Origin of the sequence: Paenibacillus sp. DCT19, from assembly GCF_003268635.1 — a bacterium.
Taxonomy (GTDB): Bacteria; Bacillota; Bacilli; order Paenibacillales; family Paenibacillaceae; genus Paenibacillus.
On record NZ_CP029639.1, the window covers coordinates 1,740,241 to 1,797,911 of the forward strand.

The 57,671-nt window shown below is 40.8% G+C and carries 60 protein-coding genes and 1 pseudogene (2 of these 61 only partly in view); 58 read left to right on the top strand and 3 right to left on the bottom strand.

All coding sequences use genetic code 11. From position 1 onward, the window contains the following. The 27 genes from DMB88_RS07705 to DMB88_RS07835 form a co-directional block, all read left to right on the top strand. Positions 1-573, top strand: the 3' portion of a protein-coding gene (locus tag DMB88_RS07705; RefSeq protein WP_128100874.1) for a phosphotransferase enzyme family protein. Its footprint begins 423 nt before the window's first position; only the last 573 of its 996 coding nucleotides appear in the window; the start codon falls outside the window, past its left edge; its stop codon occupies positions 571-573. A gap of 244 nt (positions 574-817) precedes the next feature. Then, positions 818-1,141, top strand: a complete 324-nt coding sequence (locus tag DMB88_RS07710) for a DUF2834 domain-containing protein (protein WP_128100875.1) — start codon at positions 818-820, stop codon at positions 1,139-1,141. 68 nt (positions 1,142-1,209) lie between these two features. Then, positions 1,210-1,698: an AAA family ATPase gene (locus tag DMB88_RS07715; protein ID WP_128100876.1), complete on the top strand. Its 489-nt coding sequence runs from the start codon at positions 1,210-1,212 to the stop codon at positions 1,696-1,698. Positions 1,699-1,779: 81 nt separating this feature from the next. Further along, positions 1,780-2,409 carry a DUF3885 domain-containing protein gene (locus DMB88_RS07720; RefSeq protein WP_128100877.1) on the top strand — a complete coding sequence of 210 codons (630 nt, stop codon included), beginning with the start codon at positions 1,780-1,782 and terminating at the stop codon, positions 2,407-2,409. Between the two features lie 60 nt (positions 2,410-2,469). Further along, positions 2,470-2,940: a hypothetical protein gene (locus DMB88_RS07725; RefSeq protein ID WP_128100878.1), complete on the top strand. Its 471-nt coding sequence runs from the start codon at positions 2,470-2,472 to the stop codon at positions 2,938-2,940. Positions 2,941-3,092: 152 nt separating this feature from the next. Then, on the top strand, positions 3,093-3,872 hold the full coding sequence (locus tag DMB88_RS07730; protein WP_164848642.1) for a Cof-type HAD-IIB family hydrolase: 780 nt from the start codon (positions 3,093-3,095) through the stop codon (positions 3,870-3,872). Between the two features lie 83 nt (positions 3,873-3,955). Further along, positions 3,956-4,480 (top strand): GrpB family protein, encoded by a 525-nt coding sequence (locus tag DMB88_RS07735; RefSeq protein WP_128100880.1) that lies wholly within the window; start codon positions 3,956-3,958, stop codon positions 4,478-4,480. Between the two features lie 44 nt (positions 4,481-4,524). After that, positions 4,525-5,085, top strand: coding sequence for a histidine phosphatase family protein (locus DMB88_RS07740; RefSeq protein WP_128100881.1), 561 nt, complete (start codon positions 4,525-4,527; stop codon positions 5,083-5,085). Positions 5,086-5,233: 148 nt separating this feature from the next. Further along, complete coding sequence (locus tag DMB88_RS07745) at positions 5,234-5,599, top strand: hypothetical protein (protein WP_128100882.1); 366 nt, start codon at positions 5,234-5,236, stop codon at positions 5,597-5,599. Between the two features lie 26 nt (positions 5,600-5,625). Continuing rightward, entirely contained in the window at positions 5,626-6,126 is a 501-nt protein-coding gene (locus tag DMB88_RS07750) for a DinB family protein (protein ID WP_128100883.1), read from the top strand. 828 nt (positions 6,127-6,954) lie between these two features. Further along, entirely contained in the window at positions 6,955-7,128 is a 174-nt protein-coding gene (locus DMB88_RS07755) for a gallidermin/nisin family lantibiotic (RefSeq protein ID WP_128100884.1), read from the top strand. 671 nt (positions 7,129-7,799) lie between these two features. After that, positions 7,800-10,880 (top strand): lantibiotic dehydratase, encoded by a 3,081-nt coding sequence (locus DMB88_RS07760; RefSeq protein WP_128100885.1) that lies wholly within the window; start codon positions 7,800-7,802, stop codon positions 10,878-10,880. Beyond that, positions 10,867-12,675: an ABC transporter ATP-binding protein gene (locus tag DMB88_RS07765; protein ID WP_128100886.1), complete on the top strand. Its 1,809-nt coding sequence runs from the start codon at positions 10,867-10,869 to the stop codon at positions 12,673-12,675. The genes DMB88_RS07760 and DMB88_RS07765 overlap by 14 nt, the downstream gene beginning before the upstream one ends. Then, on the top strand, positions 12,668-13,939 hold the full coding sequence (locus tag DMB88_RS07770) for a lanthionine synthetase C family protein (protein ID WP_128100887.1): 1,272 nt from the start codon (positions 12,668-12,670) through the stop codon (positions 13,937-13,939). The genes DMB88_RS07765 and DMB88_RS07770 overlap by 8 nt, the downstream gene beginning before the upstream one ends. A 289-nt stretch (positions 13,940-14,228) precedes the next feature. Next, positions 14,229-14,927, top strand: coding sequence for a response regulator transcription factor (locus tag DMB88_RS07775; protein ID WP_128100888.1), 699 nt, complete (start codon positions 14,229-14,231; stop codon positions 14,925-14,927). Positions 14,928-14,929: 2 nt separating this feature from the next. Beyond that, positions 14,930-15,853 carry a sensor histidine kinase gene (locus DMB88_RS07780; RefSeq protein WP_128100889.1) on the top strand — a complete coding sequence of 308 codons (924 nt, stop codon included), beginning with the start codon at positions 14,930-14,932 and terminating at the stop codon, positions 15,851-15,853. 97 nt (positions 15,854-15,950) lie between these two features. Continuing rightward, positions 15,951-16,874, top strand: coding sequence for an ABC transporter ATP-binding protein (locus tag DMB88_RS07785; protein WP_128100890.1), 924 nt, complete (start codon positions 15,951-15,953; stop codon positions 16,872-16,874). Beyond that, positions 16,861-17,604 carry an ABC transporter permease gene (locus DMB88_RS07790; protein ID WP_254438495.1) on the top strand — a complete coding sequence of 248 codons (744 nt, stop codon included), beginning with the start codon at positions 16,861-16,863 and terminating at the stop codon, positions 17,602-17,604. The genes DMB88_RS07785 and DMB88_RS07790 overlap by 14 nt, the downstream gene beginning before the upstream one ends. Positions 17,605-17,614: 10 nt before the next feature. Continuing rightward, on the top strand, positions 17,615-18,343 hold the full coding sequence (locus DMB88_RS07795; RefSeq protein WP_128100892.1) for an ABC transporter permease: 729 nt from the start codon (positions 17,615-17,617) through the stop codon (positions 18,341-18,343). A 294-nt stretch (positions 18,344-18,637) separates the two neighbouring features. Beyond that, positions 18,638-19,117 carry an NUDIX hydrolase gene (locus DMB88_RS07800; RefSeq protein ID WP_128100893.1) on the top strand — a complete coding sequence of 160 codons (480 nt, stop codon included), beginning with the start codon at positions 18,638-18,640 and terminating at the stop codon, positions 19,115-19,117. 21 nt (positions 19,118-19,138) lie between these two features. Beyond that, positions 19,139-19,867 carry a Type 1 glutamine amidotransferase-like domain-containing protein gene (locus DMB88_RS07805; protein ID WP_128100894.1) on the top strand — a complete coding sequence of 243 codons (729 nt, stop codon included), beginning with the start codon at positions 19,139-19,141 and terminating at the stop codon, positions 19,865-19,867. Between the two features lie 178 nt (positions 19,868-20,045). Further along, a complete protein-coding gene (locus DMB88_RS07810) occupies positions 20,046-20,471 on the top strand; it encodes a hypothetical protein (protein ID WP_128100895.1) in 426 nt (141 codons plus the stop codon). 27 nt (positions 20,472-20,498) lie between these two features. Beyond that, a complete protein-coding gene (locus DMB88_RS07815; RefSeq protein ID WP_128100896.1) occupies positions 20,499-21,032 on the top strand; it encodes a GNAT family N-acetyltransferase in 534 nt (177 codons plus the stop codon). Positions 21,033-21,042: 10 nt separating this feature from the next. Continuing rightward, entirely contained in the window at positions 21,043-21,498 is a 456-nt protein-coding gene (locus tag DMB88_RS07820; RefSeq protein ID WP_128100897.1) for a GNAT family N-acetyltransferase, read from the top strand. A gap of 8 nt (positions 21,499-21,506) precedes the next feature. Beyond that, entirely contained in the window at positions 21,507-21,956 is a 450-nt protein-coding gene (locus tag DMB88_RS07825) for an oxidoreductase (RefSeq protein ID WP_128100898.1), read from the top strand. Positions 21,957-22,004: 48 nt separating this feature from the next. Continuing rightward, the gene (locus tag DMB88_RS07830; protein WP_254438624.1) at positions 22,005-22,355 is read left to right on the top strand and encodes a hypothetical protein; all 351 of its coding nucleotides are present in this window, start codon (positions 22,005-22,007) and stop codon (positions 22,353-22,355) included. A 96-nt stretch (positions 22,356-22,451) separates the two neighbouring features. Continuing rightward, positions 22,452-22,682, top strand: a complete 231-nt coding sequence (locus DMB88_RS07835; RefSeq protein WP_128100900.1) for a hypothetical protein — start codon at positions 22,452-22,454, stop codon at positions 22,680-22,682. 129 nt (positions 22,683-22,811) lie between these two features. Here DMB88_RS07835 and DMB88_RS07840 read toward each other — a convergent pair whose 3' ends face one another. After that, positions 22,812-23,510: an NAD(P)-dependent oxidoreductase gene (locus DMB88_RS07840; protein WP_128100901.1), complete on the bottom strand. Its 699-nt coding sequence runs from the start codon at positions 23,508-23,510 to the stop codon at positions 22,812-22,814. Between the two features lie 178 nt (positions 23,511-23,688). Here DMB88_RS07840 and DMB88_RS07845 point away from each other — a divergent pair, with 178 nt between their 5' ends. The 30 genes and pseudogenes from DMB88_RS07845 to DMB88_RS07980 all read left to right on the top strand — a co-directional run bounded on the left by DMB88_RS07845 (position 23,689) and on the right by DMB88_RS07980 (position 55,322). After that, a complete protein-coding gene (locus DMB88_RS07845; protein ID WP_128100902.1) occupies positions 23,689-24,249 on the top strand; it encodes a TetR/AcrR family transcriptional regulator in 561 nt (186 codons plus the stop codon). A 115-nt stretch (positions 24,250-24,364) separates the two neighbouring features. Further along, on the top strand, positions 24,365-25,081 hold the full coding sequence (locus tag DMB88_RS07850) for a HEAT repeat domain-containing protein (RefSeq protein WP_128100903.1): 717 nt from the start codon (positions 24,365-24,367) through the stop codon (positions 25,079-25,081). Further along, complete coding sequence (locus DMB88_RS07855; protein WP_128100904.1) at positions 25,081-25,449, top strand: hypothetical protein; 369 nt, start codon at positions 25,081-25,083, stop codon at positions 25,447-25,449. Before DMB88_RS07850 ends, DMB88_RS07855 begins: the two co-directional genes overlap by 1 nt. A 49-nt stretch (positions 25,450-25,498) precedes the next feature. Next, positions 25,499-25,993 carry a DUF6756 family protein gene (locus tag DMB88_RS07860; RefSeq protein ID WP_128100905.1) on the top strand — a complete coding sequence of 165 codons (495 nt, stop codon included), beginning with the start codon at positions 25,499-25,501 and terminating at the stop codon, positions 25,991-25,993. Between the two features lie 87 nt (positions 25,994-26,080). Further along, positions 26,081-26,629: an SMI1/KNR4 family protein gene (locus DMB88_RS07865; protein ID WP_128100906.1), complete on the top strand. Its 549-nt coding sequence runs from the start codon at positions 26,081-26,083 to the stop codon at positions 26,627-26,629. Positions 26,630-26,670: 41 nt separating this feature from the next. Beyond that, positions 26,671-27,093, top strand: a complete 423-nt coding sequence (locus DMB88_RS07870) for a hypothetical protein (RefSeq protein WP_128100907.1) — start codon at positions 26,671-26,673, stop codon at positions 27,091-27,093. A 995-nt stretch (positions 27,094-28,088) separates the two neighbouring features. Next, a complete protein-coding gene (locus tag DMB88_RS07875; protein ID WP_128100908.1) occupies positions 28,089-29,495 on the top strand; it encodes an ABC transporter substrate-binding protein in 1,407 nt (468 codons plus the stop codon). 111 nt (positions 29,496-29,606) lie between these two features. Beyond that, on the top strand, positions 29,607-32,381 hold the full coding sequence (locus DMB88_RS07880) for an extracellular solute-binding protein (RefSeq protein WP_254438496.1): 2,775 nt from the start codon (positions 29,607-29,609) through the stop codon (positions 32,379-32,381). Continuing rightward, positions 32,335-32,517: a hypothetical protein gene (locus tag DMB88_RS30925; protein ID WP_254438497.1), complete on the top strand. Its 183-nt coding sequence runs from the start codon at positions 32,335-32,337 to the stop codon at positions 32,515-32,517. The genes DMB88_RS07880 and DMB88_RS30925 overlap by 47 nt, the downstream gene beginning before the upstream one ends. Before the next feature lie 12 nt (positions 32,518-32,529). Then, entirely contained in the window at positions 32,530-33,495 is a 966-nt protein-coding gene (locus DMB88_RS07885; RefSeq protein WP_251382684.1) for a carbohydrate ABC transporter permease, read from the top strand. 3 nt (positions 33,496-33,498) lie between these two features. Then, positions 33,499-34,362: a carbohydrate ABC transporter permease gene (locus DMB88_RS07890; RefSeq protein ID WP_056699127.1), complete on the top strand. Its 864-nt coding sequence runs from the start codon at positions 33,499-33,501 to the stop codon at positions 34,360-34,362. Positions 34,363-34,379: 17 nt separating this feature from the next. Next, positions 34,380-35,819: an SMP-30/gluconolactonase/LRE family protein gene (locus tag DMB88_RS07895; protein WP_128100909.1), complete on the top strand. Its 1,440-nt coding sequence runs from the start codon at positions 34,380-34,382 to the stop codon at positions 35,817-35,819. Beyond that, complete coding sequence (locus tag DMB88_RS07900; RefSeq protein ID WP_128100910.1) at positions 35,806-36,429, top strand: Yip1 family protein; 624 nt, start codon at positions 35,806-35,808, stop codon at positions 36,427-36,429. Before DMB88_RS07895 ends, DMB88_RS07900 begins: the two co-directional genes overlap by 14 nt. A gap of 22 nt (positions 36,430-36,451) precedes the next feature. Next, the gene (locus DMB88_RS07905) at positions 36,452-39,049 is read left to right on the top strand and encodes a DUF5696 domain-containing protein (protein WP_128100911.1); all 2,598 of its coding nucleotides are present in this window, start codon (positions 36,452-36,454) and stop codon (positions 39,047-39,049) included. A gap of 136 nt (positions 39,050-39,185) precedes the next feature. Beyond that, the gene (locus DMB88_RS07910; protein WP_254438498.1) at positions 39,186-39,944 is read left to right on the top strand and encodes a carbohydrate ABC transporter permease; all 759 of its coding nucleotides are present in this window, start codon (positions 39,186-39,188) and stop codon (positions 39,942-39,944) included. Between the two features lie 21 nt (positions 39,945-39,965). Next, entirely contained in the window at positions 39,966-40,979 is a 1,014-nt protein-coding gene (locus tag DMB88_RS07915; protein WP_128100912.1) for a carbohydrate ABC transporter permease, read from the top strand. Positions 40,980-41,203: 224 nt separating this feature from the next. Beyond that, a pseudogene (locus DMB88_RS30930) lies at positions 41,204-42,210 on the top strand (glycoside hydrolase); the annotation flags it as partial. 108 nt (positions 42,211-42,318) lie between these two features. Continuing rightward, positions 42,319-42,678 (top strand): glycoside hydrolase family 30 beta sandwich domain-containing protein, encoded by a 360-nt coding sequence (locus DMB88_RS30935; protein WP_254438625.1) that lies wholly within the window; start codon positions 42,319-42,321, stop codon positions 42,676-42,678. Positions 42,679-43,045: 367 nt separating this feature from the next. Beyond that, positions 43,046-43,873 (top strand): transporter substrate-binding domain-containing protein, encoded by an 828-nt coding sequence (locus DMB88_RS07925; RefSeq protein ID WP_128100913.1) that lies wholly within the window; start codon positions 43,046-43,048, stop codon positions 43,871-43,873. 82 nt (positions 43,874-43,955) lie between these two features. Continuing rightward, entirely contained in the window at positions 43,956-44,651 is a 696-nt protein-coding gene (locus tag DMB88_RS07930; RefSeq protein ID WP_056699109.1) for an amino acid ABC transporter permease, read from the top strand. Then, on the top strand, positions 44,648-45,358 hold the full coding sequence (locus DMB88_RS07935; protein ID WP_056699106.1) for an amino acid ABC transporter permease: 711 nt from the start codon (positions 44,648-44,650) through the stop codon (positions 45,356-45,358). The genes DMB88_RS07930 and DMB88_RS07935 overlap by 4 nt, the downstream gene beginning before the upstream one ends. Next, complete coding sequence (locus tag DMB88_RS07940) at positions 45,355-46,107, top strand: amino acid ABC transporter ATP-binding protein (RefSeq protein ID WP_128100914.1); 753 nt, start codon at positions 45,355-45,357, stop codon at positions 46,105-46,107. Before DMB88_RS07935 ends, DMB88_RS07940 begins: the two co-directional genes overlap by 4 nt. Positions 46,108-46,130: 23 nt before the next feature. Continuing rightward, positions 46,131-47,141: an LLM class flavin-dependent oxidoreductase gene (locus DMB88_RS07945; RefSeq protein ID WP_128100915.1), complete on the top strand. Its 1,011-nt coding sequence runs from the start codon at positions 46,131-46,133 to the stop codon at positions 47,139-47,141. 45 nt (positions 47,142-47,186) lie between these two features. After that, positions 47,187-47,681 carry a DinB family protein gene (locus DMB88_RS07950; RefSeq protein ID WP_128100916.1) on the top strand — a complete coding sequence of 165 codons (495 nt, stop codon included), beginning with the start codon at positions 47,187-47,189 and terminating at the stop codon, positions 47,679-47,681. Next, positions 47,681-48,262 carry a GNAT family N-acetyltransferase gene (locus tag DMB88_RS07955; RefSeq protein WP_128100917.1) on the top strand — a complete coding sequence of 194 codons (582 nt, stop codon included), beginning with the start codon at positions 47,681-47,683 and terminating at the stop codon, positions 48,260-48,262. Before DMB88_RS07950 ends, DMB88_RS07955 begins: the two co-directional genes overlap by 1 nt. A gap of 26 nt (positions 48,263-48,288) precedes the next feature. Continuing rightward, positions 48,289-49,626: an LLM class flavin-dependent oxidoreductase gene (locus DMB88_RS07960; protein ID WP_128100918.1), complete on the top strand. Its 1,338-nt coding sequence runs from the start codon at positions 48,289-48,291 to the stop codon at positions 49,624-49,626. 36 nt (positions 49,627-49,662) lie between these two features. Next, positions 49,663-50,985, top strand: coding sequence for an LLM class flavin-dependent oxidoreductase (locus tag DMB88_RS07965; protein ID WP_128100919.1), 1,323 nt, complete (start codon positions 49,663-49,665; stop codon positions 50,983-50,985). Positions 50,986-51,671: 686 nt separating this feature from the next. Next, a complete protein-coding gene (locus tag DMB88_RS07970; RefSeq protein WP_128100920.1) occupies positions 51,672-52,715 on the top strand; it encodes an ABC transporter substrate-binding protein in 1,044 nt (347 codons plus the stop codon). Between the two features lies 1 nt (position 52,716). After that, complete coding sequence (locus DMB88_RS07975) at positions 52,717-53,493, top strand: (2Fe-2S)-binding protein (protein WP_128100921.1); 777 nt, start codon at positions 52,717-52,719, stop codon at positions 53,491-53,493. Between the two features lie 110 nt (positions 53,494-53,603). Further along, positions 53,604-55,322: a helix-turn-helix domain-containing protein gene (locus DMB88_RS07980; protein WP_128100922.1), complete on the top strand. Its 1,719-nt coding sequence runs from the start codon at positions 53,604-53,606 to the stop codon at positions 55,320-55,322. A gap of 65 nt (positions 55,323-55,387) precedes the next feature. Here the strand turns inward: DMB88_RS07980 and DMB88_RS07985 are convergent, their stop codons facing one another. Both DMB88_RS07985 and DMB88_RS07990 read right to left on the bottom strand, forming a co-directional pair. Then, on the bottom strand, positions 55,388-56,251 hold the full coding sequence (locus tag DMB88_RS07985) for an IS3 family transposase (RefSeq protein WP_254438626.1): 864 nt from the start codon (positions 56,249-56,251) through the stop codon (positions 55,388-55,390). An 11-nt stretch (positions 56,252-56,262) separates the two neighbouring features. Continuing rightward, positions 56,263-56,580 (bottom strand): transposase, encoded by a 318-nt coding sequence (locus DMB88_RS07990; RefSeq protein WP_128100924.1) that lies wholly within the window; start codon positions 56,578-56,580, stop codon positions 56,263-56,265. A 420-nt stretch (positions 56,581-57,000) separates the two neighbouring features. On the opposite strand from DMB88_RS07990, the gene DMB88_RS07995 reads away from it, so the two are divergent. Then, on the top strand, positions 57,001-57,671 hold the 5' portion of the coding sequence (locus tag DMB88_RS07995) for a hypothetical protein (RefSeq protein ID WP_128100925.1). Its footprint extends 61 nt past the window's final position; the window shows 671 of its 732 coding nt (coding positions 1-671); its start codon is at positions 57,001-57,003; its stop codon lies off the right edge, out of view.

Sequence of the window (57,671 nt, forward strand, 5' to 3'; positions counted from 1 at the left end):
TTAACAAAGGAATTAAAAAGGAGACAATGGTATAACAAAGAGTTACTTATCAATATGAAAGAGCATTTACCTGCCGAACTATCTTATGTAATTGACAAATATGACATTCTAAAAAAAGAGCTCAGTAATCTGCCAAAGAATACGGATTCGTACGGTATTATCCATGAAGATTTAAATCATGGGAACTATCTGAACGTAGACGATGATGTAGTGCTGATTGATTTTGACGAAGCCGAATACAGTTGGTTTGTTAGTGATATTGCTATTCCGTTATTCTACGAGATTCCGATCCCTTGGGTCGTAGATGGACAACGAAGGATAGAGATAGCTAAGAGGTATTATTACAATTTCATGGATGGGTATGTAAAAGAAAATACAATGGATAATGCATGGTTAAAACGAATATCTGAGTTTATTAATCTTAGACAGTTTGGAGTAGTGTCAGCGATTTATAGGAGTTATAATTTCGATAATTATAACAACTGGAGTGATTGGGACAAAGAAGCATTGAAATTTTATTTGAATAATATCGAGCATGATATTCCTTATATTGATATGGATTTTTGTAGGTAGTGCAGCGCAATGCGGCATATCCTAACATTATATTCACGCTTTGGGCTTACTCCTATGGTCGTCCAGATGTATAATTATAGGAGATAACTCGGACGGTACGCGAGCCGACCTAAGATAAGAGCTATCTAAGGTCGGCTCGCGTCGTGAATACAGGAACGTTATGTAAAAATAACGAAAGTTCAACCTGAAAAGATTGTTGAAATTATTGTGATCTTTTTAAACTAATAATTTTGAGGTGAGAGACATGAAGTACTTTTATGGGGTGTTAACACTGTTAGGAATAACATTGCCCTACATGGAGTTTATTCCTTGGATTAGTGAGCACGGATTTAATATGACAATATTATTAAATGAAGCAACACAGAATCGAATTAGTGCATTTGCTTGGTTGGATGTAATAATTGCAGCAATTGTTTTGATTGGATTCATTTTATATGAAGGAAAGCGAATTGGCATAAAGCATAAGTGGATTCCGATCATTGGAACATTAACAGTTGGGGTTTCATTTGGATTGCCATTATTTTTATTATTGCGTGAAATTCGAATGGATAAACTGAAAGAAAAGTAAACTTAAATAGATATTCAGGTAACGAATTTAGTTGAAATCCCTCTAACAAAGTAATGGAGGTGTATAGAATGAAAAAACTAATTGTAGTAAACGGAAGTATGGGCATAGGCAAGACAAGTACTTGTAAATATCTTTACAAATCTTTAGATCGATCTGTATGGTTAGACGGAGATTGGTGTTGGATGATGAATCCCTGGACGGTAAACAAAGATACAATAGAAATGGTTGAGAACAATATTACCTATTTACTTAATAGTTATTTGGAAAATCCTTTATTTAATTATGTTATATTCAGTTGGGTTCTCCATAGGGAAGACATTTTAAATGATTTACTTGAAAGGTTACATACTTCGGAGTACAAGCTATACAAGATAACTTTAACCTGTTCTGAGGAATCATTGAGAGATCGAATGCATTCCGACATGAGAAGCTTAGAACAAATAAATAATAGTATTAATAGATTACAGTTATATCAAAGGATGCAGTCAAATAAGATTGATACAAGCGATCTTGGAATTGAAGAGACGGTTGAAAAGATTATAAGAATAATAAGTTAATTTTGAAATATAGCTGCCAAGAAAAAATGTGAAATATATCTAACATAATAATCAATCTACAAGAAGGTGGGGATTAACTAGATGTCTATTCAACAATTTATAAATGAACATCTCTCTAACATAATCTTTGAACCACCATTCTATTACAATAATGATTTTAGTATTCGGTTTGAACTGGGACCACCAAACAGCAATATTGATAATGACACATACTATAGTGTAGTTCAGGAGAGAATCCTGGCCTTATTTCTAGCAATATTTAAAGAGAAGCATCCGGTGTATATCGTCGGAATATCATATGAACCTATTGGAGATTTAGATGCTTATATTGAAGGGGAAATTGACCTTCTTCAATATTTTGCAGACCACACAATGAATAATTTTCTTAACAAAGAAGATTATGACGCTGAAACACTAGAGTTGACTGGACATTATAAATTTTACTCTCTTGAATGCAAACTGTCCGAGATAGACTATATTGATTTGTTAGGACTTATTGGAGGATTTACTCAGAAGAATAGTTACCTTAATTCAAGAATTTACTTCATAGATCCTCAATCCCAATTGGTTTTACACATTTATGATGATCGTGGTTTAGACATCGTCTCACCGACTAAGGAAGCCTTGCTTTACTTGTACAAGGAATTTAACGATTGGATTCTTGATTACGATCGAAAAGAGATAGATAAGATATTTAAGACTATTTCATAGAAATCAATTGTCCCGAACGTAGACAAAAGCACGGGGATTTTGAGGAGAGGAGGCGGAAATGTGATTGGTCCGATATTCTTAAGAGGTGAATTAATTCATCAGTTTAAAGAGCACCTCACCAACACTGAATACCATCGTGTAATACATAACGGTGTAGCCGATACAAATAGTACAACTGAAAGATTCGAATTGGAAAAACTAAATGATACATTCGATACATTTATTAACTCAGACTATCCTATTATTTGTAAGTCAGGCAGCAAGAGTACAATTCCATTCTGGGATTACCACTTTGCAATCAACCGTTCCAAATACGACAAAGAGGTTATTGTAACTGAACTTTTGGTTCGAGAACCTAATGATCAGAACGTAACAAATGCAGTTTTAATGGCTTTCTATATGTTAATTAATGAGAAGTACAAGTATGAAAGATTAGTAGTGCCAATAAGAATGAATGACATCGTTGGATATGAAGAAATAGGGATACAATCTCACAAAGATGGAAGCGTTCTATTTAGAAAATACGCGTGAGTCATTGCTATTCCGTTATTCTATAAAATTCCAAGTTATAATTTTAATAATTATAACAACTGGAGTGATTGGGACAAAGAAGCATTGAAATTTTATTTGAATAATATTGAGCATGATATTCCGAAGAAAAACGTTGTTGGGGGTTGAATCCATTGAAGTATTCAACTGTAGTTCTTGACTTGGACGGAACATTATTGAATTCAAATAAAGAAGTATCCAAGAGAAATTTAGATGCTGTCTTATCTTGTTATCTGAAAGGAATGAGAATAATATTCGCAACAGCTCGACCGCCCAGAGCTGTTAATTGGTTTCTTCCTCAAGAATTATTGGATATCGGGGCTTTTGTATATTACAACGGAGCTCAAGTGATTTGTAAAGAAACTAAGATAGAAATTAATGAATCAATCCCTGCTAATGTAACCACAGAAATTCTTGATTACTGTTTGAAGTGTAACCCCGAGATTGAGCTGACGATGGAAGTGAAAGATGAGTGGTTTAGTTTAAGAGAGCTTGATTATATTACCTCAATGAACACACGATCTAACCCTATAGTAAAACCCTTAAATGAATTAAAGCAATATGATGCTACGAAAATACTCCTTTCCGGCAATAATGACACTTCTGGATTATTAAAAAAATTCGAAGGTAAAGTGAATATACTAATTACGGATAATAATCAATTAATACAAATCATGCCTCTTCTGGCTTCTAAGGAGCTGGCGATTACTAAACTCTGTGAATTGTATCATGTAGAATTGGATTCCGTTATTGTATTTGGCGATGACCATAATGACGTAGGCCTCTTTAAAAAGGCTGGATACGCTATTGCTATGGGGAATGCAATAAGGGAATTGAAGGAAATTGCTGATGAAATAACCGCTGATAATGATGAGAACGGTGTAGCTATAGGTTTAGAAAGATTTTGTGGGTAACTTAGGCTGTTTGAACGTCAGGATGGCGCGAAGAGTTTTGGATAATCTTCATAAACACTTATTTTTTGGGGGGCATCTCAAGCATGAGTAAAAAAACAATAATTATTGAAGATTACAACAATGCATGGCCTGAGATGTTTTCTAATCTGAAATCCATTATAGAACATAGACTCGGGGATCTCCTACTTCAAATCGAGCACGTGGGTAGTACCGCAGTACCAGGATTAGCGGCAAAACCTATTATAGATATTGATGTAGTGATTGATTCAATGGACTTACTTCCAGACGTCATTCAGGGATTAGAAAGTTTAGGTTACCATCATGAAGGGAATCTGGGTGTTGAGAGCAGAGAAGCTTTTGCAAGAAAAGATGCAAGTGTTCCCTATAGTATATTGAAAGTACAGAAACCTGAACATCACTTATATGTTTGTAATAAAGAGAGCAAAGAGTTATTAAGACATATATCCTTCAGAGAAGCATTAATTAACAATCCTGAATTTGTAGTCGAATATGCCAATCTAAAGAAAGATCTAGCTAATAGTTATAGTGAAAATCGACAGGCTTACACGGACGGGAAGACCGAATTTGTAAATAAAGTACTGATGTGAAATCACAGTAAATCTATATATCAGAGCGTCTCAAGGAGGTCTATATGAAAACGACAGTTTACATGGTTAGGCATGCGGAATCACCATATGATGAAGGAAATGAAAGAACTAGAGGTCTTACTGCAAAGGGCAGAGCCGATGTTGAAAAAATAACGAAGTTACTTAGTGATGAAGGAATAGATATCATACTTTCAAGTCCATATCGCCGGGCGGTATTGAGTGTTGAAGGATTAGCGCAGCACTTAAACTTAGAGATAGAAACATTTGAAGATCTAAGGGAACGTCACTTTTCATCAGATGAAGTTATTGATTTAATGTCTAATATTAGAAACAACTTCTACAATGTTGAATATGCCTTACCAGGTGGCGAATCTAACGCGGATTGCCAGAATAGGTCAATCACAGTGCTCAAAACCATATTAACAGAACATAAGGGAAAGAAAATTGCGATTGGAACACATGGTCTTGTAATGACTTTGATGATGAATCATTTTGATTCAGATTATGGCTTAGCTTTCTTAGATCAATTAAAGAAACCGGATATCTATAAAATGCAATTTGAAGACCTGGAATTGAAAGAAGTAACGAGACTGTGGAATGAATAGATATATTTAAGCTTATTTTGTTTTTATCAGGTCGCATTTCCGATGGAGAACTGATCAGTAGTAATGAAGAAAGAGTTAGAGTATCTAGATAAACGCAAAGAGCTCAGGATGAAGGCAATTCAAATTAAAGCGAAGATAGGTGCATTACATGGCGGTGAGTAGAAAACTACGACGAAAAATAGTTCGTCTTGATAGAGTGTTTTATTGGTATGTGGCTCCAGACTACGATGATGCTGGGGTTTACAAGCTTCACATTTTATCTGAAGATAAAAAATTTATCGTTGCCTATGAACTAAAGCAAGCAGATAAACCGAATTGGAGACCTATGTTGGTCGTAATGAGTAAGGAATTTGAGGGGTTAAGTGGTGATTATACGGGATATAGAAGGGTTTTGACACCGATTTGGCAAGATAATTTGATAACCCCAAAACTAGTAGGCGAGATTATTGATTGGTGTTATTCAAAAGAGAAAGATCTAATCTTAGTAAATTGGATGGGAGAAATACTTACCTAAATTAATGAAGAGAAGAGGATTATTTGATGAGCTATAAATCCATTTTGATAGATCAATTAACGGCATGTTATAACGATAAGAGTTGGTTCATTCCTCTTGCGGAAATCCTGGATGATCTAGCAGCAGAAGAAGCAGTCATTAAGAATGACAATGAACAAAGCATATGGTCGATAGTGAATCATCTTATTTTTTGGAATGAAAAATGGCTTGAGCGATTTAAGGCTGGAGAATTTAGATTAGAGCATAATATTGATAATGATGAGACATTTGCTGTGGTACAAGATCAATTGAATGAGATTGGCTGGACAGAAACATTGAATAGACTTGAGAATGTGTTTGTTAGTTGGAGAGTTGTCTTAGAAGAAACAGAAGAATCAAAGCTCACCAAACAACTTCCAGAATATTTCGATGCTCCTTGGTGGGGTGTGGTGTCTAATTTGAGTATTCATAATGCATATCATGTCGGACAGATCATGTTGTTAAAGAAACAAATTCGAGTTGAGAGCATGCTAGGTTTAGATACTTAGCATTTCAGTGGGAAGAGAAGGATCGCTTAAACATGATTCATGTTTAGTTTGCTAAAGCATCGTATGAACTTACGGCATTTTCTTTGGCTACACGAAGTAATTCACGTTTAACTCTTAGAGGATAATCCCATAGATTTTAAAACGGAATTGTTTAGCACTCACTTAAAGAACCATTGTACCTCATAGTAGAATGGTTCTTATTTGCGTTTAAATTGTTTTAATACTCGCTAGTATTGTGGTTCTTTAGAGGGAACACCGGTGTTAATGATTTGTAAATAACATTGGGAGTTATATAGTTTCTTCTAGTAGTTAACAGATAAGAGCGGTTGCTAATAAGGTAAATTCTCTTCTGTGGGTAACATAAATGCAGCATAATTGCCATAATAAATATCCCATTCAAACATAGTTGTTGTAAAAATGTCACATTTTATTACAAATATTGTTTTAATACACTAAAAAATATTGCACAAATAAAATAATTGGTATATTATCGCATTAAGGAATTGAAATAAATGTCACAATTTGATTATTATTCAAAATTTAAGTGAATCAACACGAATGATTTTCATTTGGGTAAATAATAATTTATTTACTATTTCATCCTCAATCTACGCTTTTTATATTTGTATAACCGATAATTTGGTTTTGATTTTGTATATGTCGTATCAGATATGGTGATCAACTTTTAATTTGATGTTAATGATTTAATATTTTTAGTAAGTTTTGTTTTGGGTGATAGAGTGATTAATTTCACCATTACCATATATAGCAACAAAGAAGTTATTTTACTTAAGTTTAAAAATCTAAATAAGAAGGGAGGGTAAATCTATGAATAAAGATTTCGATTTGAATCTTAAGATTGCAAAGGGTAAAGACGATAGTGTCCAACCTCAAATTACAAGTGTTGCATACTGCACGCCAGGATGTAACACAGGTAGCACATGTGGATCCAGTGAATGTGGTTTGACAAGACAATGCACAAATACATGGTTATGCGCTTAAATAATGTAAACGTTCATGCATTTAAGCAAACGCTTAAATGCATGGCGTTTATGTTTTGAAGACAATCATTATTGTCATACGCTAACTTGTACCAGTTGTTTTGATAGTTTAATTAAAATAGCAGTATTGTTGATGGTAGATATTTTTTTTCTATATTTTTGCGAATGGACACAAAAAAATACCGGTCTTACATACGTGTTGACCAAGATGGAATCGTGACCCTAATGCATTACCAGTATTGAAGGTAATCCTGATTCAAATCTTATGGTTTGAACGTTCGTTTTTTTCGGTGGTCGGGCGTATCCCGGCTTTTTTTGTAGGAGAACATTACATTAAATTTACTTTTCGTCATCATATGTATGTGAATTTCGCAAAGCACGGGTGGCATGCACTAATCGAATCCAAGGCTGGAACAGATACTAAGCATCTATATCAATTTAGAGCAGTAATATTTGACTGAGATCTTTCGCGGTCTCGAAGGCTTTGTTCTATTATATGGGGGACGCTTCAGAGAAACTTTCTCATTTTGGTGATCTCTTGGAACCGTATATAAGAGCAAGTAGAATCACTCCGAGAACTACTAACGAGAATGTTTGAATAAGTTCATTTCACATTTTCAGGTGATAGATAATTCACATGCAAAAGTAAATTGAGGAAGGTGTATGTAAATTATGAAACATTTATTTGAAGATATAGGATCTTTTATGGTGAGGGTTCCAAGTCTACCGATTAATTTGTTGGTAGATAACATTAACAATTTAGACAATAAAAAAAATACTTTACCATTGTCTGATTATCCATATTACAAAAAACAATTTGATGAAGCTATATTAGTAGCAAGTCATGATTTATATGAGTTTATGCAACAATATGAAAAAGGGGGTGAAGTGCGAGATACAAATTATTTACTGAATTCTTTATATAAATATTTCAGTAGAAACTGTTCCAGGTGTACTCCGTTTGGTTTGTTTTCTACTGTTGCATTCGGAAATATTAATTCTGAGGAAACTCGATTCCAACTAAGTGGAACAGAAATACAACGAGAACCTTTAGTAGATTCGAATTGGTTATATGAAGTGGTTTTTATGTATGAATCTAGATATTTAAAAGAACTTAGATATACGCCGAATGAAAGTGTTGCTATTCACAGAAACAAAGCAATTCTATTTGGTTGTACAAAAAACAAAGATGAGGAAAAAATCAATAAAAAAACTGTAAATTATACCAAAGCACTTGATATTATTTTTAAAATATCAAATGACTACTTAAGTTATTTTGAAATTGTAGAAAAACTTGAAGAGGCATATCCTAGCATGGATAAGTCTATTTTACATGAATATGTTCAATCTTTAATAAACGAAGAATACTTAATTTCTGATCTTCGTCCACCGTTAACAGTAATAAACCAATTAGATTATTTTATTGCGAGGCTTAGGCAATATGACATAAACGTAGACACTTTAATTGCTATACAAGAGCAAATTGCAGATTATGCTGATGTAGAAAAAAGTGATAAGATAAGCTGCTTAACGAATATTTTTAATAGTATGAAAGAAGTGCACTATTCAAAAAACTATTTAACTGTTGATTCTTCTTTTGAATATAAAGAAAATAATTTAAGTAAAAATGATATCAAGAAAATAAATGAGATTATTAATATATTTATACAGTTTAATATCAATGAATCCTTTGATAAATTAGACGAGTATAAAAATAAGTTTATAGAAAAGTATGGTCTATCTATGTGCGTTCCGCTAACTGAACTGGTGGATCAGGATTTGGGATTAGGTTTTCCTTCTATTCACAATAAAAGTATGAATAACTTAGGAGAATACACTAATCCATGGGTTAGATTCTTCGAAAGGAAGTATGTAGAATCTATCAGATTCAACCAAGAAATTGAGATAAAAGACGTAGAAATAAAGAAACTTATGTCTGAAGATTTGGATGAAGAATTGTTGCCAAAATCTATGGAGATTTATTTTAATTATACTAAAGAAAATGGAAACGATGTATTTCATCTAAGTAATATCTTTGGTTCTACTTTTGCAGGGAAATCATTCGGGAGATTTTCCCATTTAATGAAAAAACCAAATGAGTTTTATGAAAAAATCAATGCAGTATATGATTCCAATGAAAAATATCAATCTTGTGAATTTACTTTTCTACCAGACAGCTTGTTTTCCGCGAATGTTATTAGAAACATGCATGGTTCTATGTATGAAACTAGTTTTGGAACAACGAATTCTAAAGATAGTACGTGTAAGTTAAATATAAATGAGATTTTAGTGGGAATTAAAAAAAATAAATTTTATTTAAAATCCTCTACTAATAACAAAATTATTATTCCGACCTCGATGAATATGTTTAATCCTCAATTAAAGCCTGAAATATTAAGGTTTATTGATGATATTTCTTCTGATGGGATAAAATTTTATAATAAACCATGGCAGTATTTGCTTGAGAAGTTTGCTTATCTTCCAACAATACGATATAAGAATTTCATACTTGAGCAGGAGAAATGGATCTTAAGAATAGATGATTTAGATTTACCTACCCATTTCAGTTTTGATGAGTTTAAAAGTAAATTGAGAGAACACATAAAAAGCAGAAATATTACTCGTTGGATAAATGTTGTAGAAGCTGATCAAAAATTATTGTTAAATCTCGGAGAGGACAGATGTTTGTCAATACTACAAAAAATGCTTTTGAAATCAGAAATTGTTGTAGAAAAATATAATGTAGAAGTAGAACATCCAGTTAAGCATAATGATAATTCTTATTGTTGTGAACTTGTTATACCCTTAATTTCAGCTTCAGAAGTTGATTCAAATAGTGAAGATTTTGAGATTAATGAGAATCATGGTATTAATCGAATTAAAGAACCGTTAGATGAATGGCTTTACTTTAAAATTTATGGAGTTGGAGAAAATATAGATTATTTATTAGGTGAAGCTTTGTTCGATCCCTTGCAACAATTACTTGAAAATAAAGAAATAGACAGCTATTTCTTTATTCAATATAAAGATCCAAATTTACATTTACGACTGAGAATAAAAGCTGATTATAATAGGCTGTTGCTAGTTCAACCCAAGCTTTTAAACATTTTTAGCCAACTGATTAAAGATTCTATTATATCTAAATATAGTATCGACTGTTACGAGTTGGAATTAGAAAGATATGGTGGACATGATTTGATGAATTATGCACACGAGGTATTTTATAAAGATAGCTTAGCAATTCAATCAATTATTTTCGAAAAAAACAACAATAATATAAAAGTATCGGATGAACTCTTAGCTGTAATAAGCATATTCTTTCATGTGAAGAAATTTGGATTGAATTTAGAGGAGATATTTATTTTTCTTAATTGTCAAAAACATATCAAGCTCGATCAACAAGAGCAAGATGAATTCAAAAAAAATAAGAATACTTATCTTGATTTTGTAATAAAATTTTTATCCGAAGAGAAGTTAACTCCAGAAATTGAATTAATTTTTAGAAAACTATTTATAAAAAATACATCGATGGAAACATATTTAACAAGAATAAACGAATTTTATCCGGAAAGTAAAAATGTTAAATTTAGTATTCTTGATAGTTTATTGCACATGCATATGAATAGATTGTTTGGGCCGAATGTTGATTTTGAGAGAAGAATGAGAACTTTATCAAGACATATATTTTATAGCGTCTATCATAGAAACAAAAAAACAGGAATATTGGAAGGTAAAATGAATGCAGAAATTTAAATTATTAACTATTTCAGAGATGAGGGAATTATTTTCTTCTCTTAAAGTGATACCAGAAGCTATTAGAATCTTTTTTCAAGCTAATAAAACGGTATTTATAGTTAGTATAATATTAAATATTATTGCGGGTATTGTTCCTGTAGTTTCTGTAAACGTTTTCGGTATTTTGATTAATACAGTTTCCAGTATGGATTTTAATAATTCATTGAAAATTCTGGCAGTATATATTGGAATTAGTTTCTTATTAGATGCAATTCTAAGTTTGAAAAATTACCTATTTGCAAAGTATCAATATTTGTTGGATTTTGAATTGCTTAACCGGTTGATGGATAAGTGTTCGAGTATGTCTTTAGAGGAATTTGAAAATTCTAAAGTACAGGATCAATTACAACATATTCAACAACAAATCGGCTTTAGACCCTATAGTATCTTCACTTCAATATTGGCAATGATAACTGCAATTACGACCATACTTTCATCTATTTTTATGGTAATAATATGGCAACCTTTATCGGTATTACTTATTGTTACACCCGTATTGTTTTTTTCAATATTTAATTTATCAATAAATAAAAGAGAGTTTCAAACTGAAGAAAGGAACGCAAAAAAAGCTAGAAGTATATGGTATTATGAATTTTTGCTTACTAAGGATCAGTCATTCAAGGAAGTTAAGACTTTTAATTTAGCCAAGCATATTATAAATAGGCACAATGATTTAAAGAAAAGTGTAATTAATGAAAACTTGTATAATTCCAAAATTCGTTTAATCATTTCAACTGTATTTGATTTTGTTAATCAAATATGTATGGCAGCACTTATGGTATTAATAATAATAACAGTTGTTAGTGGGAAGCTCTTAATAGGTAGTGCAGTTGCGCTTCTTAGGGTTATAGGTATGGTATTTGATAACTTTAACAATATAATGAATATTATTTACAGCATAAATCAAAATAGCTTGTACATGTCTAAATTGATAGATTTTTTAAGCGAAAATAAAATAAAATCAAAGAATGTAGAAAATCATAAACTTACTCATATAACTGAGATACAATTAAATAATCTTAATTTCAGCTACCCTAATGCTAATAAAGAAGCTCTGGAAAACATAAATTTGAAAATTAAGAAAGGCGAGAGGATTGCTTTTTTTGGAAGAAATGGGTCTGGTAAAAGCACATTAGTAAAATTATTAATGGGATATTATTTAGTTGATGATGACATGATTAAGATTAATGGAGTGTCACTAAACAATATTGACATTGAAAGTTTGCATAAGTCAACAGGTATATTATTTCAGGATTATTGTAAGTTTGAACTTCCTGTTAGAGATAATGTTGGGTTCGGAAATATTGAAAAAATTGAAAATGATTCTCAAATAATGAAATCTCTTAAAAAGGCTGATATTGATTTTCTTTCCTCCGACTTAGATCAGCAATTAGGAAAATGGTTCTCAGATGGAATTCAACTTTCTGGAGGACAGTGGCAAAGAGTTGCACTAGCGCGATGTTTTTTAAGAGAAGCTCAATTGTATATTTTGGATGAGCCTGACGCAGCGCTTGACAAAATAGGCGAGAAAAAGATTATGAACACATTTTTTGAATTAACAAAGAATAATATAGGTATATTTATTTCACACAAAATTGCACATGTCATGTTAGCCGATAAAATAGTTTATTTGGATGAAGGGAGAATAGTGGCAGAAGGCACACACGAAGAATTATTGGAACTTTGTCCTTCTTATAAAGAAATATATAATTTAGAGTTTAATATCATGCCAAGTGGAGGGGAATATGCATAAATTGGATCAGAAAAAGGATGTAATAGACAATTTAATAACGAATTTAGCGAAAAAAATGTCAAATGTAGAGTATGTTCAAAGCATATTAGACTCTAAGACAATAGAATACAAAAGTACCTCAGTTGCAGTTTCATATCCAGCTTTATGTATTTTGTTCTCAGAGCTCGAATTAAATTTTCCAAACTGTGACTTTGATACAGTTGCCCATAAATATTTAGAGATAGTGAATTATTACCTTGAGAAAAACAATACATCGGATATTTCTCTATTCGATGGGTTATGTGGAGTGGGTTTTGCAGCACATTGTATGTCTAATAATGGTGAGCGCTATCAATCGTTTATTGAAAATCTGAACAAATATATTGTCAGTATAGCCGACAGAAATATTTCGGAGTATAAAAGGATACCTTTTAACGAATTTTCATATGATATTATGTATGGATTGGCTGGTACAGCTAATTATTTGATGAATTTCAAATCTGAAACTCAAGTGAAAGATACATTGATGTCTATTTTGCAGTATTTAACAAATATTTGTAAAATAGATGAAAGTGGAATTCCAAAATTTGCGATAAGGTCTGATCACAGTCAACTGTTTCATTTAGCAAATGATCCTAAGGTTATGTATGTAAATTTGGGAGTATCACATGGGATACCTGGAGTGCTTTTGGTGCTATCAAAGTCATATGAATCAGGAGTATATTTTGAGGAACAGCTTGAGGCAATAAAGTGTTTATCTAATTATATTTCTAAAAGTTTTGTTAATAAGGGTGATGATTTTTTTTGGGAAACTCAAAGATTAATAGGCACAGATGGTGTTAAAGCGTTACAGTCTAGAGATGCCTGGTGCTATGGAACTCCAGGAGTTGCATATTCGTTGTTGATTGCTTCAAGGATATTAAATGACAATAAAATGCGTAATTTGGCAATACACAGTATGAAATTGTCTCTAAAGAGATTGCGTGAAGTGGTATCTCCTACATTTTGTCATGGTATTTCAGGAATATGTTCTTTAACCAGGAAATTTTATGAATATACTGGTGATATATATTTTCAAGAATTGTACATGGAAATGTTCGAGAATATACTAAATGTATACAGTGATAAAAACCCACTCGGTTTTAAAGATACGGAATTTGAGAAAGGCAAATTAGTCGATAAAGATGAAATAGGACTCTTAAATGGGACTAGTGGGGTAATTTTAACTCTCTTATCATGTTATAGACCCGTTAAAACTCAATGGGATTCTATTTTTTTGCTATAATAGTATTTTTGGTATAATTAAATTTACAACTTATGCTGCCTCTCCTCATCAAAATATTAAAATAATGGAATAAGATCATGCAACAAACAACCCACCCTAAGATGAAAGCTATCTAAGGCTGGGTTGTTTCGTAAATACAAGAACGGTTTGTAATTCTTCGTATTGAATAGTAGTGGTACATTCGTATACATATTAACATTAAGGAAAGTTGTTAGTTACTCTAACATCTGAAAACTAGTAAGTTAGCTAGCTATGCTTAGTTTGACAGAAAGAAGGGGGAAGAATCCTCATGACCAATAGAATTCTCATCATAGATGATGATATTGAATTGTGCTCATTAGTAAAAAAATGCGTATCGCAAGTAAACCTGGAAACCGATGTGGCATATAACGGACAATCAGGAATGCTACAAGTGATCAATGAAAAAGATACTTATTCGCTAATTATTTTAGATGTGATGTTACCGAAAATGGACGGTTTTCAAGTATTATCTGAAATAAGAAAGTACAGTAATGTACCCGTACTTATGCTGACGGCTAAAGGAAGTGAGCCAGATAAGGTAACAGGTCTTAGCCTTGGAGCAGATGACTATTTAACAAAACCGTTCAGTATTAATGAACTTATCGCTAGAATACAATCTTTGATTAGAAGATATACCACGTTTAATCCTGGAGATTCCGTAAGCATTCTTACCTTTAAAAGGATGGTTATTGATAAAGAAATAAGAACTGTTCAAGTTGAGGGCAAGCTAATAGATCTAACAGGCAAAGAGTTTGATTTATTAGTATTATTAGCTTCTAATAAGGGGCGTGTGTTTACGAAGAAACAAATCTATACACAAGTTTGGAAAGATGATTATGCTTATGATGACAATAATATTATGTCTTTTATAAGCAAGTTGAGGAAGAAAGTAGAGCCTAATTCAGAACAGCCATTTTATATTTTAACGGTACACGGAGTAGGTTATCGTTTTAATAAGGAGGCTTAATTATGGATTGGATTTATATTCTACTTTTGGTTCTAGTTTTTTGTCTTGTTGTTATCATTTATTTGGGAACGAAACTATTAACAATTTCTGAACAACTCATAATTATTGAAGATTCTTTACTGGATATTAAAAAAGGAAATTGGAATCGTCGTATTTTGGTAAATGAAAATGATATGACTAAAAGAATTTGTTACTCCATAAATGATATGGCAATGAATAGTCAGGCTCAACTCATACAGTTAAAGCAATCTGAACAGGTTTATAAGCGACTTATGACGAGCTTATCTCATGATGTAAGAACACCTTTGACTTCTTTAGTTGGCTATTTAGAAGCAATTCAACAAAAGTTTGTTACAGGCAAAGAAAAAGAAGAATATCTTGAAATCGCTTTAAACAAAGCACATCATTTGAAGGGTTTTGTTGAAGCTTTATTTGATTGGGTCAAACTTGACGCAAAAGAGCAAGTTTTTAAACTTGAACAACAGGATATAAACGAATTTACTCGTGATATATTAGTGAATTGGATATCAACTTTTGAGGAAGAAAATTTAAAATATAGTATTGATATTTCTGAAGAAGAATGTTTTATCCAATTAGATCCAAATGCTTATACAAGAATTATAAATAATTTAATTCAGAATGTTATTGAACATAGTGGGGGAACCAGTATTGATCTACAAATAAGTGAAAATGAACAAAGCGTTATGATCCAGATTAGTGATAATGGGAAAGGGATCTCTCCTCATGACCTGCCACACATATTTGACAGACTGTATCAAAGTGACGAATCTCGTTCGACTAACGGAAATGGTTTAGGGCTTGCTATTGCGCGAGAACTTGTTCTTTTGCATAAAGGAACAATCCATACTCAAAATCAATTGTCTGGTGGTACAACATTTATAGTAAATCTTCCGAAAGCTCTTTAATTATTGAGGGCTTTTTTATTATCAAGAAACAAACAAGATTTCAGCAAGGTTTTGGCAAGTTTTGTTTGATAAACTTTAATTAAAAGGAGGGATCCGTATGACAGAATATATCATAGAAACTAAACGACTTACTAAAAACTATAGGGATCAGAAAGCTGTAAATAATGTGAATATGCATGTGAAAAAAGGACGTATTTACGGTTTACTCGGTCGTAATGGTGCTGGTAAAACGACAATTATGAAAATGATTTTAGGGTTAACGTCTACCTCTTCTGGTGAGGTAGATGTATTTGGTAAGAATATTAAAGGTAGAGAAAAGCAGGTATATCCCAGAATTGGAGCGATTATTGAAACCCCTGGATTTTATCCAAACTTAACTGGAACAGAAAATTTGAATATTTTTGCAAAATTACGTGGTACAGCTGCTCCTAATGCTGTGAAGAACGCATTGGAAGTCGTAGGATTACCATATAAAGATAAGAAGCTGTTCGCTGAGTATTCCCTCGGCATGAAGCAGCGTCTGGGTATTGCTAACGCTATTTTGCATGACCCAGAACTATTGATTTTGGATGAACCCACAAACGGTCTTGATCCTATCGGTATTGCAGAAGTTAGAGATTTTATTAAGAAGTTGAGCGTTGAACGTGGAAAAACGATTCTTATTTCTAGCCATATTCTTTCAGAAATTTCATTACTTGTGGATGATATTGGAATTATCGACAATGGTATTCTGTTGGAAGAAACCAGTATGGATGAACTTAAACGAAAAAATGGCAAGTACATTCTGCTTCAAGTTTCTGATGCTGCTAAAGCTAGCTTGATTTTGGAGCGTCAATTCGATTTGAAAAATTATTCTGTGCAAGACGATCATACGTTGCAAATCTACGATAATTCTCTGGATATGGCTTCTGTTAATAAGGCTCTTATAATGGGAGATGTGTCGGTTATTAGTTCCCAGCTCTGTAATGATACTTTAGAGGACTACTTTAAGAAAATTACGGGAGGAGATGGCATTGCTTAAACTTATTCAAATCGAATTTTTTAAGTTGCGACGCAGAAAATTTGTTTGGATGATGCTGTTTTCAGCTCTTATCATGCCATTTTTATCATACTTACTATTTAAATATGCGTGGAGTACAGGCGGTGACCCTGTACAGTTTTATAAATGGTCGGCGTTCGGACTTACACTTTTTATTGTCTTGCCTGTTGTTTTAGGAATACTAAGCACAATGCTAATGTACAATGAAAATCAATACGATATGCTTAAACAAATTTGGATTGTGCCTGTCAGCAAAATGAGGTATTTCTTTAGTAAATTTTTTGTGGTTCTAATTTATTCTATTTGCTTCATGATTGTTACAGCTTTAGGTTCCGTTATATTTAGTATACTTCTTGGCGGCCTTGCATTGGATTGGCAAAATACTTTGTTTTTGATAAGAAAGTGTTTGGAGATTGGTGTTATAACAGCTTTTGCTATGTTGCCGATCCTGGCAATTTCTACCACGCAAAAAGGATATATTCTTCCCGTTGCTATAACCCTAATTTATGCTTTTCTTGGTTCGATTATAGTGTCGATAAATATGTATATACATCCTTTATCTAGTATGGCATTGATCGTTGCTCGAAACGGAGATATTCCAGGTCTGAATGATACACAGGTAATTAGCATTCCTTTGGCGTTTTTTAGCATTTTTGTCTGGGGGATTGGTTCCGTTCTCCTTGCAAACGTTGCGTTAGCAAGAAGAAAGTGAGGTGTTCATCATGCGAACATTACTTTGGGCGGAACATCAGAAGATTCGGCGTTTAAGTTTTGTTTGGATTGCAATTTTCGCAACAGTTATGGTGGCAGTTATTGTGTTTTTATCCGGATTAACAGACAATGACGGCATCAGAGATATAGATACTGCTGGTTGGTATATGGCTGTGGCTCAGCCACTGGGAACATTTTTCGTTCTTCCAGCGGTTATTGCTCTCTTAGGTAGTTACATGATATGTCGCGAAGAACAGGAGCATACAATTGAATCTCTTCGACTTATCCCTGTGAATGAGGCGAAGTTGACCCTTGCAAAAATGATTATAACCCTCATATATAGTATTCTTTTTTACTTATTACTCTTTGCTATAACATTGTTAACTGAAGCGGGTTTACATTTTTCTGATTTATCCATAGGGATGGTCATGAATTTTTTGAAAGCTTATATTTTGGATGGTCTATGCATATTCCTTGCGATCTCACCTATTATTGCTTTGGTATCGTACATGAAAAAGGGATATTGGATTGCGTTAGTGATCACGGAATTTTATTCTTTTATTGGATTATTTGCGAGTACATCAAATACCCTAAAAGCTTTATATCCTATCACAGCTGTATTTACCATCTCTGGCTACTATGAAGCATCGGCCAGTCAGGTTATTCTTAGTTGCATTAGCTTACTGTTTTGCGTAGGGTTTTCTGCTGTAATACTTGCTAGCATGAAAAAATACAAATGAAATAAATCATCTATCTATCAAATCTAAAAACCATGCTCCAAAAGAGCATGGTTTTTAGGTATCTCATTTACGGAGAAGAAATATTTCGACCCTCTCAAGTAGATCAATATACTTAAAACAAAGTACCCAGATATCTGAAAAGCAACATTAGAATATGTTAACAGATTAGAGGAAATCATGTGACTTTGAAAGAAGAAAGATAAGGATATATAATCCAAAAAACAGCAAGTGTGATGATAGTTAGGTGATTTTAATTGAAGTAACGATAACCTTTGACAGGAAAGGTGGATTACATTGTTTTATGTTAATACAAGAGCAATCATTGAAAGACAAATTGATGATCATATCGAAATTGTGATTCAGAATAGAGTAAAACCGAATGAGCCATTAACAATTGAACTTCCTGGAGGGCGCATCGAACCCTTTGAATCATTAACAGAAGCATTGAGGAGAGAAGTTAAAGAAGAAACGGGTCTAGATATATCTGAAATTGAAGGAGAGGAATTAAGAATAGTTACTGAGGGAAATCACTTTGAAGTAGAATGTGTTAAACCATTTGTAGCGTACCAAACTATAAAAGGGCCAGTGGATTCTCTAGGTTATTATTTTAGATGTAAAGCAAACGGAAAGTTGCTTGAAACGGGAGATGAAACATCAGGGATTAGATGGATCAAGATAAGAGATCTAAAAGAACTATTGGAAGAAAATCCTCTTCAATTTTCAGAAATAGATCGAGCTGGAATACAATATTATATAAACGAAACACTCGTATAGAATTTGGGGAGGCGTGTATCTATGGGGAAAATAGTTGCAATCGGTGGTGGCGAAATGCGGTTTCATGAAACTCTGCCTATAGACAGGTATATCGTTGAATTTTCAAATATTGAAAATCCAAAGCTACTATTTATTCCAACAGCAAGTAATGATGCTCAAGGCTACATTGATACTGTTACGGCTATATATGGTGAGCAATTGGGTTGTACAGTTGATACGCTATGTCTTGTCGATCAAGACATCTCGGATGAAACCATTAAGAACAAGATCCTATCCTCAAATATCATTTATGTAGGTGGCGGAGACACTGTTAGAATGATGGAAATATGGAGAACTAAAAAAGTAGATCAATATCTTAAAGAAGCATTTGCACATAATATAGTATTATCGGGTTTGAGTGCTGGTTCAATTTGTTGGTTTTTGGAAGGCCATAGCAACAGTAGTATAGAAACCAATCGTGATGGATGGTGGGATAGAGAGCAAGTCATAGGACTTGGGCTCATTCCCGCTAATCACTGTCCACATTACAATGAAGTTGGACATGAAACATTTGATGACAATATGTTAGATAAAGAGGTTCCAGGCATTGCTCTTCAGAACAATGTTGCAATTGTAATTGATGGAGATATGTACAAGATAGTAAAGAGCGATATAGAAAGCAAGGCATATGTATTAAAAAAATGTAACGGTACAATGAATAAGACTGAATTGAATAATTGTGATTTCCAACCATTATCAGATATTTTATAACTTCTCATTGAGGAAACTGTCGAGAGCCGAAGAATCTCATTTTGTATATAATAAGTGGCTGACATTTGATAATAACATCGCATTGGACGCTGCGGATCGGCAAGCCAATTTTTGATCCGGAAGGGGCATCTCATAGCAGCGGATTTACAGGACAGATTCTTAAAGGAGTTTCATAATAATGAAGAGAGTCTTATTCGTAATTTTATTGATATGCATTACTTTTTCTATAATTGGTTGTTTAAATAGCAATAAATCTGAAATCATTGATGAAGGTATAGTGATTGGGCAAACTCTCCTCTCATTAGGCGGTGAAGATTCAGATATAACTGAAGTAACCTATAGTATCAATTTACAGAACAAGTTAGGAAAACCAATCTCGATAATAGGGATTGAGCCAGTAATTTCTAAAGATTTATCTGATCGACTAATTGACAATTCTTTGAGAATTGAAGTGAATAAAGTAATCGAAAGTAATGAATCAAAGGATATATCCGGGTACTTCAAGATAGACACAAAAGGTCTTAGTAAACAAGAAATAATGAACTTTGATTTAGCCATCAGGAAATATAAAATACAAACTGAACAATTAGTTAGAGCTAATTAATGAATAAAAAAATAGGAGATGATTACATTGCAGATCAGAGAAGCTACGATTCATGACGCTGAAGGAATTGCAAAAGTTCATGTGGATAGTTGGAGAACGACATACAAGGGGATTATTCCAGAAGAGTTTTTAAACAATCTATCGTATACACAAAGGACTGAATTATGGATTAATAATATCAAGAGAACAGACAGTTTTGTGGTAATAGCAGAGAACACTGAAGGAGAAATCATTGGATTTGCAGATTGTTGGAAGAGAGAGACCAATACGATCCCTGACTCAGGAGATCTAACTTCAATTTATATACTTGATGAATACCAAGGGCAAGGAGTAGGAAAGGAACTACTTAAACATTTATTTTTTCGATTCAATTCATTGGGTTACCAGAAAATATTCGTTGATGTTCTAGAGGATAACAAGACACGCTTTTTTTATGAGTATTATGGAGCTCACTTATCTACATCAGTTCAAATAAAAATTGGAGGGAAAATTCTTAACGAATTAATCTATGAATGGGATAACGTTAATGAAGTATTAGCAAGATTAACTAAAACGGATTAGGGGGGGATTTATGAATTATCAAATCATTGACTTGAGAGATTATCCCGACCTTTTAAAGGAATCTATTGAGTATGTTGCCGAACGATGGGGATTAAATAGAAGAATATTTGAGGATTGTATAACTTCCAGCATGACAACGAAAAGTCCATTACCCCGATGGTATTTTATGATGAATCAAGATGAGATCATTGGTAGTTACTCATTAATGAATAATGATTTTGTAAGTCGACAAGATCTGTGGCCATACTTATCCAATTTATATATTGAGGAAACGGAACGAGGAAAGTGTCTTGGGTCAGTCTTGATGACGCACGCGAGACAAGAAGCTTACAAACTCGGTTTCAGTAAATTGTATTTATGTACAGATCATATTGATTATTATGAGAAGTACGGCTGGGCACATTTATGCAATGGGTATCATACGTGGAACAGGGAGTCCCAAATTTATGTGATTGATACAGAATAGGAGGAGAAATGAACAAGATAAATCATTTAGAAACGAAGCTTGCGCCTCGTTATGATGACAGTGACCCTGATCAAGAAGGAAATAAAAATGTGGTTTTTGCTGATTGGATCATTGATGGGAAATCCCTCTATCAGATGCTTAAAAAGTACGAATTTGTTCCAAGCTTAGGCTGGGGGACAGAAGAGGAACAGCAAGAGTCTATTGATTATTTTCTGCTGAAGCAACTACACCCAGACTTATATTATAGGTACCCCATATTAGTGTGTCCTTGGTGTAAGGATGAAGAGTGCGGTTATGTATCAGTATTGATTGAAAGGGAAGGGGATTTTGTAAGTTGGAGCGATTTTAGATTAGAACCACATAATAGAAAAATTGATCTAGAATCGTTCACTTTCAAGTGGAAAGATTATAAGAGAGAGATTATTCGTACATATAGAATGGCAGCGATGCATAACTAGAGATGAAGTTAAAAAAAAGAAGACAGGAAGGCGAGAAAATTGAATTTAATGCAACTTAAGATTCCAGCAGGATATGCAGTAACGTATAACAAATTCTACGATGTAGACCCTATTCTTAGTGCAGATCGTGACTACTTTATTGAGAATTGGGGATTCTTCACAGAAGATTTATTACAGATCGTTAAAATGAAAATCAGCAAGGGGAAGTGGGTTATTCCTGAAAGAGAAGACACGCAACTTTTTGATCTAGGATGGTATCCAGATTCAGATATTAACGGTTATTACCGTCTGGAACTAGTTGATGGGGATTGGAATGAAATTAAAAGTATTTCTTCTAAAGATCGATTTGTAATTAAAGAGCAACTTGAAGAATGGTTGGAAGAACAACTAAAAGTATAAACAGAAACAATCGAGATCTGAAGATTATTTGAATAAATACGCTCAGAAGGCATACAGGGAGGTTACTTCAATAATAACTCCAGGAGGATTCTACTAATGAGGAAGAGATATTCTATTGAAAAGGCAGAGTGGTCAGAAACAAGAGAAAAGGAGTATGAGCAAGACTGTAGAGATATTGTGTTTAAGTTCAACGATGAGCTTGTTCAGCGGGAAGGCGTCATTTATTTAAATAGAAAAGATGGTCAAACTGTAGTAATAGAGTCTTTGAATCAAAAAACATTATGGTATGAAACATTGTTAACGATCAAAGACATCTACAATACATAGTGATATGAAGATTTAATATACGCTCAAAAGCAGGATAAATTTGTTGAAGACCCTAAGATCCTATGAGAGTAACATCAGGTAGTTGATAACTACGTATTATTGAAAGGTTAGAGAGCCAGATGGCCGATGTCACCGTCCAACATTAACAACTTGCCTGATCCACTCAGGCTCACTAGTTGCTGCCCGCACTAAACAGTCGGCGCAGTCTGCAAAGGGAAGTGCTCCGAGAGGATTTATGCGAGCTAATGGGCCTGCTGTATATTTTAAAGTACCTTCGGCGTATTGAAGCACGGATGCCCGTACAATGACCCATTCTAGCTCACTTTGTATTAATGCATGCTCAGCAATTGATTTATCCTCAATGGCTTTCCAGAATATACGGCGCATCATACGAACTGCCAATCGATGGACGGGAGACAGCTCTCTGCCGTTGCTCAAATTAATGCCGCTCTGCATGATTAGGCGCTTCACACCCGCACGTTGAGAGGCTGCTATCATATTGGGCATACCTTCGGACATGACAGTACCGGGTGAGAAGTTAGCCGCCATAACATTCATGCCAGCTCTTAGATTCAGAAATTTCTTGGCAGCATCCGGCGAAACGTTACTGGGCGGGCCGATGCAACTGATGACTACTTCTGCACCAGCAATGGCTCTGACCAAACTGGACTCGTCAAATACATCTCCCTGTCTGATGGTGAGTCCCTCCAAGGGAGGTATCATCTCTGGCCGACGAGCTATGGCTACAACTTCATGGCCAAGTTCCAGTGCACGTTCCATCACTTTCCTTCCCGTTCCTCCTGTTGCTCCAATAACTGCAATTTTCATAATAAAGAACTCCATTCCCATCCATGCATAAATGCACAATAGTGTATTAATTAACTATTACGTATAATGATAGACAGAAATGAAAACGCTACAAGTCTTAAAATGAGTGATTTTGTGCATTAGTTCACAGTTCCTCTAGAAGTGTGTAGTATTTATTTAGGAAGCTGGTGGTTGTGAAGTGATAAAGGTAGATCGCAGAATACGCAAATCCCAAGAAGCCATAAAAATGGCTGTCATCCATTTGATGATGGAAAAAGAATTTGATCAAATTACGATTCAAGATATTTCGGACAGAGCAGATGTTAGTCGAAGGACCATCTATCTTCACTACATGGACAAATTCGATCTCCTGGATCAGCTCATCAAAGAACATACTGATGACTTAAGAAGAATCTGCAATTCTACAGACGATGACGCGGATTATAAGGATATGGGGTTGGTGTGGTTCCAGTACTTCGAGAAGCATTCGATGTTCTTTTCTGCATTACTAGCGAGTAAAGGTAGCCCTTTTTTCCGCGAGCAGTTCCTTACGTTTTTCATCGAAGAACTAGAGAAAGGAAACGGCATGTCCGAAGGGTGTAACTCTGGATTAACGGAGGGAATGAATGTGGATATTCAGTTCCTGGGGTCAGCGATCGTTGGCGTAGTGGAGTGGTGGTTTAAACAAGGAGAGCCACTTGCTCCTTCCTTTATGGCGCAGCGAGTGGGCGTTTTGCTTGAAAGAAATCTTGAGGTTTGAATGTTAAATCAAAGAAGAATGTTAGATGGAATTCGAGTAGAATAATTCTAAGAGGGAGGATATACATGGAAACAAGTGAAATACAGAAAAATCAATCTTACAAAGGAGAGGTAACATGTTTATAGACCTTTTTAATAGACTTAGTATCACATTACCTATTGTATTCATTGAGGAGTTAGAAACTCACTATAAGAAACAGAAGGATCAAGATTACTTGTTAAGATTAATGGAATTTGACGAAGTCATTGAAATGGCAGAATTATTGTCTGAAATGAAGGTGTATCAAGACATTATTCCTTTATGGACAGATGATCATTCGAACTACATAGGTTTACAGGTTCAAGGTGCTTGCAAATACAGAATTAATTATATCGATCATGAGGAAACAGATGTATCGCCAGGTTTTAGAAGTGTAGGTTCATTTATAGCTGAACTCGAACAACATCCTAGTTTTTATTGGGATGAATTGAAGAAGGATTATCCGTCAGATATAGAAATTAGTCATGCTGAGATGGAGGAAGACTTACGTTGTATTGATGAGTTAAACAAGCGGATAAGTTCTAACCCGCTAATAGATGACGATATCCGTTGTCAGTATATTTTTTCAATTATGGCATTAACACCGAAAAGGAATCTTGATTCATTAATACCATATCTAGATGATGAAGATATGTTTGTTCAAGAGAGGGCGTGTGAGATTCTTGGTTTTCATAGATACATTCCAGCGAGAGATAAGTTAATAGAGGTTTCGACAAACGGAATGCATAATGGGAAACTCGCAGCGAAAAGAGCGTTAGCAAGAATAAGAGAAGAGATCCAGGGAGCATTTTAATGGAGCCAAAATATAAAGAAATAAGAGAGTATAACGACGGAGAAATCCAAGATATATTGGAGCGGGAATCAATAGAAGAGCTGATTATATTATCGCTATCCGTGGGACTATATCACCCCAATTGGAAGTATGCTCAAAACCTATGTCTGGAACTATCTCAACATACTAATGCTCATGTTAGGGCTAATGCAATATTAGGATTAGCTCATGTTGCAAGAACGAAGAGAGAGCTTGATAAAAGGATAGTAAAACCAGTCGTACTCAAAGAATTAAGGGATAACGAAAAACATAGAGGGACGATTATAGATGCAATAAGTGACATAAACCATTTTTTAGATTGGAATTTAGCCAAGAAGTATGATCTGTAAAAATTCTTAGAGGTTGCGAAGAAGAGTTCGAATCAAGGAGGTGCGAGAGATGGAGTCTTTATCCGTTCGATTGGAGATTGAAGAACTCATTAAAGAGTTTTCAATCAACAGGAAAGCGCTGTTCGAAGTTCGAAAAGATCAATGGAAGACAATTCTAGATCATATCGAAAAGAATTTTCTACATAAGACTCATTACACTCAAGACTTGCATTGGGGATGGAATAGACTTCAAGAACCGTATTACGCATTGAGGTTTATCGAGCAACCATATAAATCTGTTAAAGAGATTATTGAAGATGAATCTATTTGGTTTATTGCTGAAGACCACAACGATAAAATGTGGGTTTATGAAGGGGAAAAGAATATTATTTTCGATAAAATAATCCCTGAACTTTACCATTTGGACGAATACTTTCTTGTATCGAAGAAATATGAATGGCTCGTATGTGAAGATCATCATGAGATTGTACATTTCTCAGGAGAAGGCATCATTAATCAAGCGAAGAAGTTTGAATTAGAGAACGAGAGCAAGATATTTAAGTAAATACACAGTCACCACGCTTCGTACTTCATATTACATATTTTTCACGCTGTGACTCCTCACGGGTCTTATTGAAAGGGTGGATGGAAGTTGATTCAAGGAGAATTAATTTATAAAACAATCGACTCGCTTAAGAAAAGATTGGAAAATAACAACCTGCTAGAATTACAGCTTCAGGAGGGTTATTTAACTCAAGCTACCTGTACGTTTAATGATCCGGCAGATGAAAGTGATTTAATCGAATTCCAAAGAACATTAGGGTATGAACTTCCGAATGATTATATTAACTTTTTGAAGATAAGTAATGGTTGCTCGTTATTTGACCATCCGCAATACGGAGGAGAGGCGTATTTATATAAGTGGCAGGACATCCAAGAAGCAACGTATGAGAGTTCAAACGAGGGGTATCTGAAGATCGCCTATATCTACCAAGATAATATCGTAATTGATCTGAAAAAATACAGCGAAGGCTCAAATAATTACTTAATGGTTAAGGGGCACATAGACAACTTTGATGAGTCGAGACCCTTCAATATGAACTTTGAGTTGTGGTTTGATCGATTTATTATCAGTCAAGGAGATAAATTTTGGGACTGGTCTGTGTATACGGCAGAAAATTACTATAAATTAAAAGGATAAAGTACGTCTAGGCGATGTACTTTGTATGAGAGGAATTCAGAATGAATTATAAATTTATGTTGAAGGGTTACCCATTATATTATCTATTTATATTTTTACCAATTGGCTTTCTCTCTGTAATTACTTTATTAAGTAATTATATTGGTGATGGCTTTCGAGTAATACTACTGATAACAACTGGGCTAGTTGTGATCGCTCTAGTTGTTAAAAATTGGATAGATTCACAAAAGGATTATGAAGTCGTTCTATTGCCCGAGGGAATAACAGTAAATAAGACGAACTATTCGATTAAACAAATTAGTGAAATGCGAATAGGTACTAATCTTCTTCAAATTCAACTTTCCGATAAAAATAAAAAGCTATCTTTCTCGTTAAAAAGTCAGGATAAAGATAGCGTAATCAAGGCATTCAAAGAATACTGTGAAAACGCCGGGATAAAATTAAAGGATTATCGAAGGGGTTAGAAGTTGCTTAGAAAAGCATAAGTAACCTGTAACATGAATACTATCGGTGACAATGGTGTCCCAGTTCCAATAATATATACTGCCTCTAAAAATAAAAAGATGCTGCCATTTAATTATAACTGCAGCTTATGATCGTGCTGCATGACCAATTGGCATCATACAGCAGGAAGAAGCGCCACGACGATACACGCGTGGCGCTTTTTGCCATGCATCACGATGAAGCTCTCGTGATGCTACTCCAATGACGAGCACCGTGGTATTTCATACATGACCCAATACGTTAAGGTGCTACCTCTTTGACACAGCACCTTAACCATATGTGGCTTGCCAAAGTACAGGCTGCAAATGCAAGGAAATGCTGTGAAATGAAACAAACGAGACTAGGGCGTGTCTCAAAACTCGCTGAAGTGCATCTTTCACCGCCTTTTCGCCCCCTGCTGCGTCACTTTCCCTTGACGTGCCCCGGCACGCCTGCGGAAAACTTCCTGACTTGGAACGAAAATTCGGCAAAATCTGCGGTCTTCGGAGTTTTCAGACACGCCCTAAAATATTCTAAAAAATATCAGAATGTGTACTGACTTAAGGATTGTAATAATACTATAAATGAAATGGGTTTCATGAAATCCTTTTCAAGTATACTCTACAACTTGGCTAATGCTCTTCAAAGCGAAGTGTGAATCTAGGTTTTCAAATCCCATTAAGGCGGCCTTGTAAGGAGTCAGATTGTTCAGGGCAGTCATCAAAAAGCCTTTTGTAAGCTTGATTCAATGTTACCAACTTTGAGGGGAGCGTGTGTAGGATGAAGTTTGAGCCAGAAGAAAAGATCACTTTACGAGGAATCGATATGGATGGCTGGGGTGGTGGAGGTACATAATCCAACACCGGGAAGTGTACTTTGTTCAATGTTTGTAAGCGCTTAACAATCCCTGAACAGGCTATGGCGCTCACGTTTCAATTGGAACAGATTAAGATCATTTACTTGAGGGAGGCCGCCCATGTTGAAAAAAATGATGTCTAACCCAATGATGATGCTCGTTTTATTTGCCATGTTAATCATGCTTTTGTCTGCATGCAGTGGTACAAATAACAAACCAGCCGATCCAGTTGCTCAACCAGCTGAAGTAGAGACGAACACAACGCCAGTGCAGGAAGAGGACAAGGAAGAAGCTGTGCCGGTGCCAGATTTAGACGGTCGTGTTATTCGAATTTCTCACTGGTGGGATGCTACACCAAAAGGGGATTCAGAATCGGATGAACTTGCCCGCGAGCGTATTCAAATGGTGGAAGAAAAATATAACGTAAAGATCAAATATTTGAATACGGAATATTGGTCTACCTCTGAAAAGCTGTCTTCCTCTGTGCTCGCGAACGAGCCATTTGCTGAAATAGTCCGGGTTCCTGATGGATTTATCTGGGGACTTATGCATGGTGGTTTTCTGACACCACTGGATGATTACCTTCAAGATACTCGTGTGGAGCAGGATGTTGTTAATGCTATGCGCTTTGGAGGCGACAAGGTGTACGGACTCGAAAGCTGGTATACACCTAATGATAGTGGCATGTTCTACAACAAGCGTATATTCAAGGAGGCTGGTCTGAAAGACCCGCAGCAATTGATGGACGAAGATAACTGGAGCTGGGATACGATGCTGGATGCGGCGAAAAAGCTAACGGTTGATCGTAACGGTGACGGCAAAATGGATCAGTACGGACTGGCTGGAGCGCATTACGTACTTTCTGAGATGCTGGTCGCAAGCAACGGAGGCAAATTATATGATGAGCAAACAGGTACAGTGACGTTTAATTCACCCGAATCTATGGAAGCGCTTAATTTTCTACATGGTTTGTACAATGAGCATAAAGTGGTGAAGGCCAACGGAGGTAACGACTGGGAAGATCCAGCCAAGTTCTTCGGAGAAGGCACCATTGCCATGTATCCGGGTGGACTCTGGGAGATCGAAGGCCGGATTCTAGATAAGATGAAGGATGAGTGGGGTTATGTATACATGCCGAAGGGACCTCAAGCGGAGTCGTACTACGAACCATTCGGTCAGGCTACAGCTTACGTTGTTCCAAAGGGAGTGAAGGACGCAGATGTGATCGTGAAGATTTGGGAAGATCTACAAGACTTCGATAACTGGCAAGATAACCGTAGGCTCTCGCTCGAAAATATTTTGCCGGATGAAGAATCCATTGCCAATGCGATGAATGATAATGGCCAGGTGCAGCGCCTGTTTGGTGGTCGCTTTGGTGGTCTGGGCATTAAGGATCAACTGGACAAAGTAACTGAGAAATTCATCAAAGGCGAGATTACACCTTCAACAGGTGTTGCCCAGGTTATCGGACCTGCACAGGCTGCGGTGAAAAAAGTGTTAAGCGGGGAACCATCCGAGAAAAAATAGTTCGAGTAATCAGCGTTAACCAACAGGACGGCCTCATTTCTGATTTCATCCCAAAATCGCTATGCGGGCCGTCTATCTAATTCACTACAGTCTGCTAAAGGGGGGCATCGGGTGAAGTTTACATTATCCCGAGTGACGCTTATCGTCGTTATGCTAATCCTCGTCATGGTGTACACGATATCCAGTTCCGGTGCAAGCGGCAATGCAAAGTCCGGGAATCGAACATCAGATCCGAGCCGTGTGATGCCGATCTCTGAATCTGCTTCTGAGGGTAGCTACGATTATTATTTGCAGCAATTCCAGAACGAGAAGCGACCTTCCAGGGAAATTGTCATTCGTGGAGCTGACTATACAGCTGCGGAAGGAATGGAACCGAAGATGGTCGCGGAGCTAGGTGGTGAGACGGGCAAGTTCATAAGAACAGAGGAGAGCGGTTCCGTGCAATGGGAAGTGGAAGTTCCTGAATCGGGCATGTATCACATGACATTGCGTTATTACCCGATCCAGGGTAAAAGTTCCGCTATAGAACGTGAACTATGGATCGATGGGAAATTGCCTTTCAATAGCGCACGTAATCTGAGTTTTCATCGTGTATGGGTCAACGAGAAATCGGAGATCGAACAAGATAACAGAGGTAACGACCTGCGCCCACGTCAGACGGAGGCACCGATGTGGCAAGAATCGCTTCTGAGAGACAAGGAGGGCTATTATGAGGAGCCGTACCAGTTTTATTTTTCTGCAGGCAAACACTCATTGACGCTTGTGTCCACCCGGGAGCCTATGGTTATTGATTCGATCAGGCTACACCAGTATGAACAACCGATATCCTATGCAGAAGTGAAGCAGGAGTATGAGAGACAGGGATATACGGAAACCAGTGGACACGTGATCAAAGTTCAAGGTGAACACGCCAAGTACAAGTCATCACCAACGTTGTATCCAATCACTGATCGATCAAGCACATCCACGGAACCGTACGATGTATCCAAAATCAGAATGAACACCATCGGCGGAAACAACTGGCGTGTGCCAGGACAATGGATTGCATGGGAAATGGATGTGCCGGAGGATGGACTATACAAGATTGCGATCAAAGGTAGACAGGAATTGCTGAGGGGGATTTATTCCACCCGTTCGCTGCAGATCGACAATAAGGTTCCCTTCCGTGAAATGATGCAAATTCCGTTCTTCTATGACTCGAATTGGCAGATGAATGTGCTTGGCAGTGAGGACGAACCCTACTTATTTTATCTGACTCAAGGCAAACATGAATTGCAGCTTGAGGTCAGTCTGGGAGCGATTGCGCCTCTGATCCGTCAGGTGGAAGCCAGTGTGCTCGATATCAATGCGATGTATCGCAAAATTCTGATGATCACAGGTAACGTTCCTGACCCCTATCGGGATTATCAATTAGAGAAACAGATTCCGGATATGGTGAAGGTGTTTCGCGAACAAAGTGACATCCTAAATGCTGTATCTGAAGAGTTAATTCGTTTAACCGGGGAAAAAAGTGATAAGACCGCGATATTGACTAAAACAGCCTATCAACTGTCCGATCTGGCCGCCAAGCCAGAAACCGTGCAGAAGCGGCTGGGTCAATTCAAAATCAATGTAGGTAGCGTCGGCTCTTGGCTTCTGGAGGTACGCGAACAGCCGCTGGAAATTGACTATCTGTTGCTTGCTTCACCTGATGAGAAACTGCCCAAAGCGAATGATTCGTCCTTCCGAAAAGTTGGACACGAAATTTCGTCTTTTTTCCATTCATTTTTCGAGGATTATGACACCATTGGCAGCACATCTGATGAAGACAAGTCTGTTACGGTATGGATTGGTACAGGCCGGGATCAGGCACAGGTGTTGAAGGCCATGATTGACGATACCTTTACCCCGCTTACAGGCATTGGCGTGAACCTCAAGCTGGTAAATGCGGATGTTTTGCTGCGTGCTTCCCTGGCAGGAGAGGGACCGGATGTGGCTATGCAGGTCGGAAATGATGTGCCTGTCAACTTCGGAATGCGTAACGCGGCAGAAGATCTGTCCAACTATCCCGGCTATGACGAATTAATTAGGCAGTTCAGGGATAGTGCAATGGTTCCGTATCACTATGAGGATCAAGTATTTGCACTGCCGGAGCAACAAATATTCAATATGTTATTTTACCGGAAGGATATTTTGGAACAGCTTGATCTGGAGCCGCCGCAGACATGGGAGGACGTCTACGCCATGATCCCGGTGCTGCAGAAGCATAATATGGAAATGGCTTTGCCGCTTGCTCAAACGACAGGTGTACCCGTATTGGAAGTGAATCGGGCGTATGCCATGCTGCTGTACCAGATGGGCGGTTCGTTTTATTTGGACAATGGCTCCAGAAGCGGTATGGATACGGAAACGGGGCTGGAGGCGTTCAAGGAGTGGACGAATTTCTATACAAGCTACAAACTACCCCTCACCTTCGATTTTCCAATGCGCTTTAGAACCGGAGAAATGCCTATAGGCATTATGGATTACACCTTTTATAACTATCTGTCCGTATCTGCGCCTGAAATCAAGGGGTTATGGGAGTTCATTCCGGTTCCCGGCCTCAAGCAGCAAGACGGAAGTATCAAACGAGATGTGGCGAGTGGAGGCACGGCGACCGTTATGCTCAAGCAATCGAAGCATAAGGATGCGGCCTGGGAATTTATGAAATGGTGGGTCAGCAAGGATGCCCAAGTTCGCTTCGGACGTGAAATGGAAGGTCTGATGGGGCGGCGGCGCGGTATCCAACGGCGAATATTGAAGCGTTGCAGGAGTTACCTTGGCCTGTCCGCGATTATCGAAGTCTGGAAGAACAATGGGAATGGGTTCAGGGGTTCCAGAAGTTCCCGGAGGTTACTTTACGGGTAGGCATCTGGACAATGCTCTGCGTGAGGTCGTCAATAACGGGACGAATTCCACGGATGCCTTATACGATTATGTGCAGGAAATTAACTACGAAATTCAGGAGAAACGAAAAGAGTTTAAATTGGACGGAATGCACTAGGGAGGGACTCTTTTGCAGAAGGCTAATATGGTGACCAAAACTGGTTCTCAGCCCAAGCGTACGCCTGCCGGCTTACCCGGGAAGTGGGAACTTTTTAGGAGAGATATCAAGCGGGATAAGCATCTCTATATCCTTCTTTCGCCCTACATGTTGTTATTCTTCTTGTTTACCGTGTTTCCAGTCATGATCTCCATCTTCTTCAGCTTCACCAATTTCAACATGCTGGAGTTTCCAGAGTGGGTTGGTTGGGAGAACTACTCCAAGCTGCTCTGGAATGATGATGTGTTTCTAATAGGTCTTAAAAATACAATTATTTTCTCGGTGATCACCGGTCCAATCAGCTACATTGCCTGCTTTGTATTTGCCTGGCTTATTAATGAGCTGAATCCAAAGGTGAGAGCCTTCATGACACTGATCTTTTTTGCACCGTCTATTTCAGGCAATGTGTTTTTTATTTGGCAAATTATTTTCTCAGGAGATTCGTACGGCATTATGAACGGTTTCCTTATGAAAATAGGCATCATTTATGAGCCAATCCTGTGGCTACAGAATCCCAAATACATGCTTGCGATCATTATGCTTGTACAGCTATGGCTCAGCCTTGGAACCAGTTTTCTTGCGTTCATTGCCGGTTTGCAGACCGTGGATCGCACCTTGTATGAAGCAGGAAGTATCGACGGGGTTCAAAATCGCTGGCAGGAGCTGTGGTATATTACCTTGCCTTCGATGCGTCCGCAGCTCATGTTCGGAGCTGTTATCCAGATTACCTCGTCCCTTGCCGTTGCCGAAGTGGCTACTGCGCTGGCAGGTTTCCCGAGCGTACAGTACGGAGCACATACGATTGTTACTCACTTGATGGATTACGGCACGATCCGCTTCGAGATGGGCTACGCTTCTGCTATTGCAACGGTGCTGTTCAGTCTGATGCTAGGTTCCAACCTGCTTGTTCAAAAGCTGTTAAAGAGAGTGGGGGAATAGCAGATGAAGATGGCCTTGCGTATGAAAAGGAAAATCAACAGATCCTGGCAGGTCGATATCTTGCTTTTCCTTTTGCTCGGCGGATTTGGCGCTTTTATGGTCATTCCGCTTATCTATGTGATCAATAATGCGTTTAAGCCGCTGGATGAACTTTTTATTTTCCCACCAACGCTGTTTGTCCGGAATCCAACGTTTGAAAATTTTTCAGATCTATTTCAAGTGATGAAAAATTCATGGGTTCCATTCTCAAGATATATTTTCAACACGGTGTTTATTACTGCGGCAGGCACGTTCGGACATATTATGCTAGCCTCTGCGGCGGCTTATCCACTGGCTAAATACAAGTTCCGTGGGCACAAAATCCTGTTCACCATCATCGTGTTGTCTCTGATGTTCTCCCCGCATGTAACGGCTATTCCCAATTACATGATCATGTCCACGCTAGGCTGGCTCGATTCCTATCAGGCCATGATTATTCCCGCCTTTGCTTATCCGCTGGGTCTGTACTTGATGAAGCAGTTTATGGAGCAAATACCGGATGCGCTTCTGGAGGCGGCAAAAATGGATGGAGCCAGCGAATATCGGATTTTCTTTCAGGTGGTCATGCCACTTGTCAAACCTGCGTGGTTAACGCTGCTCATTTTAATGATGCAGATGTTGTGGGGAACGGATGGCGGCAGCTTTATCTATAGTGAGCAACTCAAAACGATGCATTACGCCATGGGACAGATTGTCCAGGGTGGAATAGCTCGTGCGGGTGTGGGCGCTGCCGTCGCTGTCATCATGATGACGGTGCCGATCGTGACGTTTGTATTGTCTCAGAGCCAAGTCATCCAAACGATGGCATCATCCGGCATGAAGGACTAAGTGAGGGGGTGTTAGAGATGAAAGTAAGATCATGGCTAATCGTTCTGGCAGCTTCCCTGCTGATCTCCGGATTCGGACATAACGTGGCTCATGGGGCACCGTATGAGGGATATACCTACAATTACTGGGGTAATTCGGTCAAGTCTCCGATTGCTTTTCTCCCCTCCAGAGTGATCACGGGTAACGACGCCGGAACGGGAGCATGGCAGTCTCCACTGGATTTGTATGCTGCACATAATGGCTTGCTCTATGTCCTGGATTCAGGCAATGGACGCATTGTCGTATTGAACGATAAATGGGAAACGATGCGAGTCATCCAACATTTTGAGCACGAAGGCAAAGAGGATAGCTTTCTGAATCCTGAAGGGCTGTTCGTTACGGAGTCAGGTCAGATTTACGTTGCCGACACCGAGAACAGACGAGTCGTGGAGCTGAATCCGGACGGGACGTTCGTTCGTGCCATTGGTGCGCCAGAGTCGGATGTCATCAGTGATACATTTGAATATTTTCCTAGGAAAGTGATCGTCGATAAGGCTGGACGCATCTATGTTGTCGGTCGGGGTGTCTATGAAGGGCTGATCGAATTTGATAGTGATGGGCGCTTTACGGGGTTTATGGGCACGAATCGTGTGCAGTTTGATCCGGTTGATCTATTCTGGAAAAGCGTGTCCACCAAGGAACAGCGGGAAAAGATGATTCGATTTATTCCACTGGAGTTCAATAACGCAGATATTGATGAAGGCGGTTTCATCTATACAACGACGGCAGATAAAAACACAGCTTCGGCGGTGAAAAAACTTAATCCGTCCGGCATTGATGTACTTCGGGTCAACGGGGAATTTGCCCCAGTGGGGGACTTGAGTATCAATCGCTCCTCCTTCATTGATATTCAGGTGTCCGACAATGGGGTCTACCGTGCTCTCGATTCGACGAGAGGGCGCGTGTTCACGTACAACGAGGATGGCAACTTGCTGTATGTGATTGGTCAGCTCGGCAATCAGAAAGGTACATTCAAAAATCCGGTTGCCGTTGAAAGTTATGGGGACGCCATCTATGTGCTGGACCGTGATCTCGGCCAGATCACCGAATTCAAGCCGACAACATTTGGAAGCCTGGTGAACGAGGCCAATCGTTTGTACAGCTCAGGCAAACATTCGGAAGCTGCAACGTTGTGGCAAGAGGTGCTGCGACTTGACGCCAACTATGAAATGGCCTATGTAGGCATCGGCAAATCAATGCTGAGAGAAGGGAAGTACAAGGAAGCGATGACCCACCTGAAGCTTGGCAATGATCGGGAATATTACTCCAGAGCTCTGGCGAAATATCGGAGAGAATACATGCGGGAATATTTCGGAATCTACATGACGGTGGCGATCGGAGTGCTTGTCAGCCTAATCATCTGGCGCCGAATCGCTAGATCGAGGAATGAGAGGGGAGCCCGAGATGTCGCTAATTAAGGAAATCAAATACTCTCTACATGTCGCTGTACGTCCATTCGACGGATACTGGGATCTGAAGTATGAAAATAAAGGCAGGCTGCGTGTGGCGTTACTGGTGCTGCTCGGTGTTACCATAACGATGATTCTGAAACGTCAGTACGCCGGATATGTCGTCAATGACAATTACCCCCTCTCTTTGAACAGTATCAATGAGTTGAAATACATCATTCTCCCCTTCCTGCTCTGGTGTATCTCCAATTGGTCACTGACCACGCTGATGGACGGAGAAGGCAAGTTCAGGGATATTCTGATTGCAACGGGATATGCCATGCTTCCCCTTATTCTGATCAACATTCCGAATATATTACTGAGTAATGTGATTACACTACGTGAATCTTCTTTCTATTATTTATTTGACTCAATAGGGGTCATTTGGTTTGTCTGGCTGCTTTTTATAGGAACCAAAACGGTGCATCAGTATTCAGTGATCAAAACGATTAGCACGATGCTGCTCACCCTGGTTGTTATGGGGATCGTTATCTTTCTGGGCCTGCTTTTCTTTAGCTTGATTCAACAGATTATCAGTTTTGTGTACACCCTCTATCAAGAGATCACGCTGCGCAAATAGGAGAAGGAAGGAGGTGTCAGAGGTGAACAAAACTCGTACGATGTTTGCCATAACCATCATGATCGGCAGCTTGTTGATGACTCAAAATATCAACTATGCAGAGTCGGTCTATGAACGAGCGGTGACCACAACAGTTGAGTCTGAACAAAAGACGACAGAGTCTATTCAGGCTGACGCAGATCCATCCATAACCAAAGAGCTGGCAAATAAAGCTGCAAGCCACAACGTAATAACTGTTCCTGACGGTATGGAAGCCGTAGCTGAGAATGAGGAGCTGATTCTGTATCTCCAGCCGGAAACAACAGAGATCGCGACGCTCGATAAGCAGCATGGTGAGATGTGGTTTTCCAATCCGCAGGATCGGGAACTGGATGCCGTCGCAACCGGATACAACAAGTCCCAGCTGAATGTACAGCTCGAATTGACGTATTACGATAACGCCGGAAATGCACTCAAATACGACAATTATACACATAGTGTTCAGAGTGGTCAGTTTGAGATCGAAAAAGTCGAAGACGGCGTTAATATCGTGTATACGCTGGGTGAAGTCAAGAGCGATATTGAAGCCATTCCCAAATATATTAGCGAGGATCGCTTCAGGACTTTAATCCTCGATAAACTGGAGGAAAAGGATCAGAAAGAGTTAGAGAAGCGTTTTCGTTATGATGAGCAGAACAAGCGTTACGAAAGACGGGATTCATCGCTGAAAGGTGTTGGTTTGTCCAAAGTAACCCGAATTCTGGAATCCATTGACTATGATGATGTGCAGATCGCGATTGACAAGGAAGCCTACGGGGAGGAAGGAAGCGGGCTTGAGAATGTCATCGTACCAGTGCACTATCGACTCGAAGATGGACGTCTGAGGGTATCGATCCCTGAGAACGGTATCCAGTATCCGGATTCCATGAAGATTCAATCCTTGTCACTGCTACCTTTTTTCGGAGCAAGCGGGCCTTCTGATGAAGGATACAGTCTGGTGCCGGACGGATCAGGATCACTGATTTACTTTAATAACCAAAAGACGTATGCATCACCGTATAGCACTACCTTGTATGGTGATGATCATGCTGTTAATCAACTTACCCAGATTCAGAAGGAACAGAAGGCTAGAATTCCTGTGTATGGCATGAGTTACGGAGACAAAGGGTATTTGGCTATCATTGATAAAGGCGATACAGTCGCATCCGTCGAGGCGGATATCAGTGGCAGATTGAATGAATACAATACCGTGCATTCAAGCTTTTCGCTGAGCAGTATGGAGGAAGTTACACTCACCAATGGATGGCGTTCCAGCACGGTCAAACGGTTTCAGGCACAGCCTTTCCATAACGAGATGGCAGTCATCTTTGAGTTTCTGGGTGCGGATAATGCGAGCTATTCAGGTATGGCTTCGGCGTATCGGGATTATCTGGTTGAGCACAAGCAGCTGATGCGTTTGGCTGATGATACAGCACTGCCATTTTACTTAGAACTCATTGGCGGCATTCCGAAGAAAAAGTTCTTTCTGGGCATACCCTACAATGCTTATGAGCCGTTGACAACCTTTGAGGAAGCACAGGAAATCTTGAAGGAGATGCAGAGCTACGGTGTGAGCGACATTCAGCTTCGTTACTCGGGGTGGTTTAACGGAGGAATCCATCACGACATGCCTCAGTCGATTGATGTTGATAAGAAGCTTGGGAGGGCTCAGGGTTTGCAAAGCCTGCAGGCATACACGGAGCAGAATGGCTTCGGATTTTACCCGGATGTGTCTTTTCTGGAGGTGTTTCCGGAAGCTAAGGCGTTCAAGAAATCATATGCTTCACGTCAAGTTACAGGCAAGCTTGCTCAGTTGTTCCCATACCGGATATCTACATTTACGCGGGATGAAGAGGCTTCACCAGGATATGTCGTCAGCCCACAAGCCGTACCTGGCATTGTGGATGGATTTTTGCAAGACTATACCCGGCTGGGACTTTCGGGCGTGTCACTTCGAGATTTAGGGGATCAGTTGAACTCCGATTTCAATCGTACAAGTGTGGTGAATCGGGAGCAGGCGAAGAAGGTTGTAGTCGAGCAGCTTGAGAAGCTTCATCGTTCCGATGCGTCACTTCTTGTGGAAGGTGGCAATGTGTATGCAAGTGCCTACACCCGGCATATTGTGGATGCACCTATGAGTAACAGCGGCTTTAACATAACCGACGAAGCAGTTCCTTTTTTCCAACTGGTATATCACGGCTACATCCAATATGCGGGAAAAGCATGGAATATGGCTGACGATCAGGATTCCCTTGTACAGATGCTGCGAGCGATTGAAACCGGATCAGCACCTTACTACACATGGTTCTATGCGGATCCATCTGCAATTAAGATGACTGGATTTGACGAGTTGTATTCAGCAGATTATCGGCGCTGGATTCAGGAATCAGCCGAGCGGTACCAGCAGATTAGCGATGTCCTGAACGACGTGCAGAATCAAACGATTGTGAAACATGAGAAGCTGAGCGATGGTGTCTATCAGACGACTTTTGAAAAAGGAAAAACGATCATTGTCAATTACAACGATGTTACTGCGAACATTAACGGCGTAAGTGTGGCAGCGAAGAGCTACCATGTAGGAGGAGGTGACATGCCGGAATGAAAATCAAAAAGTTATCTCTTGAACAAAAAACAGATATTACGGTTTGTATTTCATTCTGCCCTGGTTCATCGGGTTCCTAATTCTGTTCATGGTGCCGTTAATCTCGTCGTTTCGATACAGTATGAGTAATCTTCAGGTGTCTAATGAAGGGTTCACCCTAGAGTTTATCGGTTTGGGCAATTTCCGCGAGGCTCTGTTATCCCATGAATCCTATGTACGAATGTTGACGGAATCGGTTCTGAATATTGTGGTAAATACACCACTGATTATTATTTTCAGCCTGTTTTTTGCCGTCATTCTGAATCAGAAGTTTCGCGGACGGGTTTTGGCAAGAGCAATCTTTTTCCTGCCGGTTATTCTGGCTTCGGGCATCATTGCTAGTATTGAAAACGGGGATTTGATGCAATCCGTTGTACGCAATGCCAATGATATGACCGGTGGGGGACTGTCCGTCTTAAAAAATCTGGATCTGACCATTATGCTGCTTGAATCCGGTATGAGTCCGATTCTGGTTGAATATTTAACTGGTGCGGTAAGTCGAATTTATGAGATTGTCAGTCAGTCCGGAGTACAAATTCTGATTTTCCTTGCAGGCTTGCAGTCGATCTCACCATCACTGTATGAAGCGGCCAAGATTGAGGGGTCGACGGGATATGAAGCCTTTTGGAAGATAACATTCCCCATGCTGAGTCCATTAATTCTGACCAATCTGGTCTATACGATTGTGGACAGCTTCATCAGTGACCAGACCAGTCGGCTTGTGGTGGATACCGCCTTCAAGAGCTTTAATTTTGGGCTCAGTGCGGCGATGTCCTGGATATATTTTGCCGTTATTGCACTGATCTTGTGGGTGACGACTGCCCTTGTGTCTCGCAAGGTCTTTTATCAGAATTAGCAATCTCGAAGGAGGCATGACATGAAGACAGGAACCGCATCAGGGCAGCGAACTGCAAAAAAAGAAGGGCTAGAGCGCCTAACCTCTACAGCCTACTGGTTTGAATCCATTAAAAAGTGGCTGTGGATTTTGGTACGATTCGTCCTGATATTTGGCATTTCATTCGTTATTCTGTATCCCATTTTATTGAAGATATCGATTTCCTTTAAAAGTATGTCCGATCTGTATGACCCGACAGTAATCTGGATACCCCGCGAATTCACGCTGGATAACTTTAAACTGGTATTCACAGCAATGAACTACCCCAGTGTGCTGATGAATACCCTATGGTTGTCGTCTGCTGTTATGCTGCTTCAGACGATAACATGTGTACTCGCAGGCTATGGGTTCGCAAGGATCAGGTTCAGAGGAAGTGGTTTGTTGTTTGCCGCGGTGATCTTTACCATTTTGGTTCCTTCACAGACGATCATGATTCCACTTTATCTGAATTTTAAAAATTTTGATGTGCTTGGCTTGATTGAACTGTTTCGAGGCAGTCCTGCAAATCTGATTAATACGTATTGGCCGTTCCTGATATCTGCATTATTGGGCATGGGTGTGAAAACAGGTCTGTACGTATACATTTTCCGCCAATTTTTCAGGGGCATACCGCGTGAGATTGAAGAAGCAGCATACGTTGATGGTGCAGGCTATTTCAAGACGTTTGGACGTATTATTTTACCAAATGCAATACCCTCCATGGTCACTGTAATGCTGTTTTCGTTTGTATGGCAATGGAATGACTCGTTCTTCACCAATATGTACCTGAACGAGCCCAAGGTTATGTCGTCGATGATGTCTTCCTCCGGATATACGATCGCAACGTACCTGACTGGCGGAGGTCAAGCCGCTGAATCGTACACGCAGGATCCATTTTTCATGTCTATGATGATGAATACAAGTGTGCTGCTGGCTATTCTGCCACTTCTTATCATCTATCTGTTCGTTCAGCGACATTTCGTAGAAAGTGTGGAACGTTCCGGACTTGTGGGCTAGACATGATTATAGAGAATGGCTGAAAGAGAAAAGGCTGGAAGGTTAGGACAGTAAGCTTGCAATCGCATGGGTGCCACTGTACCGAGTGGTGCCTGTATTGCAAGTAAATGTAGATGCTTTGGCTGGCAAAGAGGAGGAGATCATAGATGGGGAAAACGCTATCGAAGTCAGAAGGGTCACCGGATGCGGTGGTAACGGTTAGTGGGGAGCTTCGCTACCAGATGATGGATAACTTTGGCGCATCGGATGCATGGTCCATGGAACCGTTAGGCAAGCATTGGACTGAGGAGAACAAAAACCGGTTGGTGGATCTGTTATTTTCGAGAGAGAAGGGCATCGGATTATCTGCATGGCGTTTCAATATTGGTGCAGGTTCCGCAGTAACAGATCAAGACCGAATTCCCGACCCTTGGAGACGCACAGAAGCTTTCAAAATTTCGGAGGATGGAGAATACGACTGGAGCAAACAGTCCGGACAACAATGGTTCCTGCAGGCTGCACGTGATCGGGGGTGGAGACGCTCATTGCATTTGTGAATAGTCCGCCGGTATGGATGACCAAAAACGGTCATGCCCAGCCAGATTCCGAAGTGGGCTCGACCAATCTGAAACAGGGGTACGAGGGGACATTTGCAACTTTTCTTCTACATATATTGAACCATTTCAAGGAGATTGGACTGTCCTTTGATTATATCAGCCCGATTAATGAGCCTACCTGGGACTGGAACCAGGCTTGGCAGGAGGGCAATCGCTATAACAACGAGGATATGAGACGTGTTATTCTGGAGCTGCATCGACAATTGCGGTTAACCCATCTGGGAACACGGATCAGTGCGCCCGACGGGGTGGAAATTACTTCACTGCTGGACGACGCGTATTATCGCCAGTTTGCAGGCAGTGGTACGTATTCGAGTGGTGCCAACAAGCTGGGTACAGGCCAATACCGGGAATACATTAAGGCACTGATTGGTGATCCTGAGATGAAGGAAGCGGTGGGCAACAAAATAGCTTCACACTCCTACTGGTCGGATTACAGCCATCCAGGCGACGATCGGCTAGTTCGACTCAGACGGTTATTGAGTGACAATATGAAACATTATGATGCAAGTTCCAAATATTGGGTGACGGAATATTGCATTTTGGGTGATTACGGTCCTGGTCGGGACCTGGGCATGGAGCCTGCACTGCATGTTGCACGAACCATTCATTTCGACCTGGTGGAAGCAAACGCAGCTGCGTGGCAGTGGTGGACAGCGGTATCCAAAGTGGACTATAAGGACGGACTGATCTACACCGATTTTCAGGAGGAGGGCGATGAACAGAGCATTGTAACCTCCAAAATGTTGTGGGTGCTGGGCAACTACAGCAAGTTCATTCGCCCCGGCGCACAGCGAATCGGCCTGACGGGTCTTGGTGAAGAAGCAGACAGCGGATTGCTGGGCTCTGCCTATGTGCATGATGAAGAGCAGACGGTGACCGTGGTCTTGGTGAACCATGGAGAACGTGACAAATGTATTCAGCTTAACCTGCATAATCTCGGCGTGAACGGAGTCGTTAACACACTTGAATGTTACGTGACGAATGCCGGGCTGGATTTGGTTGATATGGGGCGTGTTAAGGCAGGCGATGAACAATCCTTTCTCGTAACGATTCCAGAGCAATCGGTAGTGACTTTGACTGGTGTAGTGGAGCTAGGCTAGGTGTGATGTCGTGCAGCATATTCAGTAAATTCAGTAGTTTTACACGCTGCTGCTAGATTAATAAACTGCTGCCATGTCGGTACAGTAGCTTTAGATTTGTGCTTCAATTCGCATCATGCATCAGCACAAAAGAAGCGCCACGACGATACAAACGTGGCGCTTTTTGGCATCCCATCATAACGATGTACTCGTGGTGTTGCTGCAATGTATTCGCACACATTTAATAATTGAATCGTCATATAGAACTTATCTATAAGCAATCCGTTGACGATGAATCGGCTGAAATGATATTTTTAGATCAATTCCTACTTAACAAGTAAGAATTGGTGGTATAAAAATAATAACCAACATGACGGGGGAAATATTCATGAAAAAATGGTCACTTTTAACGGTTACTACTGCACTGCTTGTGGCATTGACAGGATGCAGCACTGGAGAGGAAACTTCAACAGCAACGGGAGCAGATGGAGCACAGGCGCCGACCAAAATTATTGTAGGGACAGGCACACAGTTTCCGAATGTAGCCTTTATTGACGATAATAACAAGCTGACAGGTTATGATGTAGAGCTGGTCAGAGAGATTGATAAACGTCTGGATGATTACGAGTTCGAGTTTCAGACCTTGGAGTTCACCAACTTACTGTTGAGCCTAGAAACGAACAAGATTGATATGGTTGCACATCAAATGGAGAAAAATCCGGAGCGTGAGGAGAAGTATCTGTTTAACAAAGAAGCATATTCACATTGGAAAAACAAAATTGCTGTTCTCAAAGACGACAACTCCATTCAATCGATTGACGATTTGAAGGGCAAAAAAGTATTTACGACAGCAACCAGTGCACAAGCGATCCTGCTGGAAAATTACAATAAAGAGCATGACAATGCACTTGAGATTGTTTATTCAAGCGGTGTAGCCAACGATTTCATCTCACAACTCAAGTCGAAACGGGTTGCAGCTTCGATTGCTGCGGACTTCACGCTTCCACTGATTGATCCTAACAACGATTTGAAGCTAGTCGGTGCGCCGCTTAGTGAATCCGACACGCTGTTTATGTTCCGCAAAAATGACCCTGAAGAGCAGAAGCTTGCTGACCGTGTTGACGAGGTGCTGAAGGAAATCAAGGCGGACGGTACATTGAAGCAACTGAGTGAGCAATGGCTTGGGTTTGACGCTACGGAATCGGAGATCAAATAACACTTAGAGTACGTGTTCAAAAAGGCCGATTTTCAGTAAGCGTACTTTGAACAACCTCTTAGAGGAAAGGCAGGCCGCAACGATGGGCGCAACATTTGAGTTCAGCTATATCATTGACTATTTTATTAAGCTTCTACCGACCATCAGCACTACGCTTCTGATTGTAGTTAGTGCGATGGTGCTGGGACTTGTTATTAGTTCTATCGCAGCACTGCCTCAAATGTATAATATCCCAGTGCTGAATCGGTTATCGAAACTGTATGTATCCTTTTTTCGTGGTACGCCGATCTTGATTCAGTTGTTTTTATTCTATTATGGATTTCCAGAAATATTGAAGTTGTTTGGTGTAAATACGGATCGTGTACCAGCCCTGTATTTTGTTATTTTGACCTACGCGCTGAACAGCGGAGCATTTATGGTGGAGATGATTCGTGCCTCCGTCGCTTCTGTGGATCGTGGTCAGGTTGAGGCTGCTTATGCAATTGGCATGTCGGGGCCACAAGCGTTTTTCCGCATTGTATTGCCACAGGCGATTGTCACGGCGTTGCCGATCTTCTCGAATATGGTCATTGGCAGCTTGAAGGATACTTCGCTTGCTTTTAGCGTGGGTGTTATGGAGATGACAGGCAAATCTTCTACGCTGGCAACGATGTCCCGGCATTTTATAGAAGCGTACATTTCACTGGCTCTCATTTATTTCGTCCTAAGCTTTGTGCTAGAGCGACTGTTCCGTGTACTTGAGCGGAGAGTGCAGAAAAGGGGGTTTGCTCCAATATGAGCTTTGATCTCTCTTTTGTGTGGACCGCCTTTGTGGAACTTCTCGGTGTAATCCCGATTACGCTGGCAATTACGGTTGTATCAGTTGTTTTCGGTTTCCTCATCGGTACGGCCGTTGCACTTGTTCGTCAATTTCGAATTCCTGTGCTGAGTCAACTGGCGGCTGCCTACGTTACATTTGTTCGCGGCACACCGATGATTACCCACCTCTTACTGATTTATTTTGGGGTGCCCATGTTGCTGGATAGTGTGTCGGAATCGCTCGGGCTTGGATTTAATTCGGCATCTATTCCGTTGATCGGCTTTGCTTATCTGGCATTTTCAATTACGGCTGGAGCTTATGCGTCCGAGATTGTCAGATCTGGTTTGCTTTCGGTGGATCGCGGGCAGATTGAGGCCGCTTATTCTCTTGGTATGACTGCGACGAAGGCCTTGCGCAGAATTGTGTTGCCGCAGGCTTTTGCAGCGAGTCTACCCAACATTTCGAACATGCTGATTGGTATGTTGCATGGTTCAACGTTGGCATTTGCCGTATCGGTGGTCGAGATTAATGCCAAGGCACAGATTGTTGCATCAACGAATTGGAAGTTTTTTGAGGCATATGTGGCAGCTGCTCTTATTTTCTGGGGTCTGACCATTGGTATTGAAAGACTGAGCGCGCTGGCAGAGAAGCGGTTCAGAGCGTACAGTCGGGGAGGCGTGTCATGATTGAACTTAAGCAAATACACAAAAGCTTCGGGAACAACAAGGTGCTGACCGGAATTGACCTAAATGTGGCACGTGGTGAGGTCGTTGCGATTTTGGGGCCAAGTGGCTCGGGCAAAACCACACTTCTGCGCTGCATTAACTATCTGGAAAAACCGGATTCCGGGCATATCACACTCGGAGATTTCACCTTGGATTATAAGAAGCATGGCAAAAAGGACATCCATGCCCTACGCCAAAAATCAGCAATGGTATTCCAGCAATACAATTTGTTCCGCCACAAAACGGCGCTGCAAAATGTGATGGAAGGTCTCGTTGCTGTCCGCAAAGTGCCAAAGGATGAAGCACGGGCGCGTAGCGCTGCCTTGTTGGAGAAGGTGGGTCTCGGAAATAAGCTTGACTCGTACCCTAGTGAGCTGTCAGGTGGACAACAGCAGCGCGTTGGCATTGCACGAGCCTTGGCGATGAATCCGGAAGTTATTTTGTTCGATGAGCCAACCTCTGCTCTGGACCCGGAACTTGTCGGTGAGGTGCTGGCTGTTATCCGTCAAATTGCGAAGGAAGGCATTACGATGATCATTGTTACCCATGAGATGGGTTTTGCTCAGGAAGTAGCGAATCACGTTGTATTTATGGATGGTGGAGTCATTGTTGAGGAAGGGGAACCAACGCAATTATTCCGATATCCCAAAGAGGAACGTACAAAACAGTTTCTTAAACGGATTACGCCTGATAGCGCGTATTCCATATAGGGCACATTTGAGGAGGAAGGTATATGTCATTTACATTGGGGATTTTGGATCAAAGCATTGTGTTTCCCGGCCAAACGGCTGCGGAAGCGCTGAATAATACAGTCGAACTTGTGAAGCTGGCAGAGTCGCTTGGCTATGATCGGTTTTGGGTAGCTGAACATCATGACTCGGAAGGTGTTGCCGGATCGTCGCCAGAAGTACTGGTATCTTATTTGCTCGCACAGACCCGTACGATCCGGATTGGCTCTGGAGGCGTAATGCTCCAGCACTACAGCCCATATAAAGTAGCGGAGAACTTTAATGTACTTGCAACGCTGGCACCTGGTCGAGTGGAACTGGGCATCGGGCGTGCACCCGGAGGTTTACCTCGTTCTACGAAGGCGCTGCAAAAAGGGATCGCCGAACCAGAAACGTTGGAAGAAAAATTGGTGGAACTTCAAGACTTCTTGCATTCCTCTGCGGGTGAACACCATGCACAGCCTGGGCTATCTGCTCACCCGTTGCCGGTAAACCCAGCAGGTATTTACATGCTGGGCACGAGTGTTTCCAGTGCTGAATTAGCGGCAAGGCAGGGGCTGCCTTATGTATTTGCACTGTTTATTAATAGTGATCCTGAGACAGCGCGAGCTGCGCTGGACACCTACCGCGATCTATTCAATCGTGAGCAGCATGGGGAGCCACAAGCCACTCTGGCCTTATCTGTTATTGCAGCAGATACGGAAGAAGAGGCAGCAGAACTGGCAGGACAGCACAAAAGCGTACGTGTGACATTGGCCAGTGGCAAAACCGTTAATGTGCAGACACTTGAGCAAGCGGAGGAATTCGCAAGACAAGCGGGAGAATCGTATACAGCGGTTGAGCGTGAAGCGGACATCACCCGTGGCACGAAGGAAACCGTACGGGAGCGGTTACTTGAACTGTCGGAGGAATACGGTGTAGATAGCTTTGTATTTACAACGATTGTCCCTGATTTTAATAAAAGGGTTCGTTCCTTCCAGTTGCTTAAAGAGGCGTTTACAGAAGAATTGGTGTGACCATATCACGTATAAATTTATGATATAGATCGGAGAGCGGTAATTATGGGAAACACAGTAAACACAACGGAGTCAATCATTTCCGCTTATATACAGGCGTATAACGTGATTGAACAGGAAATTGCGGGACTAACCGAGCAGCAGGTGAGATGGAAGTCATCTCCAACTTCATGGAGTGTTACGGAGGTGCTGGCACATCTGGTGGATCATAGCATCGTTGTTTCCTTTCGAATCCGTGAAATATTAGCGGGATCACAGGTAAAGTTACCTGCGTTTGATCAGGATGCATGGGTTGCTGGACAAAAAGCGAATGAGGAACACGTATCCAAACTTATTGCGATTGCTCACGGTTTGGTTCAATACAATTCTGGACTTCTGGAGCGGCTTGACGAACAGGAATGGAACAAAACCGGTATTAATTTTAAAGGCGAGACGGTCTCTCTTTCCGCGATCCTTCCAGCATTTGTTGCTCATGTGCAGCACCATGTGAACCAGATTCAGAGAATTAAGCAGGAAGCAGCCGGAAAGCAGGTGCTGTGATGGGAAATATAGAGGCAGAGTTCAATGGAAGGCAGCATACGACAGAGGGTGCAAAGGGTCGTGAACCTTTTATTAGAGAGGCCACTCCCGAAGACTTTCATGTATTGGAGGCAGTTCTGCTGGATGCATATAGCCAATATGAACAGGAACTGCCTGATGATGTATGGATTGCGTATAAAGCAAGCATTGTAGAAGCGATAGAGCAATCGTCAACGGTAGCGAAGCTGGTAGCTGAGCTTGATGGAGAAGTTGTAGGCAGTGTATTTGTGTATGCTTCATCCGAAACGGCTTACGGTAGGCCAGAGCTTGGCATCCACTCTCCTGTTATTCGTCTGCTCGGCGTGACAAGCAAGGCACGTGGCAGAGGCGTGGCTACGGCGTTAATTCGAGCCAGCGCTCAATTCGCTAGAGAAAGTGGAGCGCATACGTTGCACCTTCATACCTCGGATATGATGGGGGAGGCTATCCGTCTCTATGAGCGACTGGGCTTTGAACGAGCCTACGATAAAGAATTTACTACAGGGCAGGCGCTAGTCAAGAGCTATTGCTTGCAGCTAGCCAACACTCCACTGCTTCAATAAATGCGACACTGCGGGAGGTATGAATCATGAGTAAACCCAAACAGCTTAAATTAGGCAGTATTATTCTGGGCGTTGGTGGAACGATGTCTAGTTGGCGTCATCCGAGTGTACCCGTGGATGCCAGCGTTAATCTGGACTTTTACACACAGCAGGCACAGACGGCGGAGCGAGGTAAATTCGATCTTGTGTTTATTGCTGACGGATTGTCTATTAATGAAAAGTCCATTCCTCACTTTCTGAATCGCTTCGAGCCATTGACGATTCTGTCCGCGCTTGCGGCAGTCACCACTCGAATCGGGCTGGTGGGGACGTTATCCAGCACGTACAGTGAACCTTTTAACGCAGCTCGTCAGTTTGCTTCTCTTGATCATATCAGCAAGGGACGTGGAGGCTGGAATCTGGTGACATCACCGCTGGAAGGTTCGGCAGCCAATTATAGCAAGGAGCAGCACCCATCTCATGGGGATCGTTACGAGATTGCAGAGGAGTTCTTGGACATTGTGCGTGGTCTCTGGGATTCATGGGAGGATGATGCCTTTGTACGGAACAAGGAGACGGGTGTCTTTTTTGATGCTGATAAGCTACATGCGCTTAATCATGAAGGCAAACATTTCAAGGTAGCGGGGCCACTCAACATTGCACGTACCAAACAGGGACAGCCTGTCGTGTTCCAGGCGGGTTCATCAGAGCCCGGCAAACAACTCGCGGCGAAGGGAGCCGACGCAGTATTTACGGGACAGAACTCCATCGAAGATGCCAGAGCATTCTATCAGGATGTGAAGCAGCGTACGCTTACGGAAGGGCGCGGAGTTGATGACCTTGCCATTATGGTAGGCATTGTTCCCATTGTTGAGCAAACGGACGAGGCGGCGGAGCAGAGATACCAGGAGTCTATAAACCGCATACCGATTACGGAAGCGCTGGATGTGCTGGCCCGGTTCTTCGACCATCATGATTTTCATCAGTACCCGCTGGACGAGCCATTCCCGGAGCTTGGCAATATAGGACAAAACTCATTCCGCAGCAGCACCGATCGCATCAAAGCGAGAGCTCGTGAACTAGGACAGACGTTGCGACAGGTCGCGCTGGAAGCGGTGGCGCCGCGTACTCCTTTTATCGGATCACCTGAGACGGTAGCAGATACGCTACAGCACTGGTTCGAGACGGGAGCAGCCGACGGCTTCATTGTGCATCCGATTAGACCGGAAGACCTTGATGTTTTTGTCGATAACGTTGTGCCCATTTTACAGGAGCGGGGTGTGTTTCGTAACGATTATGAGTTTGACACACTGCGAGGCCATCTCGGGTTGCCAATACCGGAAAATCGTTATGCCCAGCTGAAGGAAGCGAATACCGCATTTTAAAATGTGTGTTCAAAAAGAGTTGAGAGGAGAACGGTTATGTCTAGAGAGGGTCAATTAAAGCTGGGCACATCCTTGCACGGCGTAGGTTCCAGTGTTTCGGGCTGGAGACATCCGGATCTACCGGCAGATGCAAGTATTAATATCGATTTTTATATTCAGCAGGCTAAGCGGGCGGAGGCAGGCAAGCTTGATTTTGTATTTATTGCAGATGGTTTACATATTACCGAGAAGTCAATTCCTCATTTTTTGAATCGTTTTGAGCCACTCACGGTTTTATCTGCCCTGGCAGCATCGACTAGAAACATCGGTCTCGCGGGAACGCTGTCCACTTCCTATAGCGAACCTTTTACCGTGGCTCGTCAGTTTGCGTCTCTGGATCATCTCAGCGGTGGACGTGCAGCGTGGAATGTGGTGACCTCGCCATCGGAGGGTGTGGCCGACAACTTCAACAAGGGAGGCCATCCCGATCATGAAACCCGTTACCGCATGGCAGAAGAGTACGTAGAGGTTACGCGGGGACTGTGGGATTCGTGGGAAGATGATGCGTTAATTCGAGACAAGGAAAGCGGCGTTTTCTTTGATCCGGAGAAGCTGCACAAGCTCAATCATAAGGGTGAGTTTTATCAGGTAGCTGGCCCGCTGAACATCGCGCGTTCGAAACAGGGACATCCCGTCATTTTCCAAGCAGGTGCATCGGAATCAGGGCGGAATTTTGCTGCGAGTACAGCAGATGCTGTCTTTGTTCATGGGAATTCATTGGAGGAAGCCAAGACGGTATATGATGACCTGAAGCAGCGGGCTGTCTCCCACGGACGCAAGCCGGAGGACATTCTGGTTTTGCCAGGCATTGCACCGATTGTAGGGCATACCGAAGAGGAGGCGCAGCGTAAATATGATGAGGTTGTCCGTCTTGGCTCCGTCGAAGATGCGGTTCAATACTTGAGTCGTTACTTCGATTATCATGATTTTACGCAGTATGCTCTGGATGAGCCTTTCCCGGATCTGGGCGATTTCGGCTCTAATGGCTTCCGAAGTCTGACGGATCAGATCAAAAGGGATGCGAAGGAGCAAGGGTTAACGTTGCGCGAGGTTGCTCTACATGTGGCACAGCCCCGCCCCCTATTTTTTGGAACACCTGAAACGATTGCTGACAGGATGCAGCTATGGTTCGAGCAGCAGGCGGTGGACGGCTTTATTATTCTCCCGACGGTACCGAATGGTCTGGAGGATTTTGTAGAGCTGGTTGTACCTGTGCTGCAACAGCGTGGTCTGTTCCGCACGGAGTATGAGCACGATACGTTACGTGGCAATCTGGGACTTTCTGTTCCGGTTAACCGTTATGTTGCTCAGGGTAGCTGAATTGGTTTCTAATCGTGGAAGGGTGGTTTCCAAACGAAGGACAGGTGGAATTTCATTATGAAGGACAAGAGGTTGTCCCATTAGTCATGAATCATGACGGGGATGGCCTCTTTTTGCTTCTAAAAATAACTAGTTTAAATCCACTCCATATGACCACTACAATATTTAGTACTAATAGACCGATATACCCGTCTGTGATCCTCGTACGCTCAACCCACTTATTCACTAACTCTCCTGAGAGAGCTTGTTTGTGCAAATACGTTTCTAGTGTGTCATGGTTGATCTCGTCGATATATATGAGTGGAAATTCCATACTATTGGTAGAAGCTAACGGTGGATAGAAATCTACCCATTTCTGCCCTGCCCATCTGTCATACTTATACCTAAAGTCTACGCTGGAATCGAGGTCAACCCACCTGGAATTACCTAATATAAGTAAAATACATAGTGTAACGATACTCAAAATTAACCCCTTATTCTTCAAAATAAAGCACATCCTTATGTTGTTTGAATTACATTTATTTTCAAGTATACCTTGTGTTTTTGAAAATAGATATTTTGAAATGATGTCGCTTTAGTCCGGTTGAAATGTCGCAAAAGTACATGGTAACGCGATGTGAAGATCGTTTATACTCGCCATATACTACGATAATGAAAATCATTATCACATATAAGGGGGATTCATCTTGATTAAAGGAACAGAGGGGAAAACGGCGATAAGTAAGGTATACGCTACCCAAAAATCACGATTTTTAATGGGTCTGATGCTGGCACTTGTGCTTGTATTAACGGCTTGTGGTGCCGGAGCAGGTACAAACGGGAGCAATGAGTCTGCTGCAACGCCTGCGGAGACACCTTCGAATACTGAAACTCAAACAGCTACCGGAGCTTTTCCTGTAACGCTCAAACATATGAAGGGTGAGCTAACACTAGACGAGAAACCACAGAGAATTGCTGTGCTTGATGTTAAGTTTCTGGATCAAATGTTAGCTGTTGGCGAGAAGCCGGCAGGTAGTGTTATCGCTGGAGGCAACACCGATTTTCCAGAATACTTAGGTGATGAGCCGAAGGACGTACAGGTTCTGGGTACACGTGACGAGCCTAATCTGGAAGCCATTGTAGCGTTGGACCCGGATCTGATCATCATGACCGACTTCCAAGAGAAACAGTATGAGAGTGTGAGCAAAATCGCACCTACCCTCGTACTCGACTTCTACGAAGACTGGCGCGATACGTTAGCTACGATTGCTCAGATTACAGACAAGCAGGATGAGGCAGAGAAAGTGCGCACAGCGTATGAAGAGAAAGCGGCTGGAGTGAAGGCGCAACTGACAGAGAAAATGGGAGATGAGACGATAGCCCTTATTCGTCCGAGAAAAGAAGGCATTCGTGTTCATGGTATCGAGCATCGTACAGGAGAAATTCTGTATAAGGACTTAGGTTTGAAAATGCCTGCACTTGTTGAGGAGATCAAAGGTGATACTTCTGTTGAAATCTCGATGGAGAAAGTTCCTGAGATCGGCGCAGATCGTTATTTCGTCCTGTCAGATGAGCTGTTTGCAGCAGAGGCAGAGGCAATGGTTAGTAATCCAGTATGGCAATCTCTAGATGCAGTGAAAAACAACCTTACTTATGACGTAAACTCAACTCTATGGATCGCATACTATGGTCCTATCGCGATTAACCTTATTGTAGATCAAGCATCAGAAGCGCTGCTGGGATCGAATTAATATGAATCAGTATCTCTCGAGTGACTTATGGAAAGAAACCGTGGAGGATCATTCGATTCTGCTTGGTAAGCCGCCTGAGAATAGTGTTCGTATCATTGCTTTGAGTGAGCTGCATGATGAAGCGGTATGCCGAGAGTATATCAGCTGGTTTCAGGAGTATATTGATGCGCCTGACATGAAGGTTGCCGCTTCCATGTTAGCTAAGCGAATTGGTTATCTGTGGACAGCTCCACTTGTGACCGCAATGACGTTTCATCATCAGCATGTTTCGTTTCAACTGGAGGACAGCTTTCTCTATCATCCGACGCTCTCACCTAATGAGGGCGGTACACGTTTTCCTTTTCTAGCGGTGAATGGGCTTCAAGCAGAAGAACTTACGGGAGAAAGAAACGTGTGGCGGGAAAGGGTAGTACAGGAGATATTTGCACAGCAGCTTACACCGTTGTTACAAACGCTTGCTGTGGTTGCTCCTCTTTCCATGAGCATTCTCTGGGAGAATATTATGGTACGTATTGGCCCGCTGTATACTCCTGATGAAGACGAGGAAGAGCAGAACATTCAGAACATTCAAGCCGATTTTTCGTATCTTACGCAGGTGGCATCTGGGCAAATCTTTGGTGTGAGAAAGAATCCGTTAACACGCTTCACGTACATTAAAGACAATGTTCCAGTTGCGAAAAGCGAACGAATCACGTGTTGTTTCTATTACCAGATGTCAGGGGAATATTGCAGAAAATGTCCGAAGATTGACAGTGAGAATGAATCTCAATTAAAATGACAAGAGCAACAACTTTACCTTTGCTAAGGGACTCGCTTGGATGTTAAAGGTGTACACCTATTCGGGCGATCCGCTCTAGCAAAGGATGCTATTGTCAGGAGATGAGAGAAATGCCGCTGCAAGAACAGACAAGTCTATGGAGTAATACGGCGATCAAGGTGCTTGACGTGCATAGCGGAATTTTGCAGACAGGCAGCGTTCTTAGCGAAACCGAATTAACATCCAATGTGTTGCTGCTGGCAGGCGGCGCAGAAGGGGAGCTCTTCATAAATGGTGAGGTTTACCATTTAGGGGCTTCTTTTGCTGCCCATGTGGCTAAGGGGGCATCCTTTACGCTGACTGCTAGAGCGGACCATATTCAATATATTGTGATCATGTATGAGGCTTCTTCCATGGAAGGAGCCTCCCTTATCATGCCCTCGTATCGCAAACATCCACTGAACATTTCATTTGTTCAGAATTCGGTAACCCAAGTTGAATGGGTTCAAGTGGCTGAGAAAATCGTAGTGAAATGGAGCCGTGGAGAAGGACTGGAACGGTTTCATGCCAATGCATTGTTGCAGGGAGTAATCTACGAGCTCATTATGGAGTATGAAGGCAGTCAGGGCGGAGCAGAATCAGATGTGGTGAATGTTGTCACTGCATATATATCGGGACATTATCGCCAGAACCTGGAGCTGAAGGAGCTTGCCGCACTTGCTGGATGTAGCGTAAGGCAGCTACAGCGACGCTTCAAACAAGAGAAAGAGCTCGGGCCGATGGAGTACGTCATTCAGCTACGGATGGAGAGTGCGGCGAGGATGCTGCGTCATACGGATGTTTCCATTGGTGAAATTGCTGACAAAATGGGCTATCGCGACATGTACTATTTCAGTCGAGCGTTTAAAAAATATTTTGGAGTGCCTCCGCAGCGCTATAGGCTTTCGGTCGCTTCGAGAGATACACGCTTAACTAATCCCTTACTGCGAGACCGCACAGCTTCTTCCTATGAGTCTCCACAAGGCCCGGTGATTTGCCATATGCGCGGTGAATACTGTGTCACGAGTACTCCTCAGCGTATCGCTGTACTTGATGTTCAATATGCGGATCATATGCTTGCGCTGGATTTATCTCCAGCAGGTAGTGTAGGAACGGGAAGTTCGGTGATTAATTTCCCTCAATATATTAGAGCCGGATTGCAAAATACCGCATTACTCGGAACGTATGAGTACCCTGATCTGCCTGCGGTGGAACGGTTGGCACCGGATCTGATTATCTGTACCGAGGTGCATGATCAGCACTATGAACGGTTAAGCCGCATTGCTCCAGTTCTCATGTTCAAGCGTAATGAGAGCTGGCAGACCATTCTGAGCTTGTTCGGTGAACTAACGAGTAAGCGAGCAGAAGCCAAGCGTATTATTGCCGATTATCATCGACGAACGGCACTCTTGTCAGAAGAGCTTGCTCCAGTATTAGCAGGCAAAAGCGTGGCATTAATTCGTCCGCTGGAGTCTCTGGTTCGCGTACATTCGCCGTCTCATCGTACAGGTGCTGTGCTGTACCGTGATCTAGGTCTGCCTGCTCCGTTATTTGTCGCAGATACCTCCGACACGGCCTATCATATTTCGGTAGATAGACTACCCGTTGTACATGCTAGTCACTACTTTTTACTCAGTAACGAACTCATTCAGGGTGGCATATCTGCGACAGAGCACCGTGTGTGGGGCATGCTTGATGAGGGTGAGCGACAACACATACACTCGGTCGACGCCGCAACCTGGATTGGCTGTTATGGACCGACAGGCATTAATGGGATTGTGGATCAGATCGCGCAGGCCTTTTTGGCTTGAGGGTGGGTTCTTGGTAAGGATTATCAATTAGATGTTACTTGGACCTATGTCAAGAAAGTAGACACTTACGCGACGGATTTGTCCGTAAATTTCTTCGCAAAACGAGCAGGGGAAAGATAACCTAGCGCACCATGCATTCGCTTGCGGTTGTAATAGAACTCAATGTACTGGTAAATGGCGTTATAAGCCTCTTCTGGATTCTTAAAACGAGGGTTACAGTAAATGAGTTCCTTCTTCAAAATACTGTGCCACGACTCGATACATGCGTTATCGTAACAGTTTCCTCGGCGGCTCATACTGAGTTCCATACCATACGATTTCAGTTGCTCCACGTATTCTTTTGACGTGTACTGCGAGCCACGATCCGAGTGATGTAGCAGTCCTGGAGCGGGGCGTTTGGCCCGGTAAGCATCATTCAATGCACCTAGCACCAGACTCGTTTCCATATGGTTGTACAGACGCCAGCCTCCAATTTCACGCGTACATAAATCCAGAACACTGGCGAGATATAACCGGCCTCCTCGGCAGGGAATGTAGGTGATATCGGTGACCCATGCGGTGTTCGGTTTGGACGTTTGAAATTGCTGGTTCAGCGTATTTGGTGCAATGGGATGATGATGTTTAGAATCCGTCGTTTGGACACGATACCGAGGACTATGCACGGAACGAAGATTCATTTGACGCATGTATATACTGACGGTACGGGAAGAGATTCTGTATCCTTCCAGATGGAGCGCATACGTAATTTTCGGACTTCCACAGCGCTTCTGGTGGTCGTAGAAATGAAACCGAATACGCTTCATGATCTCCGTTCTCCAGTGCTGCTGCTTACTTGTTCGATCCAGCCGCCACTTGTAATATCCGCTCCGTGACACGTGTAACAGAGTGCACATCTTCTCCAAAGAAAACAGGGAGCGATGGTTTTCCAGAAACTGAAACCTTAGCTCTTTGGTTTGCTGAAGATGTGCACTGCTTTTTTTACAATAGCCAGTTCCTCTTGCGTGTCCGCAAGCGTATGCTCTTTCTCTTGAAGCAACCGGCGCATTTCTTTAAGCTCTGCTTCCAGTTCTTTCACTCGATCTACGCTAGCTACGGGCTCATGTTTAAGCTCGCGATACTTGCCCATCCACTGGTGTAATGTACTTTTTGGAATGTTGAGTTCTTCTGCCAAGTCTGCGAGTGTCTTGGTCTGTTCTTGAATAAATTTTACCGTTTGTTTCTTAAATTCTTCATTGTATCGTTGCCGCTGTTCTCCCATGTGGACACACCTCCGTTAGCCTTATTATCCTTCTGTCCGTTAACGGGTGTCCACTTTTTATTCTAGTTCCAACTTGATACAGAAGAACATAATGGGAATAGAGCGATTTAACACGGTTTATAACAGGTCAACTTTCCTTCTCAGGTAAAGAGGGAAAGTTGACCTATTCTTTATGACTTAACGAGGTTCAGTGAGCGAAAAGTAAAGTTGTATCTTAACAATATTAAAAAAAGCATATTCAAGACTATAATTTTGATCTCAGGATACTAGATCAGTAGTACAGTCATCCTAGAAATAATAGGTTGAAAGTTCTAATCAATAGTACTTTATTCATACAAATTCTCTTCGCAAATGTAACATAATGGGTTATCATGTAAATAGTTTAGGAATTTTTGATTCAAATATAGTGAGGAGAATGTTATGCAAAAGCTAGAGGAGTTTTTATATGACTTTATAGGAGTGTTCATTCCTGGTTTCTTTATGCTGTCATCTTTATGGTTAACCACTGTTACCGTGATAAAAATTGAAGTATTTAATGTATTATATAAGTGGATGCCGTTTCATTATGTCTTGCTCTCACGTCCCGAGTATCCAGGAATTAAGGCAGTGATAAGCCAAAAAGGTCTAATGATTCTGATGTTAATAATGGTTTGTTATATAACAGGTCTGTTATTAACATCTGTTTCGGCAAAGTTAGTTAGAAAAAAGAAGCTCCGCGGTGATATGGAAATGGTATTTAAAGAAAATAAGAAGCTTCAGTACAAAGTCGAAGCCAAGTTGAGGGCCGAGCAACAAATAAAATTACAACACAAAGATCTTCGAAATCGCTGGATTATTTTCTATCGGTGGGCCAATATCAAGAGCCAGAGCAGGGAAGAAAAATCTAGTCTGATGATTTTGTTATCTAAGGTGATCCTAAACCGTTCGCTGTTCTATGTCTTTAAAATATTAGCATTGTATACAGCTTTTTTATTGATTCTTTCAGCTTTAATACAATTTTTTTATTTCAGAAACAGTGAATTGATATACTATCTGATGGTTTTAGTTTACATAATATTTTGTTGCATGATGTCTAAGTTTTTTCTTAAGGG

Coding starts and splice junctions, on each gene's coding strand:
- DMB88_RS07710 (WP_128100875.1), top strand. CDS start 818: ATGAAGTACTTTTATGGGGTGTTAACACTGTTAGGAATAACATTGCCC.
- DMB88_RS07715 (WP_128100876.1), top strand. CDS start 1,210: ATGAAAAAACTAATTGTAGTAAACGGAAGTATGGGCATAGGCAAGACA.
- DMB88_RS07720 (WP_128100877.1), top strand. CDS start 1,780: ATGTCTATTCAACAATTTATAAATGAACATCTCTCTAACATAATCTTT.
- DMB88_RS07735 (WP_128100880.1), top strand. CDS start 3,956: ATGAGTAAAAAAACAATAATTATTGAAGATTACAACAATGCATGGCCT.
- DMB88_RS07740 (WP_128100881.1), top strand. CDS start 4,525: ATGAAAACGACAGTTTACATGGTTAGGCATGCGGAATCACCATATGAT.
- DMB88_RS07745 (WP_128100882.1), top strand. CDS start 5,234: ATGGCGGTGAGTAGAAAACTACGACGAAAAATAGTTCGTCTTGATAGA.
- DMB88_RS07750 (WP_128100883.1), top strand. CDS start 5,626: ATGAGCTATAAATCCATTTTGATAGATCAATTAACGGCATGTTATAAC.
- DMB88_RS07755 (WP_128100884.1), top strand. CDS start 6,955: ATGAATAAAGATTTCGATTTGAATCTTAAGATTGCAAAGGGTAAAGAC.
- DMB88_RS07760 (WP_128100885.1), top strand. CDS start 7,800: ATGAAACATTTATTTGAAGATATAGGATCTTTTATGGTGAGGGTTCCA.
- DMB88_RS07765 (WP_128100886.1), top strand. CDS start 10,867: ATGCAGAAATTTAAATTATTAACTATTTCAGAGATGAGGGAATTATTT.
- DMB88_RS07770 (WP_128100887.1), top strand. CDS start 12,668: ATGCATAAATTGGATCAGAAAAAGGATGTAATAGACAATTTAATAACG.
- DMB88_RS07775 (WP_128100888.1), top strand. CDS start 14,229: ATGACCAATAGAATTCTCATCATAGATGATGATATTGAATTGTGCTCA.
- DMB88_RS07780 (WP_128100889.1), top strand. CDS start 14,930: ATGGATTGGATTTATATTCTACTTTTGGTTCTAGTTTTTTGTCTTGTT.
- DMB88_RS07785 (WP_128100890.1), top strand. CDS start 15,951: ATGACAGAATATATCATAGAAACTAAACGACTTACTAAAAACTATAGG.
- DMB88_RS07790 (WP_254438495.1), top strand. CDS start 16,861: ATGGCATTGCTTAAACTTATTCAAATCGAATTTTTTAAGTTGCGACGC.
- DMB88_RS07795 (WP_128100892.1), top strand. CDS start 17,615: ATGCGAACATTACTTTGGGCGGAACATCAGAAGATTCGGCGTTTAAGT.
- DMB88_RS07805 (WP_128100894.1), top strand. CDS start 19,139: ATGGGGAAAATAGTTGCAATCGGTGGTGGCGAAATGCGGTTTCATGAA.
- DMB88_RS07810 (WP_128100895.1), top strand. CDS start 20,046: ATGAAGAGAGTCTTATTCGTAATTTTATTGATATGCATTACTTTTTCT.
- DMB88_RS07820 (WP_128100897.1), top strand. CDS start 21,043: ATGAATTATCAAATCATTGACTTGAGAGATTATCCCGACCTTTTAAAG.
- DMB88_RS07825 (WP_128100898.1), top strand. CDS start 21,507: ATGAACAAGATAAATCATTTAGAAACGAAGCTTGCGCCTCGTTATGAT.
- DMB88_RS07830 (WP_254438624.1), top strand. CDS start 22,005: ATGCAACTTAAGATTCCAGCAGGATATGCAGTAACGTATAACAAATTC.
- DMB88_RS07835 (WP_128100900.1), top strand. CDS start 22,452: ATGAGGAAGAGATATTCTATTGAAAAGGCAGAGTGGTCAGAAACAAGA.
- DMB88_RS07840 (WP_128100901.1), bottom strand. CDS start 23,510: ATGAAAATTGCAGTTATTGGAGCAACAGGAGGAACGGGAAGGAAAGTG.
- DMB88_RS07850 (WP_128100903.1), top strand. CDS start 24,365: ATGTTTATAGACCTTTTTAATAGACTTAGTATCACATTACCTATTGTA.
- DMB88_RS07855 (WP_128100904.1), top strand. CDS start 25,081: ATGGAGCCAAAATATAAAGAAATAAGAGAGTATAACGACGGAGAAATC.
- DMB88_RS07860 (WP_128100905.1), top strand. CDS start 25,499: ATGGAGTCTTTATCCGTTCGATTGGAGATTGAAGAACTCATTAAAGAG.
- DMB88_RS07870 (WP_128100907.1), top strand. CDS start 26,671: ATGAATTATAAATTTATGTTGAAGGGTTACCCATTATATTATCTATTT.
- DMB88_RS07875 (WP_128100908.1), top strand. CDS start 28,089: ATGTTGAAAAAAATGATGTCTAACCCAATGATGATGCTCGTTTTATTT.
- DMB88_RS30925 (WP_254438497.1), top strand. CDS start 32,335: ATGGGTTCAGGGGTTCCAGAAGTTCCCGGAGGTTACTTTACGGGTAGG.
- DMB88_RS07890 (WP_056699127.1), top strand. CDS start 33,499: ATGAAGATGGCCTTGCGTATGAAAAGGAAAATCAACAGATCCTGGCAG.
- DMB88_RS07895 (WP_128100909.1), top strand. CDS start 34,380: ATGAAAGTAAGATCATGGCTAATCGTTCTGGCAGCTTCCCTGCTGATC.
- DMB88_RS07900 (WP_128100910.1), top strand. CDS start 35,806: ATGTCGCTAATTAAGGAAATCAAATACTCTCTACATGTCGCTGTACGT.
- DMB88_RS07915 (WP_128100912.1), top strand. CDS start 39,966: ATGAAGACAGGAACCGCATCAGGGCAGCGAACTGCAAAAAAAGAAGGG.
- DMB88_RS30935 (WP_254438625.1), top strand. CDS start 42,319: ATGTTGTGGGTGCTGGGCAACTACAGCAAGTTCATTCGCCCCGGCGCA.
- DMB88_RS07925 (WP_128100913.1), top strand. CDS start 43,046: ATGAAAAAATGGTCACTTTTAACGGTTACTACTGCACTGCTTGTGGCA.
- DMB88_RS07930 (WP_056699109.1), top strand. CDS start 43,956: ATGGGCGCAACATTTGAGTTCAGCTATATCATTGACTATTTTATTAAG.
- DMB88_RS07935 (WP_056699106.1), top strand. CDS start 44,648: ATGAGCTTTGATCTCTCTTTTGTGTGGACCGCCTTTGTGGAACTTCTC.
- DMB88_RS07940 (WP_128100914.1), top strand. CDS start 45,355: ATGATTGAACTTAAGCAAATACACAAAAGCTTCGGGAACAACAAGGTG.
- DMB88_RS07945 (WP_128100915.1), top strand. CDS start 46,131: ATGTCATTTACATTGGGGATTTTGGATCAAAGCATTGTGTTTCCCGGC.
- DMB88_RS07950 (WP_128100916.1), top strand. CDS start 47,187: ATGGGAAACACAGTAAACACAACGGAGTCAATCATTTCCGCTTATATA.
- DMB88_RS07955 (WP_128100917.1), top strand. CDS start 47,681: ATGGGAAATATAGAGGCAGAGTTCAATGGAAGGCAGCATACGACAGAG.
- DMB88_RS07960 (WP_128100918.1), top strand. CDS start 48,289: ATGAGTAAACCCAAACAGCTTAAATTAGGCAGTATTATTCTGGGCGTT.
- DMB88_RS07965 (WP_128100919.1), top strand. CDS start 49,663: ATGTCTAGAGAGGGTCAATTAAAGCTGGGCACATCCTTGCACGGCGTA.
- DMB88_RS07975 (WP_128100921.1), top strand. CDS start 52,717: ATGAATCAGTATCTCTCGAGTGACTTATGGAAAGAAACCGTGGAGGAT.
- DMB88_RS07980 (WP_128100922.1), top strand. CDS start 53,604: ATGCCGCTGCAAGAACAGACAAGTCTATGGAGTAATACGGCGATCAAG.
- DMB88_RS07990 (WP_128100924.1), bottom strand. CDS start 56,580: ATGGGAGAACAGCGGCAACGATACAATGAAGAATTTAAGAAACAAACG.